54 protein-coding genes (2 of these 54 only partly in view) are annotated in these 56,252 nt (G+C 67.0%); 21 read left to right on the top strand and 33 right to left on the bottom strand.

Translation table 11 applies throughout. The features are described from left to right. Positions 1–813: the 3' portion of an aspartate aminotransferase family protein gene (locus T8K17_RS02450; RefSeq protein WP_322332919.1), read on the top strand. Its footprint begins 501 nt before the window's first position; the window shows 813 of its 1,314 coding nt (coding positions 502–1,314); the start codon falls outside the window, past its left edge; its stop codon occupies positions 811–813. A gap of 320 nt (positions 814–1,133) precedes the next feature. Then, positions 1,134–2,024, top strand: coding sequence for a hypothetical protein (locus tag T8K17_RS02445; protein WP_322332918.1), 891 nt, complete (start codon positions 1,134–1,136; stop codon positions 2,022–2,024). Between the two features lie 153 nt (positions 2,025–2,177). Here T8K17_RS02445 and T8K17_RS02440 read toward each other — a convergent pair whose 3' ends face one another. Further along, positions 2,178–3,455, bottom strand: coding sequence for a glycosyltransferase (locus T8K17_RS02440; protein ID WP_416153162.1), 1,278 nt, complete (start codon positions 3,453–3,455; stop codon positions 2,178–2,180). A 1-nt stretch (position 3,456) separates the two neighbouring features. Next, a complete protein-coding gene (locus tag T8K17_RS02435; RefSeq protein WP_322332916.1) occupies positions 3,457–4,344 on the bottom strand; it encodes a LysR family transcriptional regulator in 888 nt (295 codons plus the stop codon). Positions 4,345–4,442: 98 nt separating this feature from the next. Here T8K17_RS02435 and T8K17_RS02430 point away from each other — a divergent pair, with 98 nt between their 5' ends. From T8K17_RS02430 to T8K17_RS02420, 3 genes are all read left to right on the top strand, one after another. Then, entirely contained in the window at positions 4,443–5,165 is a 723-nt protein-coding gene (locus tag T8K17_RS02430; RefSeq protein ID WP_322332915.1) for an SDR family oxidoreductase, read from the top strand. Between the two features lie 27 nt (positions 5,166–5,192). After that, positions 5,193–5,504 (top strand): Atu4866 domain-containing protein, encoded by a 312-nt coding sequence (locus T8K17_RS02425; protein WP_322332914.1) that lies wholly within the window; start codon positions 5,193–5,195, stop codon positions 5,502–5,504. 252 nt (positions 5,505–5,756) lie between these two features. After that, complete coding sequence (locus T8K17_RS02420; protein WP_322334915.1) at positions 5,757–7,808, top strand: YgiQ family radical SAM protein; 2,052 nt, start codon at positions 5,757–5,759, stop codon at positions 7,806–7,808. Here the strand turns inward: T8K17_RS02420 and T8K17_RS02415 are convergent. Together T8K17_RS02415 and T8K17_RS02410 are read right to left on the bottom strand one after the other, a co-directional pair. Then, the gene (locus T8K17_RS02415) at positions 7,796–8,464 is read right to left on the bottom strand and encodes a 5-formyltetrahydrofolate cyclo-ligase (protein WP_322332913.1); all 669 of its coding nucleotides are present in this window, start codon (positions 8,462–8,464) and stop codon (positions 7,796–7,798) included. The genes T8K17_RS02420 and T8K17_RS02415 overlap by 13 nt on opposite strands. A 91-nt stretch (positions 8,465–8,555) precedes the next feature. Further along, positions 8,556–9,329 (bottom strand): calcium-binding protein, encoded by a 774-nt coding sequence (locus tag T8K17_RS02410; RefSeq protein WP_322332912.1) that lies wholly within the window; start codon positions 9,327–9,329, stop codon positions 8,556–8,558. A 173-nt stretch (positions 9,330–9,502) separates the two neighbouring features. Here T8K17_RS02410 and T8K17_RS02405 point away from each other — a divergent pair, with 173 nt between their 5' ends. Next, positions 9,503–10,042, top strand: coding sequence for a helix-turn-helix transcriptional regulator (locus tag T8K17_RS02405; RefSeq protein ID WP_322334914.1), 540 nt, complete (start codon positions 9,503–9,505; stop codon positions 10,040–10,042). 26 nt (positions 10,043–10,068) lie between these two features. Here T8K17_RS02405 and T8K17_RS02400 read toward each other — a convergent pair whose 3' ends face one another. Continuing rightward, positions 10,069–14,106 (bottom strand): chemotaxis protein CheB, encoded by a 4,038-nt coding sequence (locus T8K17_RS02400; protein WP_322332911.1) that lies wholly within the window; start codon positions 14,104–14,106, stop codon positions 10,069–10,071. 190 nt (positions 14,107–14,296) lie between these two features. Between T8K17_RS02400 and T8K17_RS02395 the strand changes: the two genes are divergently transcribed. Further along, complete coding sequence (locus T8K17_RS02395; protein ID WP_322332910.1) at positions 14,297–15,049, top strand: response regulator; 753 nt, start codon at positions 14,297–14,299, stop codon at positions 15,047–15,049. 33 nt (positions 15,050–15,082) lie between these two features. On the opposite strand, the gene T8K17_RS02390 is transcribed toward T8K17_RS02395, so the two are convergent. From T8K17_RS02390 to T8K17_RS02370, 5 genes are all read right to left on the bottom strand, one after another. Continuing rightward, positions 15,083–15,274, bottom strand: a complete 192-nt coding sequence (locus T8K17_RS02390) for a hypothetical protein (protein ID WP_322332909.1) — start codon at positions 15,272–15,274, stop codon at positions 15,083–15,085. Between the two features lie 264 nt (positions 15,275–15,538). Then, positions 15,539–17,119 (bottom strand): TRAP transporter large permease, encoded by a 1,581-nt coding sequence (locus tag T8K17_RS02385; protein ID WP_322332908.1) that lies wholly within the window; start codon positions 17,117–17,119, stop codon positions 15,539–15,541. Positions 17,120–17,131: 12 nt separating this feature from the next. Then, on the bottom strand, positions 17,132–17,698 hold the full coding sequence (locus tag T8K17_RS02380; RefSeq protein WP_322332907.1) for a TRAP transporter small permease: 567 nt from the start codon (positions 17,696–17,698) through the stop codon (positions 17,132–17,134). 124 nt (positions 17,699–17,822) lie between these two features. Next, positions 17,823–18,848 carry a TRAP transporter substrate-binding protein gene (locus T8K17_RS02375; RefSeq protein WP_322332906.1) on the bottom strand — a complete coding sequence of 342 codons (1,026 nt, stop codon included), beginning with the start codon at positions 18,846–18,848 and terminating at the stop codon, positions 17,823–17,825. Between the two features lie 367 nt (positions 18,849–19,215). Next, the gene (locus tag T8K17_RS02370) at positions 19,216–20,241 is read right to left on the bottom strand and encodes a TRAP transporter substrate-binding protein (protein WP_322332905.1); all 1,026 of its coding nucleotides are present in this window, start codon (positions 20,239–20,241) and stop codon (positions 19,216–19,218) included. Here T8K17_RS02370 and T8K17_RS02365 point away from each other — a divergent pair. Beyond that, complete coding sequence (locus tag T8K17_RS02365; RefSeq protein WP_322332904.1) at positions 20,234–20,458, top strand: hypothetical protein; 225 nt, start codon at positions 20,234–20,236, stop codon at positions 20,456–20,458. The two genes, T8K17_RS02370 and T8K17_RS02365, sit on opposite strands and share 8 nt — an antisense overlap. Before the next feature lie 124 nt (positions 20,459–20,582). Here T8K17_RS02365 and T8K17_RS02360 read toward each other — a convergent pair whose 3' ends face one another. Then, on the bottom strand, positions 20,583–22,859 hold the full coding sequence (locus T8K17_RS02360; protein WP_322332903.1) for an adenosylcobalamin-dependent ribonucleoside-diphosphate reductase: 2,277 nt from the start codon (positions 22,857–22,859) through the stop codon (positions 20,583–20,585). Positions 22,860–23,105: 246 nt separating this feature from the next. Here T8K17_RS02360 and T8K17_RS02355 point away from each other — a divergent pair, with 246 nt between their 5' ends. Next, positions 23,106–24,857, top strand: coding sequence for a HAMP domain-containing sensor histidine kinase (locus T8K17_RS02355; protein WP_322332902.1), 1,752 nt, complete (start codon positions 23,106–23,108; stop codon positions 24,855–24,857). On the opposite strand, the gene T8K17_RS02350 is transcribed toward T8K17_RS02355, so the two are convergent. From T8K17_RS02350 to T8K17_RS02325, 6 genes are all read right to left on the bottom strand, one after another. Next, positions 24,838–25,506 (bottom strand): YdcF family protein, encoded by a 669-nt coding sequence (locus T8K17_RS02350; protein ID WP_322332901.1) that lies wholly within the window; start codon positions 25,504–25,506, stop codon positions 24,838–24,840. The two genes, T8K17_RS02355 and T8K17_RS02350, sit on opposite strands and share 20 nt — an antisense overlap. A 1-nt stretch (position 25,507) precedes the next feature. Beyond that, complete coding sequence (locus tag T8K17_RS02345; RefSeq protein WP_322332900.1) at positions 25,508–26,404, bottom strand: cell division protein FtsX; 897 nt, start codon at positions 26,402–26,404, stop codon at positions 25,508–25,510. Continuing rightward, complete coding sequence (gene ftsE / locus T8K17_RS02340; RefSeq protein WP_322332899.1) at positions 26,401–27,147, bottom strand: cell division ATP-binding protein FtsE; 747 nt, start codon at positions 27,145–27,147, stop codon at positions 26,401–26,403. Before ftsE ends, T8K17_RS02345 begins: the two co-directional genes overlap by 4 nt. A 126-nt stretch (positions 27,148–27,273) precedes the next feature. Then, positions 27,274–29,169 carry a cobaltochelatase subunit CobT gene (cobT, locus tag T8K17_RS02335; RefSeq protein WP_322332898.1) on the bottom strand — a complete coding sequence of 632 codons (1,896 nt, stop codon included), beginning with the start codon at positions 29,167–29,169 and terminating at the stop codon, positions 27,274–27,276. A gap of 21 nt (positions 29,170–29,190) precedes the next feature. Further along, positions 29,191–30,195: a cobaltochelatase subunit CobS gene (gene cobS / locus T8K17_RS02330; RefSeq protein ID WP_322332897.1), complete on the bottom strand. Its 1,005-nt coding sequence runs from the start codon at positions 30,193–30,195 to the stop codon at positions 29,191–29,193. 70 nt (positions 30,196–30,265) lie between these two features. Further along, positions 30,266–30,835: a J domain-containing protein gene (locus T8K17_RS02325; protein WP_322332896.1), complete on the bottom strand. Its 570-nt coding sequence runs from the start codon at positions 30,833–30,835 to the stop codon at positions 30,266–30,268. A 78-nt stretch (positions 30,836–30,913) separates the two neighbouring features. Between T8K17_RS02325 and T8K17_RS02320 the strand changes: the two genes are divergently transcribed. Both T8K17_RS02320 and T8K17_RS02315 read left to right on the top strand, forming a co-directional pair. Next, a complete protein-coding gene (locus tag T8K17_RS02320) occupies positions 30,914–31,183 on the top strand; it encodes a BolA family protein (RefSeq protein ID WP_322332895.1) in 270 nt (89 codons plus the stop codon). 129 nt (positions 31,184–31,312) lie between these two features. Next, on the top strand, positions 31,313–31,690 hold the full coding sequence (locus T8K17_RS02315; RefSeq protein WP_322332894.1) for a ribbon-helix-helix domain-containing protein: 378 nt from the start codon (positions 31,313–31,315) through the stop codon (positions 31,688–31,690). 43 nt (positions 31,691–31,733) lie between these two features. Here the strand turns inward: T8K17_RS02315 and T8K17_RS02310 are convergent, their stop codons facing one another. The 5 genes from T8K17_RS02310 to T8K17_RS02290 all read right to left on the bottom strand — a co-directional run bounded on the left by T8K17_RS02310 (position 31,734) and on the right by T8K17_RS02290 (position 35,675). After that, positions 31,734–32,219: a tetratricopeptide repeat protein gene (locus T8K17_RS02310; RefSeq protein WP_322332893.1), complete on the bottom strand. Its 486-nt coding sequence runs from the start codon at positions 32,217–32,219 to the stop codon at positions 31,734–31,736. A gap of 33 nt (positions 32,220–32,252) precedes the next feature. Then, complete coding sequence (locus T8K17_RS02305; RefSeq protein ID WP_416153161.1) at positions 32,253–32,843, bottom strand: glutathione peroxidase; 591 nt, start codon at positions 32,841–32,843, stop codon at positions 32,253–32,255. Further along, a complete protein-coding gene (locus T8K17_RS02300; protein WP_322332892.1) occupies positions 32,836–33,492 on the bottom strand; it encodes a sulfite oxidase-like oxidoreductase in 657 nt (218 codons plus the stop codon). The genes T8K17_RS02305 and T8K17_RS02300 overlap by 8 nt, the downstream gene beginning before the upstream one ends. A 126-nt stretch (positions 33,493–33,618) precedes the next feature. Next, positions 33,619–34,341: an acetoacetyl-CoA reductase gene (phbB, locus tag T8K17_RS02295; RefSeq protein ID WP_322332891.1), complete on the bottom strand. Its 723-nt coding sequence runs from the start codon at positions 34,339–34,341 to the stop codon at positions 33,619–33,621. 155 nt (positions 34,342–34,496) lie between these two features. Next, positions 34,497–35,675, bottom strand: coding sequence for an acetyl-CoA C-acetyltransferase (locus T8K17_RS02290; protein ID WP_322332890.1), 1,179 nt, complete (start codon positions 35,673–35,675; stop codon positions 34,497–34,499). A 388-nt stretch (positions 35,676–36,063) separates the two neighbouring features. Here T8K17_RS02290 and T8K17_RS02285 point away from each other — a divergent pair, with 388 nt between their 5' ends. Together T8K17_RS02285 and T8K17_RS02280 are read left to right on the top strand one after the other, a co-directional pair. After that, a complete protein-coding gene (locus tag T8K17_RS02285; protein ID WP_322332889.1) occupies positions 36,064–37,359 on the top strand; it encodes a hypothetical protein in 1,296 nt (431 codons plus the stop codon). A 54-nt stretch (positions 37,360–37,413) separates the two neighbouring features. Beyond that, on the top strand, positions 37,414–38,028 hold the full coding sequence (locus tag T8K17_RS02280) for a DNA polymerase III subunit epsilon (protein WP_322332888.1): 615 nt from the start codon (positions 37,414–37,416) through the stop codon (positions 38,026–38,028). On the opposite strand, the gene T8K17_RS02275 is transcribed toward T8K17_RS02280, so the two are convergent. From T8K17_RS02275 to T8K17_RS02260, 4 genes are all read right to left on the bottom strand, one after another. Continuing rightward, a complete protein-coding gene (locus T8K17_RS02275; protein ID WP_322332887.1) occupies positions 38,025–38,582 on the bottom strand; it encodes a DUF421 domain-containing protein in 558 nt (185 codons plus the stop codon). The two genes, T8K17_RS02280 and T8K17_RS02275, sit on opposite strands and share 4 nt — an antisense overlap. Before the next feature lie 297 nt (positions 38,583–38,879). Continuing rightward, a complete protein-coding gene (locus T8K17_RS02270; RefSeq protein WP_322332886.1) occupies positions 38,880–40,019 on the bottom strand; it encodes an alpha-hydroxy acid oxidase in 1,140 nt (379 codons plus the stop codon). 58 nt (positions 40,020–40,077) lie between these two features. Further along, the gene (locus tag T8K17_RS02265; protein ID WP_322332885.1) at positions 40,078–41,235 is read right to left on the bottom strand and encodes an alpha/beta fold hydrolase; all 1,158 of its coding nucleotides are present in this window, start codon (positions 41,233–41,235) and stop codon (positions 40,078–40,080) included. Further along, positions 41,156–41,662, bottom strand: coding sequence for a hypothetical protein (locus tag T8K17_RS02260; protein WP_322332884.1), 507 nt, complete (start codon positions 41,660–41,662; stop codon positions 41,156–41,158). Before T8K17_RS02260 ends, T8K17_RS02265 begins: the two co-directional genes overlap by 80 nt. A gap of 227 nt (positions 41,663–41,889) precedes the next feature. On the opposite strand from T8K17_RS02260, the gene phaR reads away from it, so the two are divergent. Both phaR and T8K17_RS02250 read left to right on the top strand, forming a co-directional pair. Further along, positions 41,890–42,633, top strand: coding sequence for a polyhydroxyalkanoate synthesis repressor PhaR (gene phaR, locus T8K17_RS02255; RefSeq protein ID WP_322332883.1), 744 nt, complete (start codon positions 41,890–41,892; stop codon positions 42,631–42,633). Positions 42,634–42,738: 105 nt separating this feature from the next. Further along, positions 42,739–43,161: a hypothetical protein gene (locus T8K17_RS02250; protein ID WP_322332882.1), complete on the top strand. Its 423-nt coding sequence runs from the start codon at positions 42,739–42,741 to the stop codon at positions 43,159–43,161. Between the two features lie 169 nt (positions 43,162–43,330). Here the strand turns inward: T8K17_RS02250 and T8K17_RS02245 are convergent, their stop codons facing one another. From T8K17_RS02245 to argH, 4 genes are all read right to left on the bottom strand, one after another. Next, the gene (locus T8K17_RS02245) at positions 43,331–44,314 is read right to left on the bottom strand and encodes a DUF2333 family protein (RefSeq protein WP_322332881.1); all 984 of its coding nucleotides are present in this window, start codon (positions 44,312–44,314) and stop codon (positions 43,331–43,333) included. A 148-nt stretch (positions 44,315–44,462) separates the two neighbouring features. Then, complete coding sequence (locus tag T8K17_RS02240) at positions 44,463–47,168, bottom strand: TIGR02302 family protein (protein WP_322332880.1); 2,706 nt, start codon at positions 47,166–47,168, stop codon at positions 44,463–44,465. Positions 47,169–47,559: 391 nt separating this feature from the next. Further along, positions 47,560–47,724, bottom strand: a complete 165-nt coding sequence (locus T8K17_RS02235; RefSeq protein ID WP_322332879.1) for a hypothetical protein — start codon at positions 47,722–47,724, stop codon at positions 47,560–47,562. A gap of 15 nt (positions 47,725–47,739) precedes the next feature. Further along, the gene (argH, locus tag T8K17_RS02230; RefSeq protein WP_322332878.1) at positions 47,740–49,146 is read right to left on the bottom strand and encodes an argininosuccinate lyase; all 1,407 of its coding nucleotides are present in this window, start codon (positions 49,144–49,146) and stop codon (positions 47,740–47,742) included. Between argH and T8K17_RS02225 the strand changes: the two genes are divergently transcribed. Then, a complete protein-coding gene (locus tag T8K17_RS02225; protein WP_322332877.1) occupies positions 49,079–49,741 on the top strand; it encodes a TlpA disulfide reductase family protein in 663 nt (220 codons plus the stop codon). The genes argH and T8K17_RS02225 overlap by 68 nt on opposite strands. A gap of 48 nt (positions 49,742–49,789) precedes the next feature. Beyond that, positions 49,790–50,815 carry a TAXI family TRAP transporter solute-binding subunit gene (locus T8K17_RS02220; RefSeq protein ID WP_322332876.1) on the top strand — a complete coding sequence of 342 codons (1,026 nt, stop codon included), beginning with the start codon at positions 49,790–49,792 and terminating at the stop codon, positions 50,813–50,815. A gap of 164 nt (positions 50,816–50,979) precedes the next feature. On the opposite strand, the gene T8K17_RS02215 is transcribed toward T8K17_RS02220, so the two are convergent. Then, positions 50,980–51,201: a hypothetical protein gene (locus tag T8K17_RS02215; protein ID WP_322332875.1), complete on the bottom strand. Its 222-nt coding sequence runs from the start codon at positions 51,199–51,201 to the stop codon at positions 50,980–50,982. 137 nt (positions 51,202–51,338) lie between these two features. Here T8K17_RS02215 and T8K17_RS02210 point away from each other — a divergent pair, with 137 nt between their 5' ends. Both T8K17_RS02210 and T8K17_RS02205 read left to right on the top strand, forming a co-directional pair. Beyond that, positions 51,339–51,998, top strand: coding sequence for a class I SAM-dependent methyltransferase (locus tag T8K17_RS02210; RefSeq protein ID WP_322332874.1), 660 nt, complete (start codon positions 51,339–51,341; stop codon positions 51,996–51,998). Beyond that, complete coding sequence (locus tag T8K17_RS02205) at positions 51,995–53,047, top strand: Ldh family oxidoreductase (protein ID WP_322332873.1); 1,053 nt, start codon at positions 51,995–51,997, stop codon at positions 53,045–53,047. Before T8K17_RS02210 ends, T8K17_RS02205 begins: the two co-directional genes overlap by 4 nt. A gap of 171 nt (positions 53,048–53,218) precedes the next feature. Here the strand turns inward: T8K17_RS02205 and T8K17_RS02200 are convergent, their stop codons facing one another. Beyond that, positions 53,219–54,046, bottom strand: coding sequence for a hypothetical protein (locus tag T8K17_RS02200; protein ID WP_322332872.1), 828 nt, complete (start codon positions 54,044–54,046; stop codon positions 53,219–53,221). A 132-nt stretch (positions 54,047–54,178) separates the two neighbouring features. Here T8K17_RS02200 and T8K17_RS02195 point away from each other — a divergent pair, with 132 nt between their 5' ends. Continuing rightward, positions 54,179–55,057 (top strand): endonuclease/exonuclease/phosphatase family protein, encoded by an 879-nt coding sequence (locus T8K17_RS02195; RefSeq protein WP_322332871.1) that lies wholly within the window; start codon positions 54,179–54,181, stop codon positions 55,055–55,057. Here T8K17_RS02195 and T8K17_RS02190 read toward each other — a convergent pair. Continuing rightward, on the bottom strand, positions 55,012–55,956 hold the full coding sequence (locus tag T8K17_RS02190; protein ID WP_322332870.1) for a DMT family transporter: 945 nt from the start codon (positions 55,954–55,956) through the stop codon (positions 55,012–55,014). The genes T8K17_RS02195 and T8K17_RS02190 overlap by 46 nt on opposite strands. A 67-nt stretch (positions 55,957–56,023) precedes the next feature. On the opposite strand from T8K17_RS02190, the gene T8K17_RS02185 reads away from it, so the two are divergent. Beyond that, on the top strand, positions 56,024–56,252 hold the 5' end (the start) of the coding sequence (locus tag T8K17_RS02185; protein WP_322332869.1) for a sulfurtransferase. Its footprint extends 650 nt past the window's final position; only the first 229 of its 879 coding nucleotides appear in the window; the start codon lies at positions 56,024–56,026; its stop codon lies off the right edge, out of view.

Here is a 56,252-nt window from a genome sequence, read left to right as displayed (position 1 = left end):
TTCGCGATCCCCGCCCCGCATGCCTACCGGCCGCGCTTCACCCATCCGGACGGCAGCCTGGACTGGCGTACCGAGCTGGACGACGCCTTCGCCCAGGTCGATGCCCAGTCCACCGGCAGCCTCGCCGCCTTCATCGCCGAACCGATCCTGTCGTCGGGCGGGATCATCGACCTGCCCGAGGGCTATCTCGCCGCGCTCAAGCGCAAATGCGAGGAGCGCGGGATGCTGCTGATCCTGGACGAGGCGCAGACCGGCATCGGCCGCACCGGCACCATGTTCGCGTTCCAGCGCGACGGGGTGACGCCGGACATCCTGACCCTGTCCAAGACCCTGGGGGCGGGCCTGCCCCTGTCGGCGGTGCTGACCAGCCGGGCGATCGAGGAGGCGGCCCATGAGAAGGGCTTCGTCTTCCTGACGACCCATGTCTCCGACCCGCTGCCGGCGGCCGTCGGCCTGACGGTGCTGGACGTGATCGCCCGCGACGGGCTGATCGACCGGGCGCGGATCGCCGGAGATCGGCTGCGGGCCGGACTGGAGGCGATGAAGCAGCGCTTCGACTGCATCGGCGACGTGCGCGGCCGCGGCCTGCTGCTCGGGCTGGAGATCGTCGCCGACCGGGCCGGCAAGGTCCCCGATCTCGACCGGGGCGACCGCATCGCCGCCGAGGCGATGGCCCGCGGGCTGAGCATGAACATCGTCAAGATCCCGGCCATGGGCGCGGTGTTCCGCATCGCCCCGCCGCTCACCGCGACCGACGCGGAGATCGACCTGGGGCTCGACATCATGGCCCAGGCGATCGCCGCCTCCGCCTGACAGCTGCCGGGGCCCCTGACGTAGACTGCTGCAGGAGGCTGGGCGGCCGACCGTGCGGCGGCCCGGCGATAAATCAGCGATAAATATGTGTGTATGTCCCCGGATTCGATGCCGTCCGTGGGAACCGACCGTTCTGCCTGCTCGTTCCTTCGCCACAGAGATCGTGTCGGAAGGACAATCCCATGAATGGAATCATCTATCTCGTCGGCCTCGTCGTGATCGTGCTCGCGATCCTTTCGCTGCTGGGAATTCGCTGACGCTACGCCCCGGCCCGCGTTGCGGGCGCTGGGGACGCGGCAGGCTGATACATGGAGAAGGCAATGGCAGAGACTATGCGTGCCGCGGAACCCGCGGCGGTCGTGCGTACGGATACCGGACCGGCCGCCAGTCATATCGATTGGCCGGCAATCTTCGTCGGCGCCCTGTTGGCGACGGCTGTATCCTTGGTTTTGAACGCCTTCGGGGCAGCGATCGGTCTGTCCGTCGTCTCGCCCTTCGGCGATGACGGGATCGGCGGAACGGCCACCCTGATCGCCGTCGCGATCTGGACGATCTGGGTGCTGGTCTCCAGCTACATGGCCGGCGCCTATGTGACCGGCCGGATGCGCAAGCGGGCGTTCGATGCCTCCGAGCACGAGTCTGACGTGCGCGACGGGGTGCACGGCCTGACCGTCTGGGCCCTGGGCGTGCTGCTCACTGCCGTCGTCGTCGCCTCCGCCACGGGTACGGTCGTGCGGTCCGGCGCCCAGGTTGCCACCGCCGCCGGCTCTGCCGCGGTGGAGACAGTGGCCGGGGACTCCTACGACTACGAACTGAGCCGGCTGCTGCGTCCGAGCGATCCCAGCTCGTTCAACGAGAGCCGGGAGGTGATCTACGAGGACATCGTCCCGATCATCCAGAGGACCGTCGAGGACGGCGCGATGACGGCTGAGGACAAGGCCTATGTGGCCCAGGTCGTCAGCGCGGATACCGGCCTGACCCAGCAGGAAGCCGCCCAGCGGGTCCAGCAGATGGAAACCGCCGTGCTCCAGGCCAAGCAGGAGACCATCGAGGCCGCGGAGACCGCCCAGACGGCGACCATCCTGAGTGCCTTCGTTCTGGCCGCGGCGCTGCTGATTTCCGCGGCGGGATCCTGGTGGGCTACCGGTGTCGGCGGTAACCATCGCGACGAGGAAACCGTCATCCGCTGGTTCTCGCACCCGCGCCGCTGAGCCTCAGTCCCATTGGAGGAACTATCATGCCTTACCTGATCCTGTGGCTGCTCGGCATGCCGCTGACGGTGGTCATCCTGCTGGCCCTCGTGCTGTAGGCCCTAAATCCTAAAATAGATCCAGGCGGCGGGTTCCTTCGGGACCCGCCGTTTTCTATGGGGCGGCGGTCGTGACGATCCGGACCGCCCGCGCCACGCCGTCTTCGGCCCGCAGTCTGGCGCCGAGCGCCCGGGCGTTCTCCCGCAGGATCGGGTCCTCGGTCGCCCGGACGATGGCGGCGGCGAGACGGTCGGCGGTCAGGCGGTCGCGCGGCACCGGCTCCGTGCCGACCCCGAGCGCGTGGCTGAGCCGGGCCCAGCCCGGCTGATCGCCGAAGAACGGACAGATCACACTGGGCACCCCGGCATGGAAGCCTTCGGCCGTCGTCCCCGCGCCGCCGTGATGCACCACGGCCGCCATCCGGGGAAACAGCCAGCCATAGGGCGTCGGATCGATCGCCAGGACGTCGTCGCCGTCGCCCACTTGCAGGTGGGCCCATCCCCGGGCCACCACCCCGCGTCGGCCGGCCTTGCGCAGGGCGGCGGTCACCAGGGTGCCGAGCGCGGTTGGGTCCAGACTGGTCATGCTGCCGAAGCCGATGAAGACCGGAGCGGGCCCGCCGTCGAGAAAGTCGGCAAGCTCCGGTGGCGGCGCATAATCGGGTGCGGGCTCCAGCCGCCAATAGCCGGTGACATGGGCGTGGGGCGGCCAGTCGTCCGGACGCGGCAGGACCGCGCTGCCATAGGCGTGCAGGATCGCAATGGTGCCCGCGCCGGGCGGGAACAGCACGTCGGCGCCAGCCCGGACCGGCGGCAGGTCCAGCGCCTCGCGGCGGAACCGGTCGATGGCCCGGCGGAACAGCCCGATCGACCGGCGGACCAGCCAGTAGGTAAGCCGGTTGTAGCCGGGGACCGGCAGCGACGGAAACCCCATGGCGGGCGCCGTGGCGGTGGCGGCGTACATCGGCTGCAACGCGCCGAGAAAGGCCGGGATCCCGAGTTTCTCGGCCACGTGGCCGGCGGCGAAGAGCTTGGCGTGGAACACGATGGCCGTCGGCCCGAACGCCTGTGCGGCCGCCCAGGTCTGGCGCATCAGCGTCTCGTTGACCGGCCCGGACCGGCGCGAGAGCCGGATGCCGGCGCCGATCCGCTGCCACCAGCCGGCCCCGCCCTCCATCAGGGCCCGGCCGTCGGGCGTCTCGATCAGGGCCAGGGCGGCGTCCGACATCCCGAAGAACGCCACGTCATGCTCTTCGACGAAGCTCCGGAACCGCTCGGACGTGGCCAGCAGCACCGTGTGCCCGGCCGCCTGAAGCCCTTTTGCCAGCGCCACGAACGGCTCGACATCGCCGCGTGAGCCGTATGTGCAGAGGAGAATTCTTTGGCCGGTCATTTCAGCGCCAGCGTCGGGTGTGTTCGATCAGGGCCCTGAGCTTAGGCGCCATGTTCCGACGGTGCGGGTAGTAGAGGAAGAAGCCCGGGAAGGGCGGCAGGAAGTCCTCAAGCAAAGACACGAGTTCGCCGCGCTCGAGGTAGGACCGGACCGTATTGGCCGTCGCGAAGGTGAGGCCGCCGCCGCTCAACGCCATCCGCAGCATGAGCCGCAGGTCGTTGGTTGTGACATAGGGCGCGACGGCGACGTCGAAGGCCACGCCTTTCTCCTCGAACTCCCAGCGGTGCGGGGCGACGTTGGGCGCCCGGCGCCAGCCGATGCAGCGGTGATGGACGAGGTCGCGCGGATGGGCCGGCGCGCCATGGGCGGCGACATAACCGGGCGTGGCCACGACCGCCTCGCGCTGGTCGCCGGACACGGGCACCGCGATCATGTCCATCTCGATCACCTCGCCCAGCCGGACGCCGGCGTCGAAGCCGGCGGCCACGATGTCGAACTCTTCATCCGTCACCGTCACGTCGAGCTCCACCTCGGGATGGGCGTCGGTAAAGCTGACCAGGAACGGCCCCGACAGAAACTCCTCGGCGATGGAAGTCACCGCCAACCTCAGCAGACCACGCGGCCGGTCCTCGCCGGCAAGGCCTTCGAGGGCGGTGCCGATGTCGGACATCGGCTGAGACAGGGCGGCATAGAGGCGCTCACCCGCTTCGGTGAGGCGTACGGAACGGGTGGTTCGCGTCACCAGGCTGACGCCAAGGCTGTCTTCGAGACGGCGCACACCCTGGCTGACGGCGGAGCGCGTTACCCCAAGCCGATCGGCGGCGGCGCGGAAGTTGTTCTCCTCGGCGATTGCCGAGAACAGCGGAAGGAGATTCAGGTCGATATACATTGTCCAGTAATACTAACCAAATTGTCCATTGATTGGTAGATACTGCTAACCCCCGCCAAGGTCCATCTCCGGGGCTCACCGCAATCACGGAGACGACAATGGACAAGGTCATTCTGGTTACCGGCGCGTCCGGGGGGATCGGCGAGGTCATTGCCCGTGAGCTTGCCGCCCACGGCGCCAAGGTTCTTCTGGGCGCGCGCCGGCTCGACCGCATCGAGGCGGTCGCCGACGACATCCGCGCGGCGGGCGGGACGGCGAAGGCCCACGGCCTGGATGTAACGGATCGCGCGGCGATGATGGATTTCGCCGAAACCGCCCTGTCCCTGTGGGGCCGCATCGACGTCCTGGTGAACAATGCCGGGATCATGCCGCTCTCGCCGCTCTCGGCCGGAAAGCACGACGAGTGGGAGCGGATGGTCGATGTGAACATCAAGGGCACCCTCTGGGGCATCGGCGCGGTGCTGCCGGTCATGGAGCGCCAGGGATCGGGACAGATCATCAATATCGGCTCGATCGGTGCCCTGTCGGTCGTGCCGACGGCCGCCGTCTACTGCGCGACGAAGTTCGCGGTCCGGGCGCTGTCGGACGGGCTGCGTCAGGAGACCGACACGATCCGGGTCACCTGCGTCAATCCCGGCGTCGTCGAAAGCGATCTCGCCGCCACCATCACCCATGAGGGAACCAAGGCCCTGATGGACGAGTACCGGGCCATCGCCCTGCAGCCCTCGGACATCGCCCGGGCCGTACGGCAGGTGATCGAGGCGCCGGACGGCGTCGACACCACCGAGATCACGATCCGTCCCACCCGGTCGCCGAACTGACCGGACCCAGGCGAAAGGAGAAGCATCATGCAGAAAATCCTGACAACCCTCGCCGCCGTTGCCTTGCTGGCTCAGCCGGTCGAGGTCACCGGGACGGACGCCAAGGCCGACCACCCCTATGTCGGCATGTGGGTCACCGAGGACGGGCGGATCCGTCACGAACTGCTGCCGAATGGCCGCTACGTGGAAGCCCGCGGGTCTCGGGAGCGCGCTTATGAGGGCCGCTATGAGGTGACCGGCGATCACATCGAGTATTGGGACGATACCGGGTTCACCGCCGACGGCGATTTCGTCGACGGCGTCCTGTACCACGCGGGCATGGTGCTCTATCGGCGCTAGTCCCGCCCAGAATGACGTCGGCGGCCGTGTCCTTCACCGGATGTGGCCGCCGATCGGGGCATCACGGTCGCCTCTACAGCCCAAATTTGCTAAACTGGTCACACACGGGTACAACCCGCGCCAATTCCATCATACGAGGCTTTTGCCGTGAACGCCGTTGTCCCCCCCGCCCGGCCCCGCCAAGGCGCGCGGGAGATCTTCAAGTACAAGAAGTACTGGGCCCACCGCTTCGGGGTGGCGCCGTTCCTGCCGATGAGCCGGCAGGAGATGGATCTGCTCGGCTGGGACAGCTGCGACGTCATCCTGGTGACCGGCGACGCCTATGTGGACCATCCGAGCTTCGGCATGGCCGTGATCGGCCGCACGCTGGAGGCGCACGGCTTCCGCGTCGGCATCATCGCCCAGCCGGACTGGACCAGTGCCGAGGCGTTCAAGGAACTGGGCCGGCCGAACCTCTATTTCGGGGTGACGGCGGGCAACATGGACAGCCTCGTCAACAACTACACCGCCGACAAGCGCATCCGCACCGACGACAACTACACGCCGGACGCGGCCCCGGGGAAGCGGCCCGACCGGGCGGTGCTGGTCTACTCGCAGCGCTGCCGCGAGGCGTTCCCCGACGCGCCGATCGTGCTCGGCGGCATCGAGGCGTCCCTGCGCCGGATCGCCCATTACGACCATTGGAGCGAGAAGGTCCGCCGCTCGGTCCTGATCGACAGCAAGGCCGACGTGCTGCTCTACGGCAATGCCGAGCGCGCGATCATCGATGTCACCCACCGCATCGCCCAGGGCGACAACGCCCGCGACCTGTTCGACATCCGCGGCCTGGCGCTGGTCCGCAACGACAACGCGCCGGACTACCGCGAGATCGACATGACGTCGATCGACGACGCGCCGGAGCGCGCGTCCCGCGGCGACGAGGAGCAGGTGATCCGCCTGCCGTCCTACGAGACCGTGCGCGACGACAAGGAGGTCTACGCCCAGGCCTCCCGCATCCTGCATCTGGAGAGCAATCCGGGGAACGCGCGCCCGCTGGTGCAGCGCCACGGCGACCGCGACGTCTGGGTGACGCCGCCGCCGATCCCGCTGACCACCAAGGAGATGGACTGGGTCTTCGACCACCCCTATGCCCGCGCGCCGCACCCGTTCTACGGCGATGCCCGCATCCCGGCCTGGGAGATGATCCGCTTCTCGGTGAACATCATGCGCGGCTGCTTCGGCGGCTGCACCTTCTGCTCGATCACCGAGCATGAGGGCCGGATCATCCAGTCGCGCAGCCAGGAGTCGATCGTCCGCGAGATCGAGGACATGCGCGACAAGGTGCCGGGCTTCACCGGACAGGTCTCCGACCTGGGCGGGCCGACGGCGAATATGTACCGCATGGCCTGCAAGGACCCGGAGATCGAGAAGTCCTGCCGCCGGCTGTCCTGCGTCTATCCGACCATCTGCAAGAACCTGAACACCGACCACAAGCCGCTGATCGACCTGTACCGGGCGGCGCGCGGCACCGACGGGGTGAAGAAGGTCTCGATCAGCTCGGGCCTGCGCTACGACCTGGCGGTGGAAAGCCCGGAATATGTGGAGGAGCTGGTCACCCATCATGTGGGCGGCTACCTGAAGATCGCGCCGGAGCATACCGAGGACGGCCCGCTCACCAAGATGATGAAGCCGGGCATCGGCTCCTACGACCGGTTCAAGGAGATGTTCGACGCGGCGGCGGCCAAGGCGGGCAAGAAGTACTTCCTCATCCCGTACTTCATCGCCGCCCATCCCGGCTGCACCGACGAGGACATGATGAACCTCGCCCTGTGGCTGAAGAAGAACGGCTACCGGGCGGACCAGGTCCAGACCTTCACGCCGACGCCGATGGCGATGGCGACGGCCATGTACTATTCCGGCCGCAACCCGCTGAAGCCGGTGCGCCGTGCCGGGACCGAGCGGGTGGAGACGGCCAAGGGCCTGCGCCAGCGCCGGCTGCACAAGGCGTTCCTGCGCTACCACGACGCCGAGAACTGGCCGCTTCTGCGCGAGGCGCTGAAGGAGATGGGCCGCGAGGATCTGATCGGCAACGGCAAGCACCACCTGATCCCGCGCTGGCAGCCCGCCGGCACCGGCAAGGCCGGTGGCGAGGGCCGTCGGCGCGCGGGCGGACCGGCGAAGGCGGGCGCTCCGGGCCGGCCGGCCGGCTGGAAGCTCCCGCACCGCCCGGCCGAAATGGACCGCGAGACCAGCGGCCGTCCGACGGACCGAGCGGGGGGCAAGCGCAAGTCCAATGCCGCGCGCCGGAGATCTCACACCGGCTGACGGCGGCGGCAGCAGCCGTCATCCAGAACCACCAGATCCATCGCAACGTCCCACGGCATCGGGAAAATCGTCGGTATGCGGGAGAAGGCGTACCCGACACCGACGATCTGCGGCCTCGGCTCGATCCGCACCAGGGTTCGGTCGTAATACCCGCCGCCATTGCCGAGCCGGTATCCGTCCGCATCGACGCCGAGGAGGGGGGCGACGACGAGGTCCGGGCGGCCGGTGTCGGTGTCATCGGGCACGGGGATGTCCCAGTGGCCCCGGGTCATCCGGCATCCGGGTTCCCAATTGCGGAAGACCAGCGGCTGGTTCCGCGCTTCCACCGCCGGCAGCAGGACGCGGGCGCCGGCGTCGTGGATCTCGCGCATCCAGGAACGCAGATCGGGCTCGCCCCGGATCGGCCAGTAGACCGCGACCGCCCGACCGTCCAGCGGGCCGAGCGACCGGCGCAGCCCGTCCGTAATCGCCCGACCGGCCGCCTCGCGGTCGCCGACCGGCAGGGCCCGGCGCAGGGCGTAGAGGCGTTGGCGCTCGGCCTTCCGGAAGCGGGCGACGTCGCGGGCGGTCTCGCAGTCCACCACATGGCCGTCGACCAACCGGTGGCCGAAGCAGGCCGCTTCGCCGCCGGGCGTGGAAGTCGGATCGTCGTCCATGGTCGCTCACCTCGAGAAGATCCGCGACCCAGTGTGCGGCCGATGGCCGCCGACCGGAAGGGCGCTCTGCCGCGCCCCCCGTTTCCGTCGATCAGAGCAGCAGGAAGCCCGATGCCGAGAGTTCGGCGCCGGAGACCCCGACCAGGGTGACGGTGGCGCCGCCGCCGAGATGGACGACGGCGTCGCCCTGCGCCGTCTCGGTGAGGCCGGCAAGCAGGTCGGCGGCCGACCGGACATCGTCGAGGGAGTCGATGCGGGTGACGATCCGGTCGCCCTCCGCGATGCTGAAGTCGAGGATCGTGTCGTCCCCGGACGCGCCGAAGAACACGAAGAGATCGGCGCCCGCATCGCCGGAGAGCAGGTCGTCGCCGACCCCGCCATTGAGGGTGTCGTCCCCGTCGCCGCCGCCCAGGCTGTCGCTGTCGCGCCCGCCGTGAAGCCAGTCGTTGCCCGAGCCGCCCGACAGCGTGTCGTCGCCGAAGTTTCCGTAGATCAGGTCGTCTCCGGATCCGCCGTCGGCTCGGTCGTTGTTCTGGCCGGCAAAGATGACGTCTTCTCCGTCCTCGCCGTCGATCCAGTCGTCGCCCTGGTTGCCGTAGATCAGATCGCGGCCGGCGCGGCCATGGATGCGGTCGTCGCCGCCGAACCCGCGGAGGCGATCATCGTCGGCCGCGCCGTAGAGGTCGTCATCCCCGTCGTAGGAATCGTCGGCACGATCGTCGTCGCTGCCGTCATGATCGCGCCCTTCGCTCTCCCGGTCCTCGTCGTACCGGTCGTCACGATCCCGCTCGTCACGGTCCCGGTCTTCATACCAGTCGTCGTGGTCCGGGCTGTCGTCGTCGTGGGCGCTCTCATAGCTCGACATGGGTGTCTCCTCTCCGTCGGGCCGGCTGGGGGAGCCGGTGTCTGGGGTGGAGAGTTGCGCTCCCGGCTGTGCCGCTCAATCGGACCATGGTTTGTTTGCGGGCCTCGACGCGGCATAATCCAAAGTCGTATGACCTCGGGACCGGCAGATTTCGGGGGGCGAATTTGACCGAGATGGTTGGAGACCAGGGGGCGACTGGGGAACGGGGACCGAAGCCGGCCTGGGTCAGCGCCGGCAGCCTGCTGCTGGCCGCGTGCATGGCGTTCTTCGCCGGCGATGTGATCTGGGACGTCGCCGAGCATCTGCGGGACGGGGTCGGTTACGGGGCCGAGGAATCCGTGCATCTGCTGTTCGAGACCCTGGCCGTGCTCGGGCTCGGATACGGCGCGTGGCTCCTGCGTGGATACGTGGCCTTGCTGCGCCGTCAGAGTGCAGCAAGTGCGCAGACCATCGCCTCGCTGCGGGGCAGCTTCGAGCTGGTCCTGGTGCAGAAGTTCGACGACTGGAAACTGACGGCTGCCGAACGGGACGTCACGCTGCTGATCATCAAGGGGCTGAGCGTCGCCGAGATCGCCCAGGCCCGTCAAACCGCGCCGGGGACGGTGAAGGCGCAGTCGTCCTCGATCTTCCGCAAGATCGGCGTGTCCTCACGCACCGATCTCATGAGCCATGTCCTCGAGGAATTCATCGACGCCTCCAGCCTGCAGGCCTGAGGCCGGGACGCGCAGCCCTCGATGGGTCACTCCAGAGAGTGCTCGACCGCGTCCAGGGGCAGGTCGAACCGGCAGACCAGGCCCGTCTCGCGGAAATCGAGCTCGACCTTGGCGTCGAGCTCGTACTGGACGAGGTCGCGGATCACCCGCATGCCGAACCCGAATTCGCTCGGCGGGGCAACGGGCGGGCCGCCGCTTTCCTGCCACTCCACCAGCACCCTGTCCCCGCGCATCTCCGTGCGGGTCGATATGACGCCGTCCTCCGTCGACAGCGCCCCGTATTTCAGGCAGTTGGTGACCAGTTCGTGGATCGCCATGCCCAGGGTCTGGGCTGCCTGGGGGTTCAGGCGGATATCCCGCCCCTCGAAGCGGATTCGGTCCAGCATGTTGCCCGAATAGGGCGCGCATTCCTCGACGATCCGGGTGCGCAGGCTGGCGCCGTCGAACTGGGCATGGCTGAGCATCGAGTGGGTGCGGGCGAGCGACAGCAGGCGCTGACGCAGGTTCGCCTTGAAGCTGGCGACATGCTCTTCCTTGTCGGCCAGGTTCACGATGGAGCCCATCACCGTCAGCATGTTCTGCACCCGGTGGTCCAGTTCCGCCAGCAGCGTGGCGAGGCGGGTCGAGCTCTTCTTCAGCTCGGTGATCTCGTAGGTCAGGCCGATCAGGCGCGGTCCCTCCGCCCGCTCGGTGAACATCTTTCCCTTGCTGACCAGCCAGCGTTCCTGGCCGCTGCTGTCCAGGACCCGGAACTCCACGTCGAAGACTTCGCCGCGTTCCACCGCGCTGGTCTGTTCCCGCAGCACGAACTCGCGGTCGTCGGGATGAATGTAGGCGAAGAACTTCTCGACGCTCGGCGGAATCTCGCCCGGCCGCAGGCCGAGCATCGTGTAGAGCCGGTCGTCCCATTGCGCGAGGTCGCTGCGCGGATCCCAGTTCCAGGTGGCGATGCGGCCGGCCTCGAGCGCCAGGCGCAGGCGCTCGGAGTTCTCCAGAAGCTGCTGCTTGTAGTCGTGGTTCGAGATGGCGCCGTGGACCACGTTGGCGACCGCCTGGACAAAGGCCACGTCGTCGTCGGAGAACCGTTTGACCTCGGTGGCGTGGACGCCGATCACGCCCCAGGGGTCGGTGTCGGAGCCGACCACCACACTCACGCCCGACTTGACGCCGTGAATCGTCAGCAGCGCCGGGCCTTGGAACCGGGTCTCGTTCGGCAGGTCGGTGACCACGACGGGGTGGCGGCTCGTCAGGGTGTAGCCGCCCTGGCTCTCGGGGCCGTCTGGCACCGCGGTGACGTTGACCTCGCCGTCGCGGAAGCCGCGCTGGGCGACCACGACGAGATCGCGCCGGTCGGGGCGGTGGCGCAGCACCTTCGCCATGGGACAGTTCAGGCCGTCCACCAGGTAGCGCGCCGCGGCGTCGAACAGGAACGGGAGCGGGGCGTCCGACAGAGCGATGCGGCCGAGATCGGCGACGGCGCGCTGCTGGCGTTCCCGGATCCCGCGCAGCTCGGTTTCGCGGAACAGGTCGGTAATGTCGGTATAGGTGATCAGCACGCCTTCGATGCGGTTATCGGTCGTCCGATAGGGCAGCACCTGGCGGTGGAACCAGCTGTTGTCGGTCCCGCTCACATGGGCCGAGCGGGTGGCCAGGGTGGCCATGCAGGCCTCTACGTCGCCGTAGAGGGAATCGTCGTTGACCTTGGTGGACAGATCGGAGATCGGCCGGCCGATATCGGTGTCCAGAATGCGCAGAAGCTCGGCGGCCGACGGGGTGAACCGACGGATCACCAGCGACTTGTCCAGGAACAGCACCGCGAGCTGGGTGCTGTTGATCAGGTTGGAGATGTCGTTGTTGACCCGCTCCAGCTCGACGATCTTGTTCTCGAGCTGATTGTTGACGGTCGACAGCTCCTCGTTCAGCGACTGCAGCTCTTCGCGGGAGGTCTCCAGTTCCTCGTTGGAGGACTGGAGCTCCTCGTTCATCGACATGACCTCCTCGTTGGAGGCGCGGAGCTCCTCGTTGGAGGCCTCCAGCTGCTCCACCGCCGAGGTCAGCTCGTCGCGGGTGATCTGCAGGTCGAACTCGAGCCGCTGGATGGTGGACTGTTCGTCCGGACCGATCTCCACGGCCGGTTCGACCGGCTGCACGTCGCCGATATCCTCCAGGTAAAGGATGACCGCCCACTGGTCGCTCTGCAGCCGGACCGGATCTGCGGTGATGCGCACGGCCACGTCCTTGCCGTTGCGCCGCATCCGATGAGCCGTCGCCGTCTGCACCTCGCAGGTCTCGAAGGCCTGGCGCAGGGCCTGGCGCATCCGCGTGCGCAGCCCGTCCAGCGCCATCAGCGTCACGTCCCGGGTGGGCTCGCCGGCCGGGAAGTCGAGATAGTCGCGGACCGGGCCGTGGAAGTAGATCGCGTCGTTGCGCTGGTTCACCAGGATGCTGGCCGGCACGAACCGGGAGATCATGGCGTTCTTGGCAACGTCGATCGATGTCTGTCGGTAGGTCTGCATGCGGGCGATCGTTTGGCTTTCGATGCCCCGGGCGCCGCTCTGCACGTCGAGCGGAACCTGGGAAAGGTTGACCCGGTCGCTGTGCTTCTCGCCCACGCACCGGTAGATCCGCCACTCTTTCGACAGGGTCGCGTAGAGGGAAGACTGTTTGCCGACCGTCTCGGAGCTGCCCAGGAACAGGCACCCGTCGCGTTTCAGAGCAAAATGGAACATCCGCAGGATGCGGCTCTGGACTAGCGAATCCAGGTAGATCATCACATTGCGGCAGATGATCAGGTCGAGCTTGGAGAAGGGCGGGTCGCTCAGCAGATCCTGGCGGGCGAAGAGGATGTGGTCGCGCAGCCGCTTTCCGAGCACATAGCGGCCGTTCTCTTCGGTGAAATGCCGTGCCAGCCGTTCCGGCTGGACGTCCGCCGTGATGGTGGCGGGGAAGGCCGCCTCCCGCGCCGTATCGACCGCGCGCTGGTCGATATCGGTGGCGAAGATCTGGAACCGGGGTTCCTTGCCGAACAGCTCGAAGGTTTCCAGCAGAAGGATCGCGGCCGAGACCGCCTCCTCGCCGGTGGAGCAGCCGGCCACCCAGATGCGCAACGGCATGTCGTCGTCGAGGTCGCGCACCAGCGGCGCGATCACCGTCTGCGTCAGCAGGTCCCAGGACTCGGGATCGCGGAAGAACCGGGTGACCCCGATCAGCAGGTCGCCGGCGAGATGATGCACCTCTTCGCGGTCGGCCCGCAGCCGGTCCAGGTATTCCTGCATCGTCTGGACCTGGGCCAGTCCCATGCGGCGCCGGATGCGGCGGTTCAGGGTGGCCGGGCGGTAGCCGCTGAAGTCGTGACCGGTCTGGCTGCGCAGCAGGCGCAGCAGGGCATGGAACGCGGCGGGCTCCTCCTCGCTCACCTGGCCGGCCGTCTCCGGGGCGACGATGAACGGGTGCCCGGCGTAGCGAATCAGCAGGTCGGGCATCGCGGCGATCGGCGCGACGAAGTCGGCCACCCCGGCCTTCACCGCGCTGCGTGGCATGCCGTCGTATTCCGCCGTGTCCGGATCCTGGACGAGGGTCAGGCCCCCGGTCGCCTTGATCTCCCGCAGGCCCGCCGTGCCGTCGGAGGCGGTGCCGGTCAGCACGATCCCCACTGCGCGTTCGTGCAGGGTCTCCGCCAGGGAGCGGAAACAGTAGTCGATCGGCATCCGCACGCCGCGCTGGGCGACGGGACGCTCGATCATGATCGTGAGATCTATCACCCGCAGATAGCAGTTCGGCGGGATCACATAGACCGTGTTCGGAGCCAACGGCGTGCCGTCGGTCGCGGTCTGCACCGAAAGCGCCGTATGCCGCGCCAGAAGCTCGGCCATGAGGCTTTCGTGGTTCGGATCCAGATGCTGGATCAGCAGGAACGCCATGCCGCAATCGTCCGGCATCGCCTCCAGGAACTGACGAAACGCGTCCAGGCCACCGGCCGACGCGCCGATCGCGACGATCGGAAACGGCTCCGGCGGGGCGTGATCGCCGTTGGACGTCATGATGTCGTCTTCTTCGTCGGGCATGGGATGACCTCGGTCGGGATCGTCTGGCGCGACTGCGAAGGAGTTAGGCGAGGGATCGCGGAAAAACAGTAGTTGGTATAGGTTGTAGCAAGACAGACTCGAACCGCCCAGACCAACAAAATCATATGAGGAACCGGTGCCCATCCGACGCGTTGCGTAGAGATGAAGAACCGTTTTCAGGGACCCGCCGATGTCAAATGAGCAGGCCGAACTGAGACACCACGCGCGTGTGATGCTGTGGGACCGCGACGTTGGAGACGAGCTGTTCCGGCTGGCCACCGATCAGGTGACCCAGGGTCAGACGGTCGTCGACAATCAGCGGATGGACGCCTTCCGCCGGTTCTACCGGGCATGGCGCGACGGCGTGTCGACGGTGGGCGCGCCTCTGTTCACCGATGCGGCGCTGTTCAGCGCGCTGCCCGGTCCGGACAACGTCCCGCGTCAGATACTGATGCTGTCGGATTTCGCCGGCTTCCCGATCGACCAGGCCGCGGAGATCGTGGGCATCGACCGCGATGCCGCCGAGAAGGCGCTTGCCGCCGGTCGGGCGCAGAACCGGGTGGACCCGGCAATGGGTTGCAAGGCGCTGATCATCGAGGACGAGTTTCTGATCGCCGAGGAGCTGAGCGCGCTGTGCAAGCGGGCTGGGATCGCGGAAGTCTATCTGGCGCGCACGGTGGATCAGGCTCTGAGCGCCGCCCAGGACCATCTGCCGGACATCATCTTCGCCGATTTCCGGCTGAAGGACGGTGAGACCGGGGTCGAGGCGATCGAACCGCTGCGCGACCTGACCGGCGCGCCGGTCGGCTTCGTGACCGCCTATCCGCATTCGGTCCTGAAGCATTCCGTCATCCCGCCGGACTTCCTCATTCAGAAGCCGTTCCGCCCCGAAGCGGTGACCGCGATCATCGGTCACTGGCTTGTGGAAAAGGAAATGGACTGAGGTTCAACCAGAAGCTGAGCGGGAGTGCGGCGGTCAGTTGGTGAAATTGTCGCCGATGTCCAGATCGCTCGAATGGGTCAAGCCAATACGCAGCAGTTCTCGAATGGCGGCTGCCATCGATGGGACGCGGTTTTCAAATTGCCAGTCTTTAAGCTGGTCGATTTCTGAATCCGTCAGCATGACCTGCTGGCGGACTAGACGCTTTTCTCTTTGATTTTGGCTCACGTGTCCATTTGACCTTTATGCTTCATCGAGAGCACATCCGAAGAAGCCGCCACCATAGCAAATCACGATCGCCGACCGTGCCCTAACCCCGATGGAATCACTTTGAGCGTAACCGGCGATTTGGTCAATTGTCTGACGCTGAGTATGCGGGTGAAACCCGTCTAAATGGTTGTATATGTATCAAAATAGAATGAATTGCGGGGTATCGCCGGGAGCGCCGTAGCTCCGACACGGTGACCGGAGCTACGGCGGTTCGCAGACGTCCTAGAGGAAGACCGTCGTGATTTCCGGCACCAGCAGGATCAGCGCCAGGATCAGCAGCTGGATGCAGATGAACGGCAGGAAACCCCGGAAGATGTCCGTCAGGGATATATGTGGCGGAGCCACGGACTTCAGATAGAACGCCGCGGGTCCGAAGGGCGGCGACAGGAAGCTTACCTGCATGTTGACGCAGAACAGGATCCCGAACCAAACCTTCACCAGGGTGACGCTGTCGAGGCCGCCGGTCAGGCCGAGCTCCTCCATCGGCATCTTCAGGACGATCGGCAGGAACACCGGCATGACCAGCAGGACGATGCCGGTCCAGTCCATGAACGCGCCGAGGAACAGGAAGATCACCATCATCACCAGCAGCACGCCCATGGTCGGCAGGTCGTAGCCGAGGATCAGGTTGGCCACGTAGGTCGGCCCGCCGGCGATGGTGTAGGCGCCGGCCAGGGCGGTGGCGCCGAACGTCACCCAGATGATGGTGCCGGTCGACTTGAAGGTGCGCATGGAGGCTTCCTGCAGGAGCTGGAAGGAGAACTCCCCGCGCAGCACGATGAGGACCAGCACGGCGATCGAGCCCATGCCCGCCGCCTCGGTGATGCCGGTGATACCGCCGTAGATCGAGCCGAGCACGACGATGACGATCAGCAGCGGGGCCACCAGGCCCTTGCCCTTCTCCCAGGCGTCGGCGGCCTTCTGGCGACCGACCACCAGGAGGAGGAAGGCGAGGCAGGCAGCGGCGATCGCTGCCGCGACGCCGAGCGACTGGGCGTCGATCAGGGTGGTCTCCTCGTCGATCGAGCCGACGGTGTAGAGCACGGCGCCGCGCACGACGACCAGGGCGGCCGCCCCGCCGACCATCATCGCCAGCAGGCTGAAGCCCATCGTGGCCTTCTCACTGCCGGTCATGTCGTCCGGCGACGGCTCGGGCAGGGGAGCCTGCTCGGGATACATGCGGGTCCGGATCAGGATGTAGACGATATAGCAGCCGGCCAGGATGAAGCCGGGCAGGAAGGCCGCCTGGAACAGGGCGTGGATCGAGGTCTCGGTGATCAGGCCGTAGAAGATCAGCACGATGGACGGCGGGATCATGGTGCCGAGCGAGCCCGACGCGCAGATCGTGCCGACCGCGAGGTTCTGGTCGTAGCCCAGGCGCAGCATCTGCGGCAGGGCGATCAGGCCGAGCAGCACCACTTCGCCGCCGATGATGCCGGACATCGCCGCCATGACGATGGCCATCACCGCGGTGACCACGGCGATGCCGCCCCGGGTGCGCGACAGCCAGATGTTCAGCGTCGAATACATGTCCCGCGCGATGCCGGACCGTTCCAGCAGCGTCGCCATGAAGATGAACAGAGGGACCGAGACCAGAACGTAGTTCGTGGTGATGCCGTAGAGCCGCTGGGCCAGGATGTTCATCGGCCCGGTGCCGAAGGTGCCGAACAGCAGGTCGGGCCCGAACTTCAGCACCATGACGACGACGGCGAGGAAGCCGGAGGCGAAGCCGAGCGGCATGCCGATCGCCAGCAGGGCGAGCATGCCGACCAGCAGGATCAGCGAGATTGTCCCGATATCCATGGCGGCGTTTCCTCAGTCGGTCCGGGTGTTGGACGGGTCGGTGCCGATGTTCGGCATGTCGATGTCGTCGGCCGGATCGTGGGATTGGGGATCCTTGTTCCAGTCGTAGATCAGGTTGGAGACCGACTGCAGGGCCAGGAAGATCAGGGTGATCAGGATCAGCGGCTTGATGGTCGCCGGGATCGGCGGGTCGAAGGCGGTGCCGAAGGTCTCCCAGCGCAGGAACTTGGCCTTGGCCTCGCCATACCCGCCCCACACGACGGCGACGGCGAAGATCACCACGCAGAGCACGGACAGGGTGTCGAACAGCTGGCGCATCCACTTGGGCGCCATGTCGTAGAGGATGAAGATGCGGATGTGGCTGCGCTGCTGCAGCGCGTAGAGCCCGGCGGTCAGGTAGATGCCGCCGCCGACCCACAGGGACATCTCATTGACCCAGAGCGTCGGCGCCAGGAAGACGTACCGCATCACCACTTCATAGAAGATGATGGCGACGATGAAGGCGGGCGCCCACATCGCGATCCGGCTGAAGCCCCACGTCACCCAGTCCAGAGGACCGGTCCGCTCATGCTCGACCATTTGCCACTCCCTTGAACATTCGGCCGCGGTTTTTGCGGCATCTTCCGGTCATTTTGCCGAAAGGGTACCGGCGGGCACCGCGACAAAGACGCCGCCCGCCGGATATTGGGTCAGATCCCTCGGATCAGTTCTGCACCAGGCCGAGCTGACGCAGATAGGTCATGTGGCTCTCGACCAGGGCCTTGGCTTCCGGCGTGGTCGCGAAGTCGACCCAGGCGGCCTGGGCGGCGTTGCGGAACTTCTGAAGATCCTCGTCCGACCAGGCGTAGAGCGTGACGCCCTTGGTCTTCAGGTCCGCAGCGGCTTCCGCGTTCTTCTTCTCGAAGGTCAGCGCGGTGCGCAGGGCCAGGGATTCCATGGCGACGGACATGATCCGGCGATGGCTCTCCGGCATGGCGTCCCACTTCGCCTTATTGCAGGCCAGGTGGTCGGACGGCATGGAGTGGAAGCCCGGGTAGTTGGCGTGCTTCACCAGATCGTACAGGCCGAGCGACTGGTTGTTGGCCAGACCGGAGGCGTCGGCGCCGTCGATGATGCCGGACTCGAGCGCGGTGAAGACCTCGGTGAAGTCCATCACGATCGGGCTGGCGCCCATGTTCTCGAAGATCTTGGTTTCCATGCCCGGCGGGGAGCGGAACTTCCAATCCTTGAAGTCATCGGCGTTGCGGATCGGCTTGGAGGAGGACAGGGATTCCTGACCGTAGACCCACCAGCCGATGAGCTGCATGTCGAACTGGTTGTACAGCTTCTGGGCCGCCTCCATGCCGCCGCCGTAATACAGCCAGGAAAGCTGCTGATACGGGGTCGAGTACCCGCCCATGATGTCGCCGACAAACTGGAAGGCCGGATTCTTGCCGGTCTGATAGGCACCGCTGGTCATCTCGCAGTCGAGAATGCCGGTGGCGGCCGCGTCGAACGCTTCCACCGACTTCACGACGGAGGACGAGTAGAACATTTCGATCTGGATCTCGCCGTTCGACATGGTCTGGACGTTGTCGATGTACTGGGCGGCGAGCTTGCCGGAGACGGTTTCCGGCGCGTAGTGCGTCTGGATGCGCAGGCTCGTCGTCTCGGCCATGGCCGCGGTGCTGAGCCCGGCGGCGAGCAGCGCCGCCGGCACGGCGGGCGCAAGCTTCGCAATCATTCTCATCTATTCCTCCCATTGGCTGCCGGTATTCCGGCTTTTGATCCGACCCTGTCAGGTCAGACCCGTTTTGTCGTCGAGGATATCTGCATCGATTTTTTCCGACGCAGCAAAAAGCGCCTCGTCCGACCTGTCTCCGACTTTGTCGGCCCCATGGAGGAAGGTCAAGGCATAGGCTGTTGTATGGTTGTTTGACGTCGTCTTCGGCCGTGTGAAGGTCGTGAGAACAAGGTGTTCCCACGATCATTCATAAGCCCCCGCCGGGGAGACGGGGCAGGACCGCCGCTTTCGGGGCGGCGGACGACGGGCGACGGCGGCAGGTTGGTCCGGCCGTTGCCGCCGCCCGTCGGATCCGGCGGTCAGCTGCGCGGGCTCAGTTCTTCACCAGACCGAGCTGACGCAGATAGGTCAGGTGGCTCTCGACCAGGGCCTTGGCCTCGTCGGTGGTCGCGAAGTCGACCCACGCCGCCTGGGCGGCGTCGCGGAACTTCTGCAGCTCCTCGTCGGACCAGGCGTACAGGTTCACGCCCTTGGACTTCAGGTCGGCGGCGGCCTCGGCGTTCTTCTTCTCGAAGGTAAGCGCGGTGCGCAGGGCCAGGGATTCCATGGCGACGGACATGATCCGGCGATGGCTCTCCGGCATGGCGTCCCACTTCGCCTTGTTGCAGGCCAGGTGGTCGGACGGCATGGAGTGGAAGCCCGGGTAGTTGGCGTGCTTCACCAGATCGTACAGACCCAGAGACTGGTTGTTCGCCAGACCCGAGGCGTCGGCGCCGTCGATGATGCCGGACTCAAGGGCGGTGAAGACCTCGGTGAAGTCCATGACGATCGGCGAAGCGCCGAGATTCTCGAAGATCTTGGTTTCCATGCCCGGGGGCGAGCGGAACTTCCAGTCCTTCAGATCGGCGGTGCTGCGGATCGGCTTGGACGAGGCCAGGGATTCCTGACCGTAGACCCACCAGCCCACGAGCTGCATGTCGAACTTGTTGTAGAGCTTCTGGGCCGCGTCCAGACCGCCGCCGTAGTACAGCCAGGAGAGCTGCTGATACGGGGTGGAGTACCCGCCCATGATGTCGCCGACGAACTGGAAGGCCGGGTTCTTGCCGGTCTGATAGGCGCCGCCGGTCATGTCGCAGTCGAGAATGCCCGTCGCCGCCGCGTCGAAGGTCTCCACCGACTTCACGACCGAGGACGAGTAGAACATCTCGATCTGGATCTCGCCGTTCGACATGGTCTGAACGTTGTCGATGTACTGGGCGGCGAGCTTGCCGGACACGGTTTCCGGCGCGTAGTGCGTCTGGATGCGCAGTGTGGTGGTCTCGGCCATCGCCGCGGTGCTGAGCCCGGCGGCCAGCAGCGCTGCCGACACGGCGGGTGCGAGTTTAGCGATCATGGTCATCAAATCCTCCCAATGGGATGCCGGTATTCCGGCTTCTGATCCTACCTTGTCAGACAAGGTCTGTTTCATCGGCGAGGATACCTGCATTGGTTTTTCATCCATGCAGAAAAACGCCTCGCCCGACATGGCTCCGACTTTGTCGGGACCGCCGGGCAAGGTCAAGCGATTGGGCAACGTGTGGGTAATCGAGCGGATTGCGGGCGATCTCGGCGGGTGACGGCGGCCGCCGCCCGGATGTCGCACTATCGGGCGATAGATCGTATGTATGGGCTGGTTCCCGCCGCTACAGGCGCGGCCCATCCCCGCCGCTCGGACGGGGATGGACGGTCACGCGCGGTGCGTCAGCCGCATTTGGAATAGCCGCAGGCGGTGCAGAGGTCGCAGCCCTCCTGCTTCACCAGGGCGACCGAGCCGCAGCTCGGGCATTGCCCCGGTGCGGTGCCGATATTGATCACCTGCTTGACCGGCTTCGGCGCGACGGTTTCGGCGTCCGGCGCCTTCAGGAAGCCGATGGCCAGCATGTGCTCTTCGATCACGTCGCCGATCGCCGCCAGCAGGGAGGGGACGTAGCGGCCCTTGACCCACTGCCCGCCGCGCGGATCGAACACCGCCTTCAGCTCGTCGACCACGAAGCTCACGTCGCCGCCGCGCCGGAACACCGCGCTGATCATACGGGTCAGCGCCACGGTCCAGGCGAAATGCTCCATGTTCTTGGAGTTGATGAAGACCTCGAACGGGCGGCGGCGGCCGTCCTGCTCGATGTCGTTCACGGTGATGTAGATCGCGTGGTCGCTGTCGGCCCATTTGATTTTGTAGGTCGCCCCCGGCAGGAAGGTCGGCCGGTCGAGCGGCTTGGTCAGATGGACGATCTCGTGCGCCTCGGCTTCGGCCGTTTCCGGTGCCGCCTGTTCCGGCTCCTCGCGCTTGGTGGCCAGCACCGAGCCGGTGATCAGGTTCGGCCGATAGGTGGTGCAGCCCTTGCAGCCCGTGCGGTAGGCCTCGCGATAGACGTCCTTGAACGTCTCGAAGGCAATGTCCTCCGGCACGTTGATGGTCTTGGAGATCGAGCTGTCGACGTATTTCTGAACCGCCGCCTGCATGACCACATGGTCGTGCGGGGTCAGGCTCTGGGCGTCGACGAAGGCGTCGGTCAGCTCCGCCGTCTCGCCCTTCAGGCGCCGGTACAGGCGGTAGGCGAAGTCGCTCACCTCCTCCACCTTCTTGGAACCGTCCGGCATCAGCACGGTGCGGTCGTAGGTGAAGCTGAACACCGGCTCCAGCCCGCTCGACACGTTGTCGGCCAGCAGGGAGATCGTACCGGTCGGGGCGATGGAGGTGACCAGGGCGTTGCGGATGCCGTGCTTGGCGATCCCCGCCTTCAGGTCGTCGTCCAGCTCCGAGATGCTCTCGCCCGCCAGATAGGCGTCGCGGTCGAACAGCGGGAAGGCGCCCTTCTCGGCCGCGAGGTCGATGGAGGCCTGGTAGGCGTGGCGGCGCACCGCGTCCATCCAGCGTTCCACCGTCGCCACCGCGTCCGGCGAGCCGTAACGCAGGCCGCACATGATCAGCGCATCGGCCAGCCCGGTCACGCCGAGCCCGATGCGCCGCTTGGCCAGCGCCTCGCGCCGCTGCTCCTCCAGCGGGAACAGGGAGACGTCGACCACGTTGTCCATCATCCGCACGGCGAGCGGCACGGCTTCGGCCAGGGCCTCCTCGTCCAGACTGGCACCGGCTTCGAACGGATGGCGCACGAAGGTCGCCAGGTTCATCGATCCGAGCAGGCAGGCGCCGTAGGGCGGCAGCGGCTGCTCGCCGCAGGGATTGGTGGCGGCGATGGTCTCGCAATAGTGCAGGTTGTTGCGCTGGTTAATCCGGTCGATGAAGATCACGCCCGGCTCCGCCACGTCGTAGGTGGCGGTCATGATCCGGTCCCACAGGTCGCGGGCGCGGATCGTGCGGAACACCTCCCCGTCGAACTTCAGATCCCAGTCGGCGTCGGTCTCCACCGCCTGCATGAAAGCGTCGGTGACCAGGACCGAGAGGTTGAACATCCGCAGCCGCACAGGATCGCGCTTCACCTCGACGAAGGATTCGATGTCCGGGTGGTCGCAGCGCAGGGTCGCCATCATGGCGCCGCGGCGGGAGCCGGCGCTCATGATGGTGCGGCACATGGCGTCCCAGACGTCCATGAACGACAGCGGGCCCGAGGCGTCGGCGCCCACGCCTTTGACCGGCGCGCCCTTGGGCCGGATCGTGGAGAAGTCGTAGCCGATGCCGCCGCCCTGCTGCATGGTCAGGGCCGCTTCCTTCAGCGCGTCGAAGATGCCGCCCATGCTGTCGGGGATGGTGCCCATGACGAAGCAGTTGAACAGGGTGACCTGACGCCCGGTGCCGGCGCCGGCGACGATGCGGCCGGCCGGCAGGAAGCGGAACCCGTCCAGCACCTCGCGGAACCGCGCCGCCCATTGCGCCCGCTCGCGCGGCTTCTCGGCCTGCGCCAGCGCGGTGGCGACCCGCGTCCAGGTATCCTCCATCGTTGCGTCGATGGCGGATCCGCCCTGTTTCAGGCGGTATTTCATGTCCCAGATCTGCGTACTGATGGGCGCGAGATCGTTCATCGAATCCTACATGTAGTGGTTCGCAACTGAGCTATACAGTGTATCTCGACATCAGCTCCCAGACAAGAACTCCGGCATCGGCGTCCCGCCCAGGCCGGATCCGGTGTCCGTTATGGCGTTCTTAACACTTGGGCGCGTACCAGTCGTCCTCAAGCAATAAGATGAAGGGAGGGCCGGCGCGTCGGCCTGGAAGCTCACGTGTCATCAGGACCAGGCAAGCCGAGTGGCACCCCGCGGGGACCGAATGTGGCGAGCGACCGCCGCCTTGCCGGTGGCGTCTCCATTGCCGCATTGGTGCTTGTCGGACTTCTCTCCCTCTCCGGAATCGCCGCCTCTGTACTCGGCGGCCTAAGGCTGGCCGACTACAGCCGTCAGGTCTGGGAAGAGCGCGCCCGGATCGAAGCGCTGGCGCATTCCACCGCCATCGACGGCGCCCTGCTCCAGGTCGAGGCCCAGCTTCGGGCGCTCGCGACTCTGTTCTACAGCTCCGAATATGTCGACGACCGCGAACTCGCGCAGGCCGAAGCGAACCTGCCCTCCGAAGGCCTGAGCATCACCCTGACCGGCCTCGTCTTCGCATCGGTCATCGATGACAGCCAGCGGAGCGCGACGGAGACCGAGTTCGGGTTCCCCTTCACGGTGCCCGGAGAGCCCGGGACCCGGTCGCCGATGACGCTCAGCCACTTTCCGGTGGTCCTGCCCAGCACGACCTATCCCCAGTTCCACATCGGCGCCGACCTCGCCGCCGTCGCGGCCCTGCGGTCCATGGCGCTGTCCGCCGACCGTCTGCGCCGTCAGGTCATCATGAGCCCGACCTTCGAGCTCGACGGTAGGCAGGTCGTCGGCTTCGCCATGTCCGCGCCCAACGGAAAGACCCAGGGCCTGCTGCTCGGTCTGCTGGCCCTGGACGATCTGTTCGAGCGGGTGATGCGATCGGACCGGCCCAGTCTGCATATGCGGCTGCTGGAATACCCCGGAAGTTGGGAGTTCGACGGGATGCCGCGGGTCGTGCGCGGTATGGCGGAGCTGCCGACCGACAGCCTGGTCACCTTTGATCACCGCTTCACCCATGGCGAGGCGCGTTGGAACCTGCAATGGAGCGTCAGGCCCGGTTTCCAGGGCGGGGTCGATACCGTCCCGGCGCTTCTGGTGGGTGTCGGCGGCTCCCTGCTGAGCCTGCTCGTCGGTCTGGCGCTGTGCCTGCTGATCTACCAGAACGCGCTGATCCGCCGCCGGGTGGAGGATCGGACCGCCGAACTGAGCGAGGCGCTGCATCGGGCCGAAGTCGGCAACCGGGCCAAGACGAATTTCCTGGCGGTGATCGGCCATGAGCTGCGCACGCCGCTGAACGCCGTGATCGGCTTCGCGGACCTGCTGGAGAACCTGCAGCCGAGCGATGTCTCCCGCAACTACGTCCATTTCGTGCAGGGGGGCGGCCGCCATCTGCTGCGCCTGGTCAACGCCCTGCTGGAGGTCGCCCAGGCCGAGGCCGGCGAACTCACGCTGGCGGAGTCCGAGATCGGGATCCGCGATCTGGTGGAGGAGGCCGTACACGCACTCGATCCGGCCCTGGTCCTCTCCACCGTCGCGATCGACCTGGATCTGGCCGACGATCTGCCCACGGTGCGGGGCGACCGGGAGCGCCTGATGCTGGTGGTGGTCAACCTGCTGCTCAACGCCATCCGCGCGGCAGGCGACGCGGGACGTGTGGTCGTGCGGGCGGTCCGGCTGCCGGACACGGGCTGGGTCCGGCTCCTCCTGTCGGATTCCGGGCCCGGGATGACGGATGACCAGCTCCAGGCGTCCCTGCGGCTGTTCGAGCAGGTCGAGAACCCGATGAACCGCCGGCACGAGGGGCTCGGCATCGGTCTGCCTCTGTGCCGCCATCTGGTGCACCTGCACGGCGGCATCCTGGCGATCGACACCAAACCGGGAACGGGGACGACGGTGACCGTCGACCTGCCCGCCGCCGGGGCCGTCAGGTCGCCACGGCCATGAACCAGCCGGCCACGGTCACCCGGGCGGTGGCGAACAGGTATTTGGAATACTCGTTGGCCAGCAGCGCCAGGGTGCCTGGGTAGCGGTACCAGCTGTCCAGCCGCACGTCCGGCGGGATGACCGGATGCGGAATGATGCGCACCTCCGGCATGGCATGGGCGAATTCCAGCATCGCACGCGGCATGTGGTAGTTGGAGGTGACCAGCACCACGGAGGTCCGGTCGCCCACCGCCATCCAGATCGCCGTCTCCCGCGCGTTGCCGATGGTGTCGGTGGCGCCGTGGCCCAGCACCAGGCAGCAGTCGATCAGCTTGTCGGGCAGGCGGGTATCGCCGTCGTCGAGCAGGGAACGGATGCCCTTGCCGTCGACCCGCTCGTCGACGCCGCTGACGAACAGCACCGGTGCCGCGTCCGTCTCCAGCAACGCCACGCCCTCGTCCAGGCGGCGGCTCCCGCCGGTCAGCACCACGATGGCGTCGGCCTTCTGCGGCGACGCCTCCGCGACCCGGGGCAGCCGATCGACGAAGCGCACGAGCCCGACGGTCCAAACCGCGAAGACCCCGATCAGAACCGCCAGGACGAGCCAGCCAAGGGCGCCAACGCGGCGCTCCTGCGAACGGCCGCTGCGGAAACGGTTGCGTCGTGCCATTTCAGGCCATCCTGGCGAGGGCTGTCTGTACCGATACGCGCGCCGTCGCCATGGCGATGGCAGCGGTGACGGGGGGAAGAAGGATGAGGGCGAGCCATTCGACCCACCCGATGCGGACGAGCGCGGTGATGCTGGTCACCCCGACATCGCCCGGATCGGCGGACCACTGGCCGATACCGATCTGCAGGCCGACGATACTGGCCACGGCGAGCAGGGCGCCGGCGATGCCGCCGATCAGCGCGAGCCGGCCGGCGTGCCACTGGAACTGGCGGGCGATGTAGCGGTCCGGCGCGCCGATCAGGTTCAGGATCTCGATCTCCTCGCGGTGCACCGACAGGCCGGTGCGCACGGCGAAGATCACCGCCATCACCGCCGCCAGCAGCACCACCACGAGAATGCAGGTGCCGGCGATGGCGACCGAATTGCCCAGCGCCCGCGCCTCGGCCAGCCAGCGGCCGTGGTCGTCCAGTGTGGTCCCGGGCGCTGCATTGTCGAGCCGGGCGGACAGGCTGGCGAGGTCGACCTCCTGGCCGCGGTCGAGATGAAGGTCGATCAGCAGCGGCAGGGGCAGGGTCTCGGCCAGTTCGGCGCCGAGCCAGGGGGCGAGCAGGGCCGCCGACTGCTTCGGCGGCATCGGCTCGACCGAGGCGATCCCCGGGGTGACGCCCAGCAGGCGCAGGACCGCGTCCAGCCGTTCCTGCTGGCTCAGCCCGTCCACCGGCGGGATCTGCACGGTGGCGGCACCGGAGAGCCGCTCGTCCCAGTCGGCGACGAAGCCCCGGGCGGCCAGCGCCCCGACGGTCGCCAGGGCGGCGAGATAGACCATCACGGCCAGCAGGGCGGGCAGGAACCGGGTGGAGGAATCCCGTCCGAGCGCGAGGTCGGAATGCCCGATCATCGCGGATCCACCGCCGGCGGACGGGGGGCTGCCCGGGACGTCGCGGGTGCAGCGGTCCGCGGCGGCGGCTTGAGCAGGCTGGCCGGGGCGCGCCGGGTGATCCGGGCATCCTCCAGGTGCAGCCTGGGATGGTCGAACCGCTCGACCAGGCTCTCGTTATGGGTCGCGATGATCACGGTCGTACCCATCTTGTGCAGCTCTTCGAACAGGTAGAGCAGGCGCACCGCGATGCGGTCGTCCACGTTGCCGGTCGGCTCGTCGGCGAGCAGCAGGGCCGGGCGGCCGATCACCGCGCGGGCGATGGCGATCCGCTGCTGCTGACCGCCGGAGAGGGTGGCGGGCAGGGCGTCCAGATGGCCGGACAGGCCGACCCAGGCCAGCAGCTCCGGCACATGCTCGCGGATCAGCGACTCCCGCGTGCCGGCGATGCGCAGGGGCAGCGCGACGTTATCCAGGGCGGAGAGATGGGGGAGCAGGCGGAAGTCCTGGAACACGACGCCGATGCGACGGCGGAAGGAGGGGCGCTCCTTGCGGGTGACCTTGGCGATGTCGTGGCCGAACATGGAGACCTGTCCGGAGACCGGGCGGGTGGCCAGGTACATCAGGCGCAGCAGGGTCGACTTGCCGGCACCGCTGGCCCCGGTCAGGAAATGGAAGGATCCCGGCTCCAGGTCGAACGACACGTCGCGCAGGATGACGGGGCCCCCGTCATAGCGCATGAAGACGTTCTCAAATCGAACCACCGCGTCCCTCTGTCATTCGACAGTCTGAAAGTCGCGCGAGTGTGGCCCAAGGGCGTGGCGAAAGAAAGGCGTTGCCAAGGTCTTATGCGACCGAGGCTCCGCCGGGTCCTTCCGACATGCACGCGTTCAGAGGCGCGCGCCTGCCTTCGGCCGGCCCTTGGAAGCCCCGCCCTTGGAAGCGCCGCCCTTGGCGTCCTCGTCGAACAGCGAGGCGAGCTGCTCCATCATCGTGCCGCCCAGCTGCTCGGCGTCGACGATGGTCACCGCGCGCCGGTAGTAGCGGGTCACGTCGTGGCCGATGCCGATGGCCACCAGCTCCACCGGAGAGCGCGACTCGATGTACTTGATGGTGTCGCGCAGGTGCTTCTCCAGGTAGTTGCCCGGGTTGACCGACAGGGTGCTGTCGTCCACCGGCGCGCCGTCGGAGATCACCATGAGGATGCGACGCTCCTCCGGCCGGGCGATGATGCGGTTATGGGCCCACATCAGGGCCTCGCCGTCGATGTTCTCCTTCAGGATACCCTCGCGCAGCATCAGGCCGAGCGACTTGCGGGCCCGGCGCCACGGGGCGTCGGCCGACTTGTAGATGATGTGCCGCAGGTCGTTCAGTCGGCCCGGCCCCTGGGGCTTGCCCGAGGAGATCCAGCGCTCGCGCGCCGAGCCGCCCTTCCAGGCGCGGGTGGTGAAGCCGAGAATCTCGACCTTCACGCCGCAGCGCTCCAGCGTGCGGGCCAGGATATCGGCGGCGATCGCCGCGATGGTGATCGGCCGGCCGCGCATGGAGCCGGAATTGTCGATCAGCAGGGTGACGACCGTATCCCGGAAGTCCGTGTCCTTTTCCATCTTGTAGGACAGCGGATAGAGCGGCGCGGTGACCACGCGGGACAGGCGGCCGGCATCCAGCACGCCCTCGTCCAGGTCGAAGTCCCAGGACCTGTTCTGCTGGGCCATCAGGCGGCGCTGCAGGCGGTTGGCGAGCTTGCCGATCACGCCTTGCAGGTGGCTGAGCTGCTGGTCGAGCAGGGCCCGCAGGCGGGTCAGCTCGTCGGCGTCGCACAGGGTGTCGGCCTGCACCACCTCGTCGTATTCGGTGGTGAAGGCGCGGTAGGCCTGGTCCTGCCAGTTGCGGCCGTCCATGTTCGGATGCATGGGAGAGCCCGGATTGGCCGGTTCCTCGTCGCCGGAGCCCGGCTCGAGATCCATCTCCTCGGAATCCTCGCCTTCGGCACTCTCGTCGCCGGCCTGCATGTCCGAGGGGATGCTTTCGCTCTCGGTGCCGTCTTCGGTGGTGCCGCGGGTGCCGCCGTCGCTGGTCTCGTCGACGTCGCCGCCCTCGTCCTCGCCTTCGGCCTCGCTCGGGTCGTCGTCGGCCACGCCCTCGTCGCCGACATCCAGGTCGAGATCGGTGATCAGCTGGCGGGCCAGCTTGGCATAGGCGCCCTGGTCCTCGACATGCTTGACCAGTTCGGTCAGGTCGGCGCCGGCCTTGGACTGGACCCAGGGGCGCCACAGGTCGATCACCCGCTGGGCGCATTCCGGCGGCGCTTCGCCGGTCATCGATTCCCGCGCGATCAGTCGCATGACGTCGACCAGGGAGACGTCGTCCTTCTCCGCCCGGTCGAGGCCCTTGCGCTGGAAATTGTCGTCGAGCATGGCGGAGAGGTTGTTGGCGACCCCCTCCATCCGCCGCGCCCCGATCGCCTCGACCCGGGCCTGCTCCATCGCCTCGAAGATCTCGCGCGCCGCCTGGCCCTGGGGGGCGTAGCGGGCATGGACATCGTCGTTATGGTGCTTCAGGCGCAGGGCCATGGAATCCGCCTCGCCGCGCAGGCGGGCGAGGGCGGCCGGATCCATGTCCTTGGGCGGCGAGGGCAGGCGGGCACGGGTGCCCGCCGCCGTCGCATGTTCGGCGCCGTATGTGACCTCGAGCTCGACCTCGCCCGACATCGCCCGCAGGCAGGCCGCGGTGGAACGCTTGAAGTCCTCGAACGCCGGATCGTCGGGCGCGCGGTTGCTCCTCATGGGATTCCTCGCTGGCTGCGGTTACTCGGCCGCCTTGATGCCGAGTTCGGTGATCTCGTCGCCGAAGCAGCGCTGGTAGTATTCCGCCACGATCGTCCGCTCGACCTCGTCGCACTTGTTGAGGAAGGTCAGGCGGAAGGCCAGGTTCACGTCGCCGCCGAAGATGTCGGCATTCTCGGCCCAGGTGATCACCGTCCGCGGCGACATGACCGTGGAGATGTCGCCGGCGATGAAGCCGGCGCGGGTCAGGTCGGCGCAGGCCACCATCTTGGAGATCGTCTGCTTGCCTTCGTCGGTGGCGTAGGTCGGGCTCTTGGCGAGCACGATGTTCACCTCGGCGTCGTGCGGCAGGTAGTTCAGGGTGGTGACGATGTTCCAGCGGTCCATCTGACCCTGGTTGATCTGCTGCGTGCCGTGATAGAGGCCCGTGGTGTCGCCGAGGCCGACCGTGTTGGCGGTCGAGAACAGGCGGAAATACGGGTTCGGCGTGATCACCTTGTTGGTGTCCAGCAGGGTCAGGCGGCCGTCGACCTCCAGGATACGCTGGATGACGAACATCACGTCGGCGCGGCCGGCGTCGTACTCGTCGAACACCAGGGCCACCGGGTTCTGCAGCGCCCAGGGCAGGATGCCCTCGCGGAACTCCGTCACCTGCTTGCCATCGCGCAGGACGATGGCGTCCTTGCCGATCAGGTCGATACGGCTGACATGGCTGTCCAGGTTGACGCGGATGCAGGGCCAGTTGAGGCGCGCCGCCACCTGCTCGATATGGGTCGACTTGCCGGTGCCGTGGTAGCCCTGGATCATGACGCGGCGGTTGCGCGCGAAGCCGGCGAGAATGGCCAGCGTGGTGTCATGGTCGAACAGGTAGGAGTCGTCCTTGGCCGGGACGTACTCGCTCGGCTCACTGAAGGCCGGCAGTTCGAGGTCGATATCGAGGCCGAAAACCTCTCGGGCCTGGACTTTGATGTCCGGCACCATGAGGGGGTGGGCGGGCTTACGCTCGATGACGCTGTCGTTCGTCATGGACGAGATCCTGTCTCTCGGGAGTGGGGAGCCGATGCTCCACAGAAGGGATACCGTAGCTCTATGAGCCTTAACTTAGAAACCGACGCAAAGTCGTATAGGCCTCGTTGATACTTTTCAACCGTTCCTCCGCCGCCTTATCGCCGCCATTGGCGTCGGGATGGTGTTTTTTGACCAATTCCTTGTACCGGGCCTTGAGCCGCTCCAGCGTGAAGGGCGGCTCCAGACCGAGGATGGCGGCGGCCTTGCCTTCGGCGGTGTCGGCCGGCTGGCGTCGGCGCGACTGACCCTCCCCGCCTTCCTCGTCGTCGTCCATGAAGCCGAACGGGTCGTTGACCCGACGGCGCGGGCCCTGGCCCGGCTTCATGGTGCCGAACGGCCAGGAGGGACGGTTCCAGGTCGTGGAGTTGCGGATGTCCTCCTCGACCTCGTTGTCGCTCATGCCGTCGTAATAGTTCCAGGCCTTGTTGTACTCGCGGACATGGTCGAGGCAGAACCAGTAGTAGTCGTTCAGTCGGTTACGGGCTTTGGGCGCACGATGGGTGCCTTCCGCGCCGCAGCCGGGGCGGTCGCAGGCTCGCACCGCGGGTTTGCTCGGTGCGAAATCCTCCAGGAACGAGTCTGGATTTGCCTTCGGCATTCGTATGCCCATCTGCTCCGTAGGCGTGTAACAAGACCGGGTCTCCGACCCTAGCGTGCCCGAAAGGAAAGTCCAGCCATGACCATTGCCGAAATCATGCAAAACAAGCTGCAGACCGCCTTCTCGCCGACGGCCCTTGAAATCGTCGACGAATCCCACCTGCATGCCGGACATATGGGCGCGCGCCCCGAGGGCGAAACCCACTTCCGGGTCACAATCGTGTCCGCCGCCTTCGCCGGCGCCGGCCGCGTCCAGCGCCATCGCATGGTCCACGAGGTGCTGGCCGACGAACTGCGCGACCGGGTGCATGCGCTCGCCCTGCTCCTGCGCGCGCCGGAGGATGCGTGAGGACAACCGAAAATGGTTAACGAAAATAAATAACGTTTATTGGTTGCGGCGCTCGGGCACCCATGTCATTGCTACGTTGCGGGTAAAAGCCGCGCGTAAAATGCACGTTCCACGAGCGTAGAGTTCAACTTGTCCTCTGAGAACGATAAAACGTCGATCCTCGAGAGCCGAAACGTCACCGTCGGTAACAAGCGGACCAGCATGCGCCTGGAGCCGCAGATGTGGGACTCCCTGGAGAAGATCGCCAGGACCGAGGGCGTCACGATCAACAGCCTGTGCACCCAGATCGATCTGCGGCGCGGCCCTGTCGGCCTGACCTCGGCGACCCGCGTCTTCATCATCAGCTATTTCCGCCATCTGGTCCGTCAGCACGAGATGGAACGCGGGCTGACCGCTCCGGGTCTGGTCCCGCGGATCAACGGCCTCAAGGGCGCGTCCCTGGCCCGCTGGGTGCTCGACACCGTGGTCCCGTCCGAGGGCCTCGGCCGGGCCTCGCGGCGGGGATAGGCCGGCGGGATAGGCCGCCGGGGAGACCGCGCCGAAACCGGCCTCAGTTCGACAGCTTGGCTTTTTCGAATGCCGCGGCCAGCTGGTCCCGTTCCTCGCAGGTCTCCTTGTCCTTGCACAGGACGGTGATCCGATCCAGCAGGTCGCGCGCCAGTTCGGTGCGGCCGGTCTGCAGATACAGCTCGCCCAGATATTCCATCGCCTTCAGGTGCTCGGGGTCCAGGCGCAGGGCGTTGAAGTAGTATTCCTGCGCTTCGGCGAACTTGCCGAGCTTGCGGGTGGTGAAGCCCAGATAGTTCCAGGCGTCCGGGTCCTTCGGGTTGCGCTTCAGGGCCGCGTGCAGCAGCGGCTCCGCCTCGGCGAACTGCTCGGCCCAGACCATGGCGATGGCCCGCTCCAGCTCCGGGTCCTCCATCTTGGTCGGCTGGTCCGTCGGCATCGGCGCCATGGCACCGGCGGGAAGGATGACGGCCGGCGCCGCCAGGACGGTGAGGGCGAGGATCGAAGCCCGCAGAAGGGTGGCACGCATTATTGGACCTGCTGTTGTGACAAGGCGGTCGGTCTACCGGGGCAGCGCGTCTTCGATCGCCGCGATGGCGCTCGGATCGGTGGGCGACACCCGGGTCGGGATCGCCGCCACGAACCGGCCGTCCGGGCCGATCAGGTATTTGTGGAAGTTCCAGCTCGGCGCCTTGTCGGCCCCGCCGGCCTCGGCCGCCCAGCGGTAGAACGGATGCGCGCCGGCGCCGACCACCGTCTGTTTCTCGGTCATCGGAAAATCGACGGAGAAGTTGGTCTCGCAGAAGCTCTTGATCTCCGCCTCGGTGCCGGGCTCCTGGCCGCCGAAATCGTTGGACGGCACGCCGAGAACCACCAGGCCCCGGTCGCGATAGGTCTCCCACACTTTCTGCAGGGCGTCGTATTGCGGGGTGAAGCCGCAGCGCGAGGCGGTGTTCACCACCAGCACCGCCTTGCCGGCGAAGTCGCCCATGGACATCGGCTCGCCGTCGATCGAGGTGAAGCCGAACTGGTGGGCCGGTCCGGTGCCGGCGGGTTGGGGTGTGGCGGCCTGGGCGGTGGTGTCGTGTCCCATCAGGGCGGTCCCCATCAGCAGGATCAGCGCCGCGAAAGCGCCTCTGGTCCGTCTAAGCATAGCGCTGCTCCTTCCACGGGTCGCCCAGCATGTGATAGCCGCGGGATTCCCAGAACCCCTTGATGTCGCGCTCGACGAAGCGGATCGAGCGAATCCACTTCGCACTCTTCCAGAAATAGAGCGCCGGCACGACAAGGCGAACCGGTCCGCCATGCTCGCGGGTCAGCGGGGCGCCGTTCCAATGGGTGGCGATCAGGCTGTCCGGTTCGTGCAGGTAGTCGACCGGCAGGTTGGTGGTGTAGCCGTCATAGGACTTGATCAGCACGAACTTCGCTTCGTCCCGGGGCCGCACCTCGGCGATCAGGTCGCGGGTCGCCACCCCGGCGAAGGTGTCGCCCAGCCGCGACCAGGAGGTGACGCAGTGGATGTCGACCGTGCGCTCGCTCTGGGGGATCAGCGACAGTTCGGCATAGTCGAAGGTGGTCGGCACCTCGACCAGTCCCTCCACCTTTAACGTCCAGTCCTTCGCCGGGATGTTCGGGTGGGTGCCGAGATCCAGCACCGGCCAGTCGCGCACCAGATGCTGGCCGCGCGGCAGCATGCCGGCCGGCGCCTCGGGCTTGCCGAACTGCTTGTTCTCGCGCACCCAGCGCTCCTTCTCGGAGACCAGCTTGGCGCGTTTGGCGGCGATGCGGGCGTCGTCTGTCATGGCGGGGAATATACGACAGCACAGGGGCGGCGGCACGGGGGCGCCACGAAAACGTGATGGGCCGGAACGCGAACGGCCCGCCTCGCGGGGGAGACGGGCCGTCGCAAGCGGGCGGGAAGCCGCCGCTCAGTACATGTGCTGGCCGCCGTTGATCGACAGGGTCGAGCCGGTGATGAAGCCGCCCTCGTCGGCGGTGAGGAACACCACGCCGCGGGCGATCTCCGAGGCGTCGCCGAGACGGCCGACCGGGATGCGCGCCTTGATCTTGTCGAGCACGTCTCCCGGCACGGCCGCGACCATGTCGGTGTCGATATAGCCCGGCGCGATGGCGTTGACGGTGATCCCCGCCCGGGCGCCTTCCTGGGCGAGCGCCTTGGTGAAGCCGTGGATGCCGGACTTGGCGGCGGCGTAATTCACCTGGCCGTACTGGCCGGCCTGGCCGTTGATCGAGCCGATATTCACGATCCGGCCGAAATTGCGCGTCCGCATGCCCTCGATGACGTTGCGGCACATGTTGAAGCAGGAGCCGAGGTTGGTGTCGATCACCGCCTGCCAGGCGTCGTGGCTCATCTTGTGGATGGTGCCGTCGCGGGTGATGCCGGCGTTGTTCACCAGGATGTCGACCGGGCCGACCTCCTTCTCCACCTGGGCGATACCCTCCTTGCAGGCCTCGAAGTCGGAGACGTCCCACTTGAAGGCCGGGATGCCGGTGCGGGAGGTGAAGGCCTTCGCCCGCTCGTCGTTGCCGCCGTAATTGGCGGCGACCTTGCAGCCAGCGTCCTTGAGCGCGACGCAGATCGCCTCGCCGATGCCGCGGGTTCCGCCGGTAACCAATGCTACGCGTGCCATTCGTCCCTCCCTGTCCTGTTCCGGTCCTCGCGGCGTTGAGCAGCCGCGTTGGGTTTTGTGAGCGTCGACGGGCGCACCCCGTCCGTCAACGCCGTTGGTTCATCATGGTTGCACGGGAGGGCGCTATCGTCCCGCCCTCCGCGCAGCCGAAAAGGTCAGTCGCGCTCCACGCACATGGCGACGCCCATGCCGCCGCCGATGCACAGGGTGGCCAGGCCCTTCTTGGCGTCGCGCTTCTGCATCTCGTGCAGCAGGGTGACCAGCACCCGGGCGCCTGACGCGCCGATCGGATGGCCGAGCGCGATGGCGCCGCCGTTCACGTTGACCTTGGAGGTGTCCCAGGCGAGGCCCTTGTTCACGGCGCAGGCCTGGGCGGCGAAGGCCTCGTTGGCCTCGATCAGGTCCAGGTCGTCCTTCGACCAGCCGGCCTTCTCCAGGGCGCGCTGGCTGGCCGGGATCGGGCCGGTGCCCATGATCGCCGGATCCACACCGGCGGTGGCCCAGGACACGATGCGGGCGAGCGGGGTCACGCCGCGCTTGGACGCGTTGGCGGCGGTCATCAGCACCAGGGCGGCCGCCCCGTCGTTGATGCCCGAGGCGTTGCCGGCGGTCACGGTGCCGTTCTCGCGCACGAAGGCCGGGCGCAGCTTGGCCAGGGTCTCCGCGGAGGTGTCGGGCTTCGGATGCTCGTCGGTATCGACCACCGTCTCGCCCTTGCGGCCCTTGATGGTGACCGGCGCGATCTCGTCCTTGAACCGGCCGGCGGACATGGCGGCACCCGCCTTCTGCTGGCTGGCGAGCGCGAAGGCGTCCTGCTCGTCGCGGGTGATCTGAAACTTTTCGGCGACGTTCTCGGCGGTGTTGCCCATGTGGTAGCCGTTGAAGGCGTCCCACAGCCCGTCGCGGATCATGGTGTCGATCAGCGACAGGTCGCCCATGCGCTGGCCGGCGCGCAGGTACTGGGCGTGCGGCGCCTGGCTCATGCTCTCCTGGCCGCCGCAGACCATGACCTCGGCGTCGCCGAGCATGATCGCCTGGTAGCCCAGCGCCACCGTGCGCAGGCCGGACCCGCAGAGCTGGTTGATGCCGTAGGCGGTGCGCTCGACCGGGATGCCGGCGCCGATGGCGGCCTGACGGGCCGGGTTCTGGCCGGCGGCGGCGGTGAGGATCTGGCCCATCACCACCTCGTCGACCTCGCCGGCCTCGGTCTTGGCCCGCTCCAGCGCGGCGCGGATGGCGACCTCGCCGAGATAGCTGGCGGCGACGCTGCTCAGGCTTCCGTTGAATGCGCCGACCGGTGTGCGGGCGGCTCCGGCGATCACGACCTCGGTCATCGGGTCTCTCCTCCTGGATCGTCTCTTACGAGTTCTGCTCTTCAGACATACGTCTCGACTTTCGGCGCGCCCACGAGCCCTGGGCCGCGGCGCGGGGAATATCACAGACCGGGCGGTTAGGCCCGTGCGTTAAACATAAGCGCGGGGAGAGGGTGCCACAACCGGGAGGGGTGTGGGGTTGATGTGGATCAAGGGGGCGGCGATCCGACCCGGTTTTACGCTTTTCTCCGAGAAGGCGTGGCCAAAATTGAACCGGGTAGCGTATCCTTCTTGTCTGCAACCAACGCAAAGCGTAGTATTAATATGACAGATTACGCCAAAGGATAATGGGGTTTCGACCGGACAATACTAAACAAAAAATCACTCTATAAAAATAAAAGGACGAAAAATGATTTGGAATGAACTTGGATTTCGAGACAATCCTTTTAGTACAGATCCGGTTCCTGCTAATAACGAAGGTCTTCGCCTTTTGGTGGGCAGGAATTCTGAGTTACGTCGATTGAGTATAGCGATAACATCTTCAAATAACCACGCAACAATAGAAGGAGATAATGGTGTAGGCAAGACTAGTTTGGTCGGAGTTGCGGCGTATAAATTATTTTTGGAGCATCAGAGGGATTCTACTAAGCCACTGTATTTACCGATGCCGAGGGCTTTTCAAATATCTCCTGATGAAGATGCGGCGAATTTTTCGCCAAAATTCCTTTTTTCGCTTGCTCGATTTATTTCAGAGAACAGAGATTTAATTCAAAAACACCATAGTGGATTGAGGAACTTGGATAATATTAGCATGTGGTTAAACGACCCGATAATTTTAGGCGGTGGGGCCAATGTGAATGTTATGGGGAACGGAGGTGGCTTAAATGTCACGAGAAGCATTAATACTAGTTCAGGTTTTTCGCAGGGAGGATTAGACGCTCATTTGCGTGAAATCATGATGACAATTTTTCCATCACAAAGATCAGGTGGTGTTGTCTGTCTTCTTGATAATTTGGAACTTTTAGATAACTCCCAGAAGGCGAGATCGACGTTAGAATTGCTTCGGGACGACGTGCTATCTTTTCCCGGTGTAAAATGGGTGCTTTGTGGAGCGCGCGGTATACTTAGAAGTACGATTTCGACTCCAAGACTTCAGGGAAAACTTGCAGATCCAATAGAATTAAAGGCTCTATCCCCTGAAAATGTTACAAAAGTTATTGAAACTCGTCTAGATATATATAAAGAGCGAGACGACGCATATACTCCAGTCGAATCTGGTGGATTCAGTAGAATTTACCAAATTGCAAATCATAATTTGAGAATTGCACTTGGATTTTGTGAGGCATTTGTCCTTTGGTGTGCGGAAAGTGACAATCGGCCAGAAAACCCTGAAGATAAATTATTGTTAATTGATTCTTGGTTTGCATACGTTGCCCAGCAAGCCATGGAGAGCACACGGGATATAACGCCGCGTGCTTGGCAGCTTTTTGATGATATTTCAAAACTACCAGAGGGTTGTTCGCCAAGTGATTTTATAGAGTTTGGCTTTAACAACGGCCCAGCCATGCAGCCGCATCTTCGTCGCCTAGAGCAGGCTAATTTGATTCAAAGTGCTTCTGCAGAAACTGATCGGAGGAGAAAAATGATCAACCTAAGTCCAAGAGGGTGGATCGTGAGGTATTATCGAAATGATTATAAAATATAGATGTTATTTTCATCCTAATTAGACGGCCTTTGGATTTGGTCGAGGAGGGATAATGTGACCCTCTACCTCGTCACCGACATCGAGACCGACGGCCCGGAGCCGGCCGAGAACTCGATGCTGTCGCTCGCCACGGCCGCCTGTGCGCCGGGGCGGGGGATCGTCGGCACCTTCACCCTCAATCTCGCCCCGCAGCCGGGCCACGCCGCCTATCCGGAGACGGCCGCCTGGTGGCGGACCCAGCCGGAGGCCTGGGCGGCGGCCACATCCGATCCGGTGGCGCCGGGCGAGGCCATGACGCGCTGGGCCGACTGGGTGCGGGCGCTGCCGGCGCCGCGGATCTTCGTCGCCCATCCGCTCACCTTCGACGGCATCTGGGTTGACTGGTATCTGCGGCGCTACGTGGGGGTGCCGCTGAACCGGGGACCGCTCTCGGGCGAGGCGCTGTTCGCGCCGACCGCGCTGGACCTGCCGAGCCTGATCGCCGGGCGGCTCGGCCGGGACCCGGCCACCCTGCACGAGAAGCGCTACCCACCGGAATGGCTCGGTGCCGTGCCGCACAGCCACCGGGCGATCGACGACGCGGTCGGCTATGCCCACCTGTTGCTGCGAGTGCTGGCGATGCCGGTGGCGTCTGAGGTGGGCGCGGGACCGGGGACCGGAGCGCCCTAGCGTTTCACCCCGACCGGCGGCAACGCATCGCCGCCCAAATCTCCGTCCGCCGGATCCCCGTCGGGCCGGTCGGGGCTCGGACGGCCGATCACGCTGACCTTGCCGTCGGTTTCCATGATCGCCCAGCCGACCGCGTCCATATGGGTGTGGCCGGCGGCGCGGATGGCGTTGCGGACTTCCGCCTCGGTGACGCGCTCGCGCCGCAGGGCGGTGTGGAGGACGACGCCGTCGCGCACCAGGACGGTCGGCTCGTTCTTGATCAGGCCGGCGAAGGCCGGGAAATGGTAGGACGCCTTGGTCAGGATCCACTGCAGGCCGATCAGCAGCAGCATGGCCAGCACGGTCTCGGCGATGCTGATGTCCTTCGCCAGGATGCCCGACGCGGCGAGCGACCCGAGGCTGACGGTGACGATCCAGTCGAAATTGTTCATCTGCGACGTGGTGCGCTTCCCGGAAATCCGCACCGAGACGATGATCGCCAGATAGAGCAGCGGCGCGGTGATCAGGACGCGCGCGAGGTCGGCCGGCGAGTCGAAAAAGACGGGCTGGTCCATGGGTTCCGCTCCCGAGGGTTGGGCGCGGACCCTAGGCGTGCGGCAGCGGGGCGGCGAGGACTATCGGTGACGTCACAGACGGTCCGAGCGACTGTCCTTACGAGCCGACGTCCCGGAACACGTGCTAGCCGACGTCCCGGACGGCGCCCGGACCTGATCCGGGAGGCGATCCGGGATCGTGCCCCGGCGTCGATCACAGGGTCCTGGATCGGCCCCCGCCCCGGCTCAAGGCCTGGGCCGGGGATCCGTCCAGGAAGTCGATAATTCAGGGATGAAGGGAAGAGCCGGGCGGCCCTCTCAATACGTATAGTCGTCCTCGGCCAGCAGCGGGTACTGGCTCCACACATGGGCCGGCTCGACGGCGGTGGTGTAGCTGATGTACCGCCCGTCGATGTCGTCGAAGGAGTTCAGGCCGAGCAGGCCGAGATCGATGCGGACCTCCTCCTCCAGCAGCTCCAGCACCCGCACCACGCCGGCCGCCCCGCCGGCGGCGAGGCCGCAGCACAGCATCCGGCCGATGCCGACCACGTCGGCGCCCAGCGCCCGGGCCTTGATGATGTCGGAGCCGCGGGTCACGCCGCCGTCGACCGCGATCTTCGCCCGGCCGGCGACCGCGTCGACCACTTCCGGCAACGCGTCCAGCGCGCCCAGCCCGTGGTCGAGCTGGCGGCCGCCATGGTTGGAGACGAAGACCATCTCGGCCCCGTGCTCGACCGCCATGCGGGCGTCCTCGGCGGTGGCGATGCCCTTCAGGATCAGCGGGATGTCGTGGGTCTTCTTGAACCGCTCCACGTCCTTCCAGTTCAGCGCCTTCTGGAACTCCATGCCCGGCACCTGGCGCCAGGGCTTCACGAAGCGGTTGGCCATGTCGCGCTCGCGCCGGCTGTACCAGGCGCTGTCGACGGTGATGGCGAAGGACTGGTAGCCGTGGTCGACGGCGCGGGCGACGATGTCGTCCAGCCAGGCGTCGTCGCCGCGCTTGTACAGGCAGAACACCTTGGTGCCGCCCTCGATCTTCGCCACGTCCTCCAGCGGCACGGTGCCGACCGAGGACAGGAACAGCGGCACGCCGTAATGGGAGGCGGCGCGCATCGCCTGGACCGGGCCGTGGGCGGCGAAGCTCTCCAGGCTGCCGACCGGGCAGAGCACCAGCGGCAGGGTGACCTTGGTACCGAGGAAGTCGCCGGACGTGTCGACCTCGCGCATGTCGCGCAGCACCCGCGGGCGGAAGCCGATCTTGTCGAAGGCCAGCCGGTTGCGCTTGACCGTGGTCTCGCTCTCGGTGCCGCCGCGCATGTAGTCCCAGGTGTTGCGGTCCAGGTTCACCCGGGCGCGCTTGACGATCTCGTGCAGCACGTGGAACTCGTCGCGCACCCGGTCCAGATCGGCTTGCGGGATGGCGCCCAGATCGGGGGCGGCGGGGGTGGCGTCGTTCATGGTCGGTCTTCCTCCCGGAGGCCCTTTGGCGGGCGATCGTTGATCTCGTCTCGTTTCTTCAGCCCGGCATCGTTTCGGCGAGCCAGGTATGCAGGGTCGTCCAGGCCCGGCTCGGCGCACCGGCGCTGACCACCATGCCGATATGGCCCAGCGCCACATCGGCCCGGGTGGCGTTCGGCAGGCGGTCGGCCAGGGCGCGGGCCGAGGCGGGCGGGACGATGCGGTCGCGCGCCGGGATCATGGCGAGGGCCGGCACCGTCACCTGTTCCGGAATAACCGTCCTCCCGGCAATCCGCCAGTCCCCGATTGCGGGGGTGTTGCGGCCGTACCAGTCGAACAGCGCCTCTCGGGCCACCGGGGCGGCCAGCGGTACCCCGTCGTTCAGCCAGTCCTCCAGGGCGACGAACTCGGCCGCTTCCGGCGTGGCGGCGTCGGTCGCGCCGAAGCGCAGGAATTTGTTGATCACCAGCAGCGGGTCCAGCGCGAAGAACAGCGCCTGGATCCAGTCGGTCGGCAGCCAGCCCAGGGTCTCTATGGCGCCGGACAGCCAAGGTTCGGCCATCGGCAGGGAGGCGGCGATCGGCGGCGCGTCGGCGGCGAAGTCGAACGGGGTGGCGAGCAGCAGCAGTCCGGATATGTCGCGCGGCCGGCGCTGGGCCAGGGCCACGGCCAGCAGCCCGCCCATGCAGTAGCCGAGCAGGGCGGGGCGGGTTCCGGTGATGGTGAGGACGGCCTCCAGCGCCGCCTCCAGCCGCCCGGCGACATAGTCGGTCAGGGTAAACCGCCGCTCCGCCTCGCCGGGAAAACCCCAGTCCACCAGGAACGGCCGGTAGCCGCGCCGGGCCAGGTCGCGCAGCAGGGAGCGCTCCTCGGTCAGGTCGAGCACGTAGCCGCGGTTGACCAGGGAGGGCACGACCAGGATCGGAATGCCGTCCGGCGCCGCCCCCGGTACGCTCCCATAGTCGAGCAGCAGGGAGCTTCCGTCCTTCCAGCAGACGGCCGGTTCGGCGACGGTGCGGCGATAGGGGTGGTGGCGGTAGCGCTCGATCCCGGACAGGAAGCGGTCGAGGCGGCGGCGGACCTCCTCCTCCATCGCGCTCTCGAAGCTCTCGGGCGCGGGGGCGGGGCCGGGTCCGCTATGACCGGCGGCCGCTGCGGCTCTTGCCGCCTCCAGGGCGTCGAGCTGGGCCTTCAGGCTCGCCGCCGTCTCGCTCAAGCCGTTCTTCCAGTCGAGCGATCCGTTCTTCCAGGCGACGGAGCTCGCGTAGGATGAGAGCCAGGTCGTCGCCGCCGCGCTCAGATACAGGGGCAGCGGGCGCGGCCCCGGCCGTGGGGCGTCCCTGCTGCTTCCGATACCGTTCGCTGTCGCCGTCATGGCCGGCACTATAAGGCGAAGCGGCCGCAGATGAAGAGGCAGCAGCGGCGCCGGGTCCGTAGCCGGGCTGCAGCCCGTCGGCCATCGGCCGCGCCGGCGGAGCGGCGAAGCCCTGGCCGGTCCACAGGGCGGTCCAGCGGCGCATCGCGTCGGTCACTTCCGGATCGGTCGCCATTGCCTGGACCTGGGATTGCCACAGATCCATGAACCGGCGCGCCAGGTCGCCGGCGTCGGGCGGTGGGGAGGAGCTGTCGGCGGAATCGGTCATTTGCGGTCATGTCATGCGGTGCGGTCCGGGCGGCGCAGTATCACATGCCGGTTCCGATGGGCCAAGGGCGGGGGATACCCCTACCTAAGGTACAGGCTTCCGCGCCGCCACACGCGGCAAGGTCGGGAAATTGCACGGATTCCGGACATCATCGTTGCAAAGCACAAACGGGCGGCGCAGTGTTAAAAGAAACCCAAAGAACTGAACCGAGGGTGGGACAGCAGGCCATGACGGATAGTTCCAAGACAGACGCCGGCAAGAAGGCGACCCGGACCCCGGTCCGCAGATCCGCAGCGGCGAAGGCCTCGACGGTCGGCCGGCGGTCGGAGGCGGAGGACGGCTCCGGTGCGACCGGTGGCGCCGAGCCGATCACCATCAAGAAATACGCGAACCGGCGGCTCTACAACACGGCGACGAGCAGCTACGTCACCCTCGACCACCTGTGTCAGATGGTGAAGGATGGCGTGGAGTTCGTGGTCTACGACGCCAAGACCAGCGAGGACATCACCCGCGCGGTTCTGACCCAGATCATCGTCGAAGAAGAGGCCAAGGGGCAGAACCTGCTCCCCATCGGCTTCCTGCGCCAGCTCATCAGCTTCTACGGCGACAACCTGCAGATGGTGGTTCCGGGATATCTCGAATCCTCCATGGCCGCGTTCTCCCAGAACCAGGAGCGGATGCGCAACTACATGCAGGAAGCGTTCGGCGGCATGTACCCGTTCGGCTCGATCGAGGACATGACCAAGCGCAACCTGACGATGCTGGAACAGGCGATGTCCATGTTCACCCCGCCGGGCACCGCCCCGGGGGCGGCGGCGCCGAAGCCGGAACCGGCGAGCGCCCCGGCGCCGACGGGCGAGGACACGGCGGCGGCGGTCCGCCAGCTCCAGACGCAGCTCGAGATCCTTCAGCGGCAGCTCATGGATCTCGGCACCGGCGGCCTGGGCAAGCGGGACAGCAATGAATCCTAACGTGGTTAACGGGTTTTAACCTTCGATTTGAATCCACACACGGGTTTTCTCTTAACAAATCTGCGGTAGACTGGCGCTGTCGATCCCTGATGGAGGCCGGACCTCATGGTCTCGCCCGTCGACGGCCCCGGCCCGCTGCCGGCCAGCTACCTCCCCGTGCCGACGGGCGGACGCGCCGTCGTCCCCTATGTGCGTGCCGAAACCGATCGTGTCCAAGCCGGTGAGAGTGGCCAGCGGCGCCCGGATCGGACCGGCGGCGACGCGGTGGCCGTCCCGGTCACCGGCAGCGAGCCAAGGCCGGAGAGCCGGGGCAATCCGTTCCTCGAGCGCGGCGAGGCGTTCCGCCGTCCGCTCCTCGCCAGCAGACCGGCCGCGACCTTCCTCGCCCAGTCCTTCGCCCAGGACGGCGACGCGGCGAGCCGCACCGGCAGCGCCGAGGCGGCCCGGCGCTATCGCTCGGTCCAGGAGACCGTGGACAGGGATACCGCCCGTCGGACCGGGCCGCCGGGCGTGGATGTGGTGACCTAGGGCCTTTCTTCTTCACACCTTCCCTCCAAACCGACTTCCTGGACGGCCCGCAGGGCCGATCCAGGATCGTGTTCCGGCGTTGGTGCCAGGGTCCTGGATCGGCCCTGCGGGCCGTCCAGGAAGTCGGGAAAGAAAAAGGAGATAGCGGAAGAGCGGCCGAAGCCGCTCCCTACTTCAGCAGAATATTCGTGATCTCGCGCAGCTGGGTGCGGGCGCGCAGCAGGTAGAAGCCCTGGACCGCCAGGTGGCTCGGGAAATAGGCGCCGTCGGGCGCGCCGTTCATCACCACCACCGGATCGAGAATGGCCGCCTGGTTGAGCGACTGCATCATCTGGTCCCAGGCCGGGCGGAGCTGGCGGTCCTTGATCACCCCGTCGAAGTCGCGGCCGAGCTCCCGCAGCACGATGGCGTAGCCATAGAGCCGCCCCTTCACCCCGTAGAAGATGTCGTCGACCTTGGTGTCGACCAGCAGCGGCCGCGGCTTGGCCAGATGCTGGTCCAGGGTCGCCGAGGCCGAGCCGAGGTCGGAGGCGATGCGGTCGAGGGTGGCGATCAGATTGTCCGAGCGGCGCTCGAAGATCGCCTGGCCCGCCGCCAGACGCTCGTTATAGGCCTTGAGCGCGCGCGCCGCCGCCCGGTACTGGCTTTCCGAGGCGGGCGTCGGCAGGAACGACGTGGAGAGATCGAAGATCCAGACGTTGCCGGGGTATTTCAGCAGGCCCGCCGCCCGATCCAGATCGGCGTCCACCTCGGACGACCCTCGGGTCCGGCCGATCTGGTCGGCCAACTCGATGGTGAAGCGCGACAGGGCGTAGACGATGCCCTGCTGGTAGTTCGGCGTGTTGTCGAGCAGGGCCGAGGGATAGAAGAACGGATCGTTGGCCGTCCAGAAATGGGTATCGACCTCGCGCTCGATCAGCGCCGCCGTGACCGCCACCGAATGGCTGCCGCCCTCCGGCTCGTTGATCGCCTGGAAGTTCGGATCGTCGTCGATGCTGTGCATCGCCACGGCGCCGATCAGGTAGTACAGGACGATCAGGACGGCCAGGACGATCAGGGTATAGCCACTGAACCGCGCAAATCCGCGGCCCGGCAGGAAGCGGTGTTTGGGAGCCGAGTACTCGTCGTCCCAGTCGACTTCCGGTCGTGCCATATGCCTGCCCCTTCGCAGATCGATCCCGTTTCCAAGGTAAACACATAGGAAGCGGGGGCGGTTCTGTCATCCTCGGCGATCGCCGGGCAGACGCGGCCCATCGACACGCCGCATGCCCGACGGCGCGCCGGATCGGCGCGGCGCAGCTTCAGAAGCGCTTCAGCAGGCGGTCGATATAGTCCAGTTCCTGGGCCGGCCGGTCGCGCTCGCCGGAGCGCCGGCGCAGCTCGTCGAAGATCCGTCGCGAGCGCAGCAGGTCGCTCTCCGCCGGAATGCCGTGGCGGGTATTGCCGTCGGTGGCGTAGCCCTGGCTGTCGTCGCTGTCGTTGTTCAGCGGATCGCGGATCTGCCCGTCTTGGGCGCGGCCCTGGGCGCCGGGCGTGGGGGCTGCACCGCCGCCGGCCTGCTGCTGTTGCTGCATCGCCTCCGACAGCGCCTGGGCGCCGTCCTGAAGGGCCTCGATGGCGTCCCCCTGCGGGCCCACCGCGTCGCCCGGCTGGCTCTGGCCCAGGGCGTCGCTGGCCCCCTTCATCGCCCGCTCGGCCTGACCGAAAGGCTGCGGGATCCGGCCCATGCCCTCGCCCAGCTTGCGCATGAACTCGCCGAGCTGCCGGCGCAGCTGCTCCTGCATCTGGGCGAGCTGTTCGGCGCTCATGCCTTGAGGCGACTGACCCTGGCCGTTCTGGCCCTGCCCGTTCTGGCCCTGGCCGGGACGCTGGCCCGGCTGGCCCTGTTCGCCGCGCTGGCCCGGCTGCTGTCCGGGCTGGCTGCCGAAGGGCTGGTTGCCCAGGTTCTGCTGGCCCCGGTTGCCGAACTGCTGCTCCTGCTGGTGGTTCTTGAAGGTCTCGTCCATCAGCCGCTGCTGCTGCTCGGCCAGATCCTGGAGCTGGCGCATCATCTCGCGGGCGGCGAGCTGTTCCGGCGACATCATCTGCGGCCGTCCGGCACGCAGGTTCTCCATCAGCTCGCGGAGCTGGGAGAGCATCTCGCGCGCCGCGTCCTTGGCGCCGGCCTGGGCCATTTCGCGGGCCCGCTCCAGCATGTCCATCAGGTCCTGGCGCTCGATGATGCGGTTCGGGTCGACCTCCTGCATCTGCTCGGCGTTCTGCTCGCCGTTGCGCATCATTTCCTGCATCTGCTCGGCCATGGCCTGAAGCATCTTGTCGATGGCCTGGCGCAGCTCGTCCATGAGCTTGTCCAGTTCGGCCTGATCGACGCTGTCCTCGGCCAGCAGGTCCATGATCTTGCGTTCGATCTCCCGCAGCTCGCGCTCGGCGAGGGAGAGTTCGCCGTCCTCGACCCGCAGGGCGGTGTCCCAGAGCAGCTTCTGGACGGCCTCGACCATTTCCGGGCTCTCGTCGTTCAGGACGAGGCGGCCGGCGGCGGTGCGCAGGGCCAGAAAGGTGACGAGATCCTCGAAATAGTGATGCGGCCGCACGGCGATGGACATCAGCACCTGGGCGATGTCGTCCTTCTCGCCGGGCTCGGTGGTCAGGCGCTTGCGCTGCTCGATGATGGCCTGGGCGACCGGATGGGTGAACTGCCGCTCCGGCAGGATGATGGTCAGAGGCTCGCTGAGCCCCTCCTGGCCGATGGCGTCGCGGGCCACCAGGGTGATCCGCACCGGCTGTCCGGCCCAGGGATGGGGGGTGAGGTCGTGGTAGTCCTTGGCGTCGACGGCCTCCGGCGCGGAACCGGGCAACGACAGCGGTAGGACGATCGGGGCCTCGCTGGCCACTTCGGACAGGCTGTCGAGCCGGTCGATCCGCGCCTCGACCGCGTCTAGTCCGTAATCGTCGGACGCGGCGAAATGGATCATCAGCGCCGCCCGCTCGGTGGCGGCCGGCGGTTCCGCCATGGAGACGGTCGGCTTCAGGTCCGGCACGACGGTGATCGTCCACCCGGCAAGGTCGTCGCCGTCCTGGCGGATGGTCAGCGCGGTCCCCGCCTCAATGGGCATCTCGATCTGATGGGCGCGGGTGCCGACGGTCTCGAACGGGCGGACGGTCTCGCGCGCCTGATCCCCTTCGCCCTCGGCGACGGCCAGTTCGGGCGTGCCCTCTCCGCCGTTCACCTTGGCGAGCAGGACGGAGCCGACCGGGACGGCGAGACGTTCGGGCGGTGTCTCGGCGGCAGGCGCGGCACCGCCCTCCTGCGTCTCCACGGCGCGTGCCAGCAGCATGGGGACGCGGCCGGTATAGGCCGGCGGGTTGATCCAGACGTCGAGAGTCGGCGGTGCCGCCGCATAGGGCGACCGCAGATCCGGCTGGAAGGCCTGGGCGATCCGCTGGCCGGGATTGCCGGCGGCTATGGCGAGGCCGAGCACCAGGGCGAAGGCGAGACCGGCCCGCAGGCCGTAGCGGTCCAGCCGGGCCATGCTCGGTTCCGGGGCGCCGACCTTCAGACCCTTCAGGCGGGCCGCCTCGCGTTTGAGATGGGCGCGCCAGATGGCGAGGCCCATGTAGTTCGCCTCGTCCGCCGGACGGTCACCCAGGCTGCTGAGCGGCCGGTGGGACAGACCGCTGTCGCGCTCCAGCCGGCGCACCGCGTCCGCATGGGTCGCGGGCTGCCAGCGCTGTGCCCCGCGGCGCAGGCTCCACAGGAAGGCGGCGCCGAGGGCGACCAGCAGCGTCAGGTGCCCCCAGCCATAGGTCAGGTCGCCGATCCATCCCGGCACGCCGATAAGCGCCAGCGCGATGAACAGCGTGGCGATCACCAGGGGCGGCCACAGCGACGGCCATAGCCGCTCCCAGCCCAGCACAGCCTTGGCCAGAGCGAGCTTGGCGGCAAGCACGCCGCTCGGGTCGGCACCTTCTTTGAACGTCGACCGGTCCGGCGTCTGCGGGTTGCGCACCACGGGTCTCCACCATCGTCGGGGCGTCCGGTGCGCCGGTGGCTTCTTCCGGCCGGCATAAACCTGCCATCGCCAGAACCCGCTCCGAAGCGACCGCCTACCGGGCGCCGATACAGGGAGTGTTGGTCGGCGCCCCGGGTGGGTCAAGTCCCGGGACGGCGTTTCAAGCGGATGTGTTCGTCAGCTCGAGGCGAGGGCGGATATCTCTCCGCGGCCCATTTCCTCCGGCCATTGCCCACTCGCCGGACTTGTTCCGGGGTAGGGCGTCCTCCGGGGCGGGCGCGAAAGGAAACTCACAGGCGCCCGCCAAGGCGGCCGGGGTAGCCCCGGAACAAGTCCGGGGAGTGAGAAAGAGTGGAATGGCTGCTATCTCTTTTCTCCCCCGGACCGCCTACTCCGTCAGCACCTTGGTCTGGTACGGCGCCGGATAGCTGCGGGGATGGGGGGAGGGTCTGTCCTTGGGCGGGTTCGGATCGCCCCGCTTGCCGCAGGCGGCGAGACCGCCGGTGGCCAGGGCGGCCAGCGCGAGAAGCAGGGTCCGGCGGGTCTCGTCCATCCTCAATCCTCCGTCTCAGGAACCGTCGCCCAGGAACCGCTTGCGGGCCTCGGCGACCTGTTCGCGGACCCGCACCGGGGCGGTGCCGCCGTAGCTCGTCCGCGCGTTGAGCGATGCCTCCACCGACAGCACGCCATAGATGCGGTCGTCGATAGCCGGGTGAATCTCGCGCAGCACGTCGAGCGGCAGATCCTCAAGCCCGCAACCGCGCTCCTCGGCGGCCTTCACCGCCCGGCCGGTCACATGGTGGGCGTCGCGGAATGGCATGCCGGTCTCGCGCACCAGCCAGTCGGCGAGGTCGGTGGCGGTCGGGAAGCCGGCGACCACGGCCTTGCGCATGGAGTCCGGATTGGCCTGCAGGTCGCGGATCATGCCGGTGGTGCAGGCGATGCAGAGGCCGAGATTGTCGACCGCGTCGAAGCACGGCTCCTTGTCCTCCTGCATGTCCTTGCCATAGGCCAGCGGCAGGCCCTTCAGCACGATGGCGGTGCCGGTGAAGGCGGCCAGGATGCGGCCGGCCTTGCCCTTCACCAGTTCGGCGCCGTCCGGGTTCTTCTTCTGCGGCATGATCGAGCTGCCGGTGGTGAAGGCGTCGGACAGCTTCACGAAGCGGAACTGCGGCGTGGTCCAGATGATCAGCTCTTCGGCCAGGCGCGACAGGTGCACCGCGCAGATCCCGGCGGCGGCCAGCACCTCCATCACGAAATCGCGATCGGAGACGGCGTCGAGCGAGTTCGCCGCCGGCCGGTCGAAGCCGAGCTTGGACGCGGTCATGTGGCGGTCGATCGGGAACGGGGTGCCGGCCAGCGCCGCCGCACCGAGCGGGCTCTCGTTCAGCCGCCTGCGGGCATCGGCCAGCCGGGAGCGGTCGCGGCCGATCATCTCCACATAGGCCAGCAGGTGGTGGCCGAAGGTGACCGGCTGGGCCGGCTGCAGGTGGGTGAAGCCGGGCATGATGGTCTCGGCATGCCGGTCGGCCTGCTCGATCAGCGCGGCCTGCAGGTCCTTCAGCTCGACCTCCAGCGCGTCGACCGCGCCGCGGGTCCACAGCTTCATGTCGAGGGCGATCTGGTCGTTGCGCGAGCGTCCGGTGTGCAGACGGCCGGCCGCATCGCCGATTTTCTCGCGCAGCCGGTTCTCGACGTTGAGGTGGATATCTTCCAGTGCGTGCGAGAATTTGAACGACCCGGACTCGATCTCGCCCCAGATGTCGTCTAGACCCTGGGCGATCGCCGCCCCATCTTCGGCTGTGATGATGCCCTGAGCCGTCAGCATCTCCGCATGCGCCTTCGAGCCCAGGATGTCTTCGCGCCAGAGGCGACGGTCGAAGTCGATGGAGGGGTTGATCCGTTCCATGGCTTCCGCCGGTCCGGCGGCAAAGCGGCCGCCCCACATTGAATTCGCGGGAGTAGAGTCGGTCATGGCGTTTCTCGGTTCGCTTTCTTCCTGGTCGCCGCGGCGGCTGGCGCTGGTTGGCGGGGTCGTCGGTCTCGTTGCGGCACTCGCTGCGGGCGGGGCCATTCTGACGGTCGCCTCCGCTTCCGGTCCGCCGGCGTTTTCCGGCGGCTACGGAGCGTGGGAAGCCTTCGCCGATCCGCAGCCGGCACCGGACATCGACTTCCTAGACCCGGACGGCGAGCGCATCAACCTCGACGCTTACGCGGGGCAGACGGTACTGGTGAATTTCTGGGCCACCTGGTGTGCGCCCTGCATCCGCGAGCTGCCCGCGCTGGACGAATTGCAGGTCGATCTCGGCAGCGACGCGTTCCGGGTGCTGATCATCTCGATCGATCGCAAGGGTCTGGAGGTTGCGCAGCCGTTTCTCGACGGGCTCGACGTGACGCACCTGAAGACCGCCGCCGATCCCAAGGGGGCCCTGGCCCGCGAGATGAAGGCGACGGGCCTGCCGACCACGGTTCTGATTTCGCCGGACGGCAAGGTGATGGGACGGATTCTCGGCGATGCGGAATGGAATTCCGACGGTGCCAAGGAGTTGGTGCGTTACTATCTCCAATAGCGCCGTCGAACGATCCCGTGACCCGACCGAGGGAGCCGAAGCAGAAAGATGACGACCCTGACCCGATTGTCCGTCGCCCTTCTGTCGTTCGCCGCCATTCTTGTGTCCGTCGATCCGCCCGCCAGCGCGGCGCAGGAGCCGAAATTCTTCCGGATCGGCACCGGCGGGGTGAACGGCACTTACTATCCGATCGGCTCCATCATCGGGAACGCGATCTCCAGTCCGCCCGGCTCGCGCGCCTGCGAGGCCGGAGGGAGCTGCGGCGTTCCCGGCCTGATCGGGATCGTCGTCTCGTCCAACGGATCGGTGGCGAATATCGAGGCGATGGAGCGGGGCGAAATCGATTCCGGCTTCGCCCAGTCCGACGTCATCCATGCAGCCTATACCGGAACGGGGGCCTTCGCCGGCCGCGAGCCCATGACCGACCTGCGGGTGATCGCATCGCTCTACGCCGAGCACATGCAGCTCGTGGTCGGGGCGGAGACCGATATCGCCACCCTGGCGGATCTGGCCGGCCAGCGGGTGTCGCTGGACGAGCCGGGCTCGGGCACGCTGCTGCTGGCCACCGGGCTGCTGGAGGCGGCCGGGATCGGAACCGGCGGGGTCATCGCCGAATATATGAAGCCGGGACCGGCGGCGAGCCTGATGGCGCGGAACGAACTGGACGCCTTCTTCATCGTCGCCGGCGTCCCGACGAACGCGGTCGCCAATCTGATCCGGGCGCGACAGGCCCGGATCGTGCCGCTCGACGGGCCCGCGGTCGACGCGCTGCTGGAGCGTCACGAGTTTCTGACCCGCGCGCCGATCCCGGCCACGGTGTACGGGCCCGACCAGAAGGAGATCGACACATTCGGCGTGACCGCGCAGTGGGTCACCACCGCCGGCGCGCCGGACGACCTCGTCTACGCCGTCTGCAAGGCGCTGTGGAACGACGCCACCCGCACGCTGCTGGACGGCGGGCATCCCGGCGGCAAGCAGGTCCGTCTGACTTCGGCGCTGATCGGGGTCAACGTACCGCTGCACGCCGGCGCGGAGCGTTGCTACGCCGATCTCGAGAAGGCGGACAAGAAGTAGCCGTGACGCCCGGAGCGGTGGTTTCGTCGCCGAGCCTGAGGCAGGAAAGGGGTTTCCCCGGCCGCCTGTGGAGGCTGGCCGGGGAAACGGAATCGCGGGGGTGGGGGATCCCGCGACACCTTCAAAAGCGACAAAACAGAGGATCTGGTTATCCGTCCCCCAGATCAGTGAATCGTATCGGCCAGCCGCATGGCGTGGCCGTGAATCTGGCGCCGAGTGGCAACGTCGAGATCCTCGAACGAGGCCTGGGCCATCATCAGATCCACCGAACTCCCACTGTTGATGGCGCGCATGAGCGCCGTCGCAATTTTGGTCTCGTTGCCGACAATGTCGGCAACAGATTGAGATAGAAGGGCAAAAGCCTTATCAGTCACCATTCTGGTCATCGTCTTCCCTCTTTCTGAAGGACTGTAGGTGACGTGAATTTATGTAAAGTTTTATCTAAAATCAAGGCAAAAGCGCTGGAAAACCGCCATGCACGGTGGCCTTTTCAGTAATCCTTTGAGTCAGAGGGGTTTAGACGATGGACGATCCGATCGGCGGTCACCCGACCCGCGCAGAGCAGCTCGATATCCTGGTCGCGGCGGCGGATGCCGTGCTGCGGCAGGGCGAGGCCGTCCTCGATCTCGGCTGCGGGACCGGCTATCTGGCCCACCTGCTGTTCCAGCGCCGCGACGATGTGGCGTTCACCGGCGTCGACCGCAAGGGCGAGTCGCTGGAGGCGGCGCGGGGCCGGTTCGGCGACCGGGCGCGCTTCGTCGAGGGCGACCTCGGCGATATCGGCGCGATCGAGATCGGCGGCGGCCCGTTCAAGGTGATCGCCACCGCCCTGACCTTCCACGATCTGGAGGACGCGGCCAAACGGTCGGTGATCGCCTGGGCGGCGGAACGGCTGGCGCCGGGCGGGGTGTTCCTGCTGTACGACCGGCTGCGCCTGACGACGCCGGCGACGTTCGAGCTGCAGCGGGCGATCTGGGCGCGGATCGAGGCGATCCACGGCCGGCCCATGCGGACGGCGCAGACCTTCTCCGACTACGAGGCCGATCTGTCGCAAAGCAACCGGCCCGCCAGACTCGACGATTACGTTCGGTGGTTTACCGAACTCGGCCTGGAGCATCAGATACTGCATCTGCACGGAAACGTCGCACTCATAGCGGCGGCCAAGAGGGAGGATACGGAATGACGGAACGCTACGCCGCCCAGGCGCTGATCGACTACGCCGAGGCGCTGTTCGTCGGCGCCGGACTGCCGGCCGACAAGGCCGCCCTGGTGGCGCCGCTGATGGTCGAGGCCGACCTGATGGGCCACACCACCCATGGGCTGCAGCTCGTCGGCGCCTATCTCGCGGCCCTCAAGGACGGATCGATGACGGCGACGGGGATGCCGGAGGTGCTGTCCGACCGCGGCCCGGTGGTGGTCTGGGACGGCATGCGGCTGTCCGGCGTGTGGCTGACCGCGAGCGCGGTGGACCTGGCGGTGGAGCGGGCCCGGCGGTACGGCACCTGCACCGTGTCGATCCGCCGCTCCCATCACATCGCCTGTCTGGCCGCCTTCCTGCAGCGGGCGACCGATGAGGGGATGATGGTGACCCTGACCTGCTCCGACCCGGCGGTGGCCAGCGTGGCGCCGTTCGGCGGCACCAGGGCGATCTACACGCCGGATCCGATGGCGGTCGGCATCCCGACCTCCGGCGATCCGATCCTGATCGACATCTCGGCCTCGATCACCACCAACGGGCTGACCAACCGGCTGCACAAGGAAGGTCGGACGCTGGAGCATCCCTGGCTGATCGACGCCGAGGGCAACCCGTCCAAGGACCCGGCGGTGCTGTTCACCGATCCGCCGGGCACCATCCTGCCGGTGGGCGGGCTGGACCACGGGCATAAGGGGTACGGCCTGGCGCTGATCGTGGAAGCGCTGACCCAGGGGCTGTCCGGCCACGGCCGGGCCGATCCGCCGGAAGGCTGGGGGGCGAGCATCTGGGTTCAGGTACAGGACCCGACAGCCTTCGCCGGGGCGGATGCCTTCAGCCGCCAGACCGACCGGCTGGTGGAGCTCTGCCGCACCAACCCGCCGCGCCCGGGCGTCGACGCGGTGCGTCTGCCGGGCGACGGCGCCCTCGCCCGCAAGCGCGCGGCGCTGGCGGAAGGCGTGGCGCTGTATCCGGGGATCATGGAGGGGCTTGCGGAGTGGGCCGGGAAGCTCGGGGTGACGCCGCCGGCGCCGCTCTGAGGGCACGCCCTCTCATCCCAACCACACTCCCCGGACCTGTTCCGGGGCCCACCCATCCGACTGCACTGAGTCCGACGCTGCTGTTCGACGGCGTTGGTCTCGCCCGAGGGTAGGCCCCGGAATCAATCCGGGGAGAGAATGAGAATGGGAAAGAGGGTGGATTCCTTTCCTCTAATCCCGCGCCAGCCGTTTCAGCTTCGGTGACGGCGCCACCCTTTCCAGGAACCCGGCCACCGCCTCCCGGGCTTCGTCGCGGCGTAGAACGTGATGGGTGGAACCGTCGATCACCACGGACCGGGCATCGGCGAAACCGTCCATGTCCTCGCCGCAGTCGCCGCGCAGGAACCACCGCTGGAACCAGCGGTCCTCGGCGCTGACCACGGAGAGGACCGGAATGTCGTCCTCCCCCTTGATGCCCCAGAGCGGCGGCCACGGGATCTGGCAGGTCCAGCCCAGGATCACCCGGGCGGCGACGTCGCTGCCGGTATAGTTGGCGGTCGTCATTCCGCCCTCGCTCTGGCCCATCAGCACGATCTGCGAAGGGTCGACCCAGGGGAAGCTCCGTACCTGGCGGATGGCGTAATCCGCCTCGGCCAGCCGGAAGCCGATCACCCCGGGATGGGAGCCGGCGGATTTCGAGCGCCAGTCGCAGCTCGTGGGCTTGTAGGCGCGCGAGAAGCTGTCCGGGGCGATCACCGCGTAACCGAGGTCGCGCAGGAACTCCACATCGACCCGATAGCCCCGGTGCAGGCCGTTGCAGCCATGCAGGAAGATCACCACCGGCAGGGTCGGGGCCAGCCGGGCGGAGCGCAGCAGCGGTTCCACCTCGCTCATCTCCCCGGTGATGTCCGTCATGGCCGGATCGGCCGAGGAGAACGGCACGACCACCGTCGCCCCCTGCCAGGTGCGCATCAGCTCGTCCGGCAGGTCGGCCGAGCGGGACAGGTAGCAGCCGGCGAGCATTAACAGGCCGAGCAGGGCGAACAGGATCTGGATCATGGTACAGAACCTGTCGTCGGCACCCCGTTCCGGCAAGAGCCGGGCGGCGACATACTGCCGTCACGGCCTCTTGCCAGGATGGACGCCCGCCCTGCCTGACTTATCAATAGACCGACTGAAAAGGACCCGCCGATGCGCCTCGTCGTCGCCACCTACAACATCCAGTACGCCCTCGGTCAGGACGGCCGCTACGACATCGCCCGGATCGCCGACGCGGTCGCCGACGCCGACATCATCCTGTTCCAGGAAGTCACCCAGAACTGGGCGCGCAACGACGGCGAGGATCAGGTGGCGGAACTGGCGGCGCGGCTGAACCGCTACGTGGTGTTCGGTTCGACCTTCGACAGCGATGCCAGCACCGTGGTGGACGGCACGGTGGTCAACCGGCGGCGCACGTTCGGCAACATGATCGCCAGCCGTTGGCCGATCCTGTCCTCGCGCACCCAGCTTCTCCCCAAGCATGCCCTGCCGGAGACCATGGACGTCCAGCGCTGCGTGGTGGAGGGGATCTGCCAGACCCCGGCCGGGCCGATCCGCGCCTATTCGGTCCACCTCTCCCATATCTCCGCCGGCCAGCGCCTGCCGCAGGTCGAAGTGCTGATGCGCTTCATCCGCGAGGGCGGGACCGACGCTCTGCCCGCCGACGGGCCGTTCCCGAACGCCTGGGCCGGCGATGCGGTGGACGTGCCGCTGACCGACACGGTGATCCTGGGCGGCGACTTCAACTGCACGGCGGAGTCACGGGAGATCGAGCTCGTCTGCGGCGAGATGGACCCCCATCGGGGGCGCCTGCGCCGGGCCGACCAGCTCGTCGACACCTTCGTCGCCGCCGGGCACGATCCGCTCGCCGCGTCCACCTTCTACACCCAGGAAAGCGGCTACAAGATCGACCACCTGGTCGCCACGCTGGACCTTGCCGGCGCGGTGGTGCGGAGCTGGATCGGCGACAGCAAGGCCTCCGACCACTACCCGGTATTCGCGGAGCTCGACTGGGCCGGACGGACGGTCTGAACGCCGCGCTCGCGGGCCAGGGCCTCGCGGCGGGCGATGTAGATGGCGGCGGAGACGATGATCACTGCCCCGACCCAGGTCCAGATCTCCGGCACCTCGGAGAACAGCGCGAAGCCGATCAGGGCGGACCAGAGGAGCTGGACGTAGCGGGCCGGCGCGATGGCCGACATCTCGCCGACCTTGAAGCCCTGGACCATGGCCAGGTGCCCCACGGTGGCCAGGCCGGCGATCACGACGATCAGGAACCATTCCTCCTGGCTCGGCCATTTCCACACCGAGATGGCCGGACCCATGGTCACCAGGGTGACGATGATGGAGAGATAGGCGACCACGGCCGGGCCGGATTCCTTGCGGGTCAGGGCCTTGGCCACCAGGTCGGAAAAGGCGAAGAGCGGTGCGGCGATCAGCATGGCGATCGCCCCGGGATCGACATCGGCGAACCCGGGCCGCACGATGATCAGGGCGCCCAGCAGACCGACGACGACGGCGGTGATGCGCGGCAGGCGGATCCGTTCGCCCAGGAACAGGGCGGCGCCGACCGTGGCGAAGACCGGGGCGGTGAAGCCGATCGCCGTCACCTCCGCCAGGGGAATCCGAGACATCGCGTAGAACCACAGCATCACGCCCGTGCCGTGCATCAGGCCGCGTCCGAGATGCAGCTTCCACCGCATCGCCCGAAGATCCGCCGCGGTGACCCGCAGGAAGAAGGGGGTCAGGAACAGCAGGCCGAACCCGTAGCGCAGGAACGAGGCCTGGATCGGGTCCATGGTGTTGCCGACCAGCCGGACCAGCGCCATGAAGCTGGAGAAGATCAGCCCGGAGAGGACGATCCAAAACATGCCCTGGACATTGCGGGGCACGGCATCGAAGGCGGCACGGATTTGTGCGACGGAGGGCATCCGGTACAGTCCGGTGGGAGGCGGCGCGACAGACGCTGCCGGAGAACCTCAGGGGAGCACGCGAAGCATGGCCGGATCAAGCGCTTACGAGTTGCCGGACAGTCTGGTGTCGACCGGCTGGCTGGCCGAGGCAATGGAGACGGGAGGGGTGCGGGTGTTCGACTGCACCTGTTTCCTGGTGCCCGATCCGCAGACCACTCTGCGGGCCGAGAGCGGGCGGACGTCCTATGAGGAGGCGCATATCCCCGGGGCAGCGTTCCTGGACCTGACGGGCGACTTCTCTGACCCGGCGGGGC

Source organism: Thalassobaculum sp. OXR-137, assembly GCF_034377285.1.
Lineage (GTDB): Bacteria > Pseudomonadota > Alphaproteobacteria > Thalassobaculales > Thalassobaculaceae > Thalassobaculum.
The sequence above is the reverse complement of the archived record's forward strand: the minus strand, read 5'-3'. Positions and strand labels throughout refer to the sequence as shown.

Coding starts and splice junctions, on each gene's coding strand:
- T8K17_RS02445 (WP_322332918.1), top strand. CDS start 1,134: ATGGCAGAGACTATGCGTGCCGCGGAACCCGCGGCGGTCGTGCGTACG.
- T8K17_RS02440 (WP_416153162.1), bottom strand. CDS start 3,455: ATGACCGGCCAAAGAATTCTCCTCTGCACATACGGCTCACGCGGCGAT.
- T8K17_RS02435 (WP_322332916.1), bottom strand. CDS start 4,344: ATGTATATCGACCTGAATCTCCTTCCGCTGTTCTCGGCAATCGCCGAG.
- T8K17_RS02430 (WP_322332915.1), top strand. CDS start 4,443: ATGGACAAGGTCATTCTGGTTACCGGCGCGTCCGGGGGGATCGGCGAG.
- T8K17_RS02425 (WP_322332914.1), top strand. CDS start 5,193: ATGCAGAAAATCCTGACAACCCTCGCCGCCGTTGCCTTGCTGGCTCAG.
- T8K17_RS02420 (WP_322334915.1), top strand. CDS start 5,757: ATGAGCCGGCAGGAGATGGATCTGCTCGGCTGGGACAGCTGCGACGTC.
- T8K17_RS02415 (WP_322332913.1), bottom strand. CDS start 8,464: ATGGACGACGATCCGACTTCCACGCCCGGCGGCGAAGCGGCCTGCTTC.
- T8K17_RS02410 (WP_322332912.1), bottom strand. CDS start 9,329: ATGTCGAGCTATGAGAGCGCCCACGACGACGACAGCCCGGACCACGAC.
- T8K17_RS02405 (WP_322334914.1), top strand. CDS start 9,503: ATGGTTGGAGACCAGGGGGCGACTGGGGAACGGGGACCGAAGCCGGCC.
- T8K17_RS02400 (WP_322332911.1), bottom strand. CDS start 14,106: ATGCCCGACGAAGAAGACGACATCATGACGTCCAACGGCGATCACGCC.
- T8K17_RS02395 (WP_322332910.1), top strand. CDS start 14,297: ATGTCAAATGAGCAGGCCGAACTGAGACACCACGCGCGTGTGATGCTG.
- T8K17_RS02385 (WP_322332908.1), bottom strand. CDS start 17,119: ATGGATATCGGGACAATCTCGCTGATCCTGCTGGTCGGCATGCTCGCC.
- T8K17_RS02380 (WP_322332907.1), bottom strand. CDS start 17,698: ATGGTCGAGCATGAGCGGACCGGTCCTCTGGACTGGGTGACGTGGGGC.
- T8K17_RS02375 (WP_322332906.1), bottom strand. CDS start 18,848: ATGAGAATGATTGCGAAGCTTGCGCCCGCCGTGCCGGCGGCGCTGCTC.
- T8K17_RS02365 (WP_322332904.1), top strand. CDS start 20,234: ATGGTCATCAAATCCTCCCAATGGGATGCCGGTATTCCGGCTTCTGAT.
- T8K17_RS02370 (WP_322332905.1), bottom strand. CDS start 20,241: ATGACCATGATCGCTAAACTCGCACCCGCCGTGTCGGCAGCGCTGCTG.
- T8K17_RS02360 (WP_322332903.1), bottom strand. CDS start 22,859: ATGAACGATCTCGCGCCCATCAGTACGCAGATCTGGGACATGAAATAC.
- T8K17_RS02350 (WP_322332901.1), bottom strand. CDS start 25,506: ATGGCACGACGCAACCGTTTCCGCAGCGGCCGTTCGCAGGAGCGCCGC.
- T8K17_RS02345 (WP_322332900.1), bottom strand. CDS start 26,404: ATGATCGGGCATTCCGACCTCGCGCTCGGACGGGATTCCTCCACCCGG.
- cobT (WP_322332898.1), bottom strand. CDS start 29,169: ATGAGGAGCAACCGCGCGCCCGACGATCCGGCGTTCGAGGACTTCAAG.
- cobS (WP_322332897.1), bottom strand. CDS start 30,195: ATGACGAACGACAGCGTCATCGAGCGTAAGCCCGCCCACCCCCTCATG.
- T8K17_RS02325 (WP_322332896.1), bottom strand. CDS start 30,835: ATGCCGAAGGCAAATCCAGACTCGTTCCTGGAGGATTTCGCACCGAGC.
- T8K17_RS02320 (WP_322332895.1), top strand. CDS start 30,914: ATGACCATTGCCGAAATCATGCAAAACAAGCTGCAGACCGCCTTCTCG.
- T8K17_RS02310 (WP_322332893.1), bottom strand. CDS start 32,219: ATGCGTGCCACCCTTCTGCGGGCTTCGATCCTCGCCCTCACCGTCCTG.
- T8K17_RS02305 (WP_416153161.1), bottom strand. CDS start 32,843: ATGCTTAGACGGACCAGAGGCGCTTTCGCGGCGCTGATCCTGCTGATG.
- T8K17_RS02300 (WP_322332892.1), bottom strand. CDS start 33,492: ATGACAGACGACGCCCGCATCGCCGCCAAACGCGCCAAGCTGGTCTCC.
- phbB (WP_322332891.1), bottom strand. CDS start 34,341: ATGGCACGCGTAGCATTGGTTACCGGCGGAACCCGCGGCATCGGCGAG.
- T8K17_RS02290 (WP_322332890.1), bottom strand. CDS start 35,675: ATGACCGAGGTCGTGATCGCCGGAGCCGCCCGCACACCGGTCGGCGCA.
- T8K17_RS02285 (WP_322332889.1), top strand. CDS start 36,064: ATGATTTGGAATGAACTTGGATTTCGAGACAATCCTTTTAGTACAGAT.
- T8K17_RS02275 (WP_322332887.1), bottom strand. CDS start 38,582: ATGGACCAGCCCGTCTTTTTCGACTCGCCGGCCGACCTCGCGCGCGTC.
- T8K17_RS02270 (WP_322332886.1), bottom strand. CDS start 40,019: ATGAACGACGCCACCCCCGCCGCCCCCGATCTGGGCGCCATCCCGCAA.
- T8K17_RS02260 (WP_322332884.1), bottom strand. CDS start 41,662: ATGACCGATTCCGCCGACAGCTCCTCCCCACCGCCCGACGCCGGCGAC.
- phaR (WP_322332883.1), top strand. CDS start 41,890: ATGACGGATAGTTCCAAGACAGACGCCGGCAAGAAGGCGACCCGGACC.
- T8K17_RS02250 (WP_322332882.1), top strand. CDS start 42,739: ATGGTCTCGCCCGTCGACGGCCCCGGCCCGCTGCCGGCCAGCTACCTC.
- T8K17_RS02245 (WP_322332881.1), bottom strand. CDS start 44,314: ATGGCACGACCGGAAGTCGACTGGGACGACGAGTACTCGGCTCCCAAA.
- T8K17_RS02235 (WP_322332879.1), bottom strand. CDS start 47,724: ATGGACGAGACCCGCCGGACCCTGCTTCTCGCGCTGGCCGCCCTGGCC.
- T8K17_RS02225 (WP_322332877.1), top strand. CDS start 49,079: ATGGCTTCCGCCGGTCCGGCGGCAAAGCGGCCGCCCCACATTGAATTC.
- argH (WP_322332878.1), bottom strand. CDS start 49,146: ATGACCGACTCTACTCCCGCGAATTCAATGTGGGGCGGCCGCTTTGCC.
- T8K17_RS02220 (WP_322332876.1), top strand. CDS start 49,790: ATGACGACCCTGACCCGATTGTCCGTCGCCCTTCTGTCGTTCGCCGCC.
- T8K17_RS02215 (WP_322332875.1), bottom strand. CDS start 51,201: ATGACCAGAATGGTGACTGATAAGGCTTTTGCCCTTCTATCTCAATCT.
- T8K17_RS02210 (WP_322332874.1), top strand. CDS start 51,339: ATGGACGATCCGATCGGCGGTCACCCGACCCGCGCAGAGCAGCTCGAT.
- T8K17_RS02205 (WP_322332873.1), top strand. CDS start 51,995: ATGACGGAACGCTACGCCGCCCAGGCGCTGATCGACTACGCCGAGGCG.
- T8K17_RS02200 (WP_322332872.1), bottom strand. CDS start 54,046: ATGATCCAGATCCTGTTCGCCCTGCTCGGCCTGTTAATGCTCGCCGGC.
- T8K17_RS02195 (WP_322332871.1), top strand. CDS start 54,179: ATGCGCCTCGTCGTCGCCACCTACAACATCCAGTACGCCCTCGGTCAG.
- T8K17_RS02190 (WP_322332870.1), bottom strand. CDS start 55,956: ATGCCCTCCGTCGCACAAATCCGTGCCGCCTTCGATGCCGTGCCCCGC.